This is a genomic window from Klebsiella sp. GW_Kp182 (assembly GCF_040062275.1).
Taxonomy (GTDB): Bacteria; Pseudomonadota; Gammaproteobacteria; order Enterobacterales; family Enterobacteriaceae; genus Klebsiella; species Klebsiella michiganensis.
The window spans coordinates 115,343-170,585 of record NZ_JBEAFQ010000006.1 but is presented as its reverse complement, the minus strand read 5'-3'; the positions used below and the strand labels follow the sequence as shown (position 1 = coordinate 170,585).

The window sequence follows — 55,243 nt, the reverse complement described above, 5'->3', positions numbered from 1 at the left end:
CGCGAGGGGGTAAGGTGCTGCGTCAGGGCCATTTTTTCAAACCACGGACGCACATCAAACGCGGTGATATCTTTGGCCGTCATCTGGTCATAGAGGATAAACACCACAGCGATAAGGCCTTTGACGATGGCCGCATCGCTGTCGCCGCGAAGCGCAATCGCGCCGCTCTGCTCCTGCGTCATCACGATCCACACCTGGCTCTGGCAGCCCTGAATGATGTTCTGCGCGGTGTGTTCCTCCGGGCTCAGCGGCGCCAGGCGCTGACCCAGTTCAATAATATAGAGATACTTCTCTTCCCAGTTTGCACAACGGCTAAAGTTGCGCAGCAGTTTGTCTCTGTCCGGTAACGCCGCCATAGTTGCTTCCTTTAGCTTAATAATTTGTGGATCCGCTGTAGCCCCGCTACCAGTCGGTCCACCTCCTCCGTCGTATTGTACATCGCCAGCGATGCCCGACACATGGCCGGCACGCCGTAGAACGCCATCAGCGGCATGGCGCAGTGGTGCCCGGTCCGCACCGCAATACCGTAGTTATCGAGGAAGCTGCCGACATCATAAGCATGATGTTTGCCGAGATTAAAGGCGATCGCTCCCAGGCGATCTTGCGGGCCGTAAAGGGTTAAATCCGCCACGTTCTCCAGCGCCTGCAGCGCGTAGCGCATCAGGGTCTGTTCATATTCCGCGATGTGCGTCAGCCCCAGCGCGCTGACGTAATCCAGCGCCGCGCCCAGCCCGATGATGCCGCCGGTATTCGGCGTTCCCGCCTCGAAGCGCCACGGCGCTTTTGCCCAGGTCGTGCCTTCCGTCAGGCTGACCGTGGCGATCATCGACCCGCCCCCTTCCCACGGCGCCATCTCCTGCAAAATGTCCTGCGTGACGTAGAGCACGCCGATGCCGGTGGGACCGTACAGCTTGTGGGCGGAGAAGGCGTAAAAGTCGCACTCCAGCGCCTGCACGTCCACCGGATGGTGCATCACCGCCTGCGCGCCGTCCACCAGCACTTTGGCGCCGTGCTGATGGGCCAACGCCGTCAGAGCGGCGATGGGATTTTCGGTTCCCAGCACGTTCGATACCTGGGTAATGGCCAGCAGGCGGGTACGCTCGTCAAACAGGCCGGGGATCGCATCCAGCTGCAGCGTACCGTCCTGATTCAGCGGGATCACCCGCAGCTGCGCCCCCACTCTGGCGCACAGCATCTGCCACGGCACGATATTGGCGTGATGCTCCATCGCGCTGACGATGATGTTGTCGCCCGCGCCGACGTTGGCGTTTCCCCAGCTGTTCGCTACGAGGTTAATGCCTTCCGTGGTGCCGCGAACAAACACCAGTTCCTCCGCCGAGCGGGCGTTGAGGAACGTCGCCGCCCGCTGGCGCACCTGCTCCATGCTCGCCGTAGCTTCCGCGCTGAGGGTATGAATGCCGCGATGCACCGCCGCATAGCCGTGGCGGTAAAATTCCGCCTCGGCGTTAATCACCGCCTCCGGCTTCTGCGCGCTGGCGGCGCTGTCGAGGTAGGCCAGCGGCTGGCCATTAACCTCGCGATTGAGAAGCGGGAAATCCGCGCGCACGCGTTCCACAGAAAATGTCATGCCTTACCTCCCGGCAAACGCTGGCCTATACGCGCCAGTATCTGCTGCCTGAGCGCCTCATCGTCGATCGCTTCCGTGAGCTCCGCGGCAAAGGCGTAAAGAATCATCTGCTGCGCCGCCTGCTGCGTAATGCCGCGCGAGCGCAGATAAAACAGCTGTTCGTCATCAATACGCCCGATGGTCGCCCCGTGGCTGCACTTCACGTCGTCAGCGTAAATCTCCAGCTGCGGTTTGGTATCCACTTCGGATAAGCGGCCCAGCAGCAGGTTGTTGTTGGTCATCTGGCCGTCGGTTTTGATCGCATGCTGCGCGACGTTAATCAGGCCATTAAACACCGCCCGCCCTTTATCGTTGACGATGGTTTTATGCAGCTGGCGGCTGTTACAGTACCCAACCTGATGATCGAGCCAGGTGCGACTGTCGCAGACTTCGCCGTTGACCGGCATCGCCAGCGAGTTAATCCGCAGGGTGCTGTTTTCCCCCTTCAACTGCGTGCTGGTGTGGTGGCGCAGCACCGAGCTACCGAGCAGAAAACTGCTGCTAAAAGCGGAGGCGTCGCGCCCGAGCGCCAGGTCGTTATGGGCAAAGTGGTAGCTTTGCGCGTTCTCAAACGCCAGCTTGATATGCTGCAGGTGGGCGTTATCCGCCACGGTCATCGTCAGCCTTGCGCCGGTAAAGTGGCGCTCATCGTTAAGGCTCAGATAGTGTTCGATGATGGTCGCCTGCGCGCCGCTCTCCAGCGCCAGATGGTGGCGATAGTGGGCGGTGTTCATTTCATCGCTCGCCAGCCCGCGCGTCAGGTGCATAATCAGCAGCGGTTTATCCGGGCGCTGGTTGCGCCTGACCCGAATATGGGTAACGGTGGTCGCCAGGCTTTCGGTCAAATGCAGAAACACTTCGGGCTGAACGGCGTCAGGCAGCTGCTGACGCTCGTTATCCACCTGCACTTCATAGCCGCTGGCGGCCAGATCGTCGCTCAGGCTCGCGCTAAACTGACCATCAACAAACACCAGCCGCCATGCCTCTACCGTTAGCGCCAGTTCGTCGCGCCGGGCCGCCGTCAGCGTCTGCGGCTGAGCGGCGACAAAGGTCTGATTTAGTAGCGCGTCCAGCGGGGTATATTTCCAGTTTTCGTGTTTACGCGTTGGCAACCCCAGGCGCAGCAGCTGTTGCAGGTGCTGATGCGCCTGCGGGCTGCGCTGCCCGCTTTGGGACTCAAACAGATGGTGCCACTGCTGCAGCGCGTTACTGCTGTTCGGTAAGCCAGCCATAGCCCTGCTCCTCCAGTTGTTTGACCAGAGTAAAATCGCCGGATTTGACGATTCGCCCCTGGTACAGCACGTGGACGTAATCCGGCTTGATATAATCGAGAATGCGCTGATAGTGGGTGACGATAATAAAAGAGCGCTTGCCGTCGCGCAGGGAGTTGACGCCGTCAGAGACAATCTTCAGCGCGTCGATATCCAGCCCGGAATCGGACTCGTCCAGGATGCACAGCTCCGGTTCCAGCACCGCCATCTGCAGGATATCGTTGCGCTTTTTCTCGCCGCCGGAGAAGCCGACGTTAACCGAGCGGGTCAGCAGATCCTCCGGCATCTTCAGCAGCTTTATTTTGTCTTCCATCAGGTCCTGGAAGTCAAAACGGTCAAGCTGCTCCTGGCCACGATAGCTGCGCACGGCGTTGAGCGCGGTTTGCAGGAAAAACTGATTGCTGACGCCGGGAATTTCCACCGGATACTGGAAGGCCATAAAGATGCCTTCACCGGCACGATCTTCAGGGGAGAGTTCCAGTAAATCCTTGCCTTTAAACGCCACGCTGCCGCCGGTCACTTCATAGTCTTCACGCCCGGCCAGCGTAGCGGAGAGCGTACTTTTCCCGGAGCCGTTTGGGCCCATAATGGCGTGCACTTCGCCGGGGCGAACCTCCAGATCCAGCCCGCGCAGGATCGCTTTGTCTTCAACGGCGACCTGCAAATTTTTTATACTTAACATCTTATTTCCTTTGTTATCAGCCGACGCTGTGTTCAAGGCTAATCGCCAGTAATTTTTGCGCTTCTACGGCAAACTCCAGCGGCAGCTCTGAGAAGACGTCTTTACAGAAACCGTTGACGATCATCGAAATCGCATCGTCTTCGCTGATTCCGCGCTGCAGGCAGTAGAACAGCTGATCTTCGCCGATACGGGAGGTGGTCGCTTCGTGCTCCAGCTGCGCGCTGTTGTTGCGGCATTCCACGTACGGGAAGGTATGCGCCCCGCTGTCCGGGCCAATCAGCATGGAGTCACACTGGGTGAAGTTGCGCGCGTTGGTCGCCGTCGGCATGATTTTGACCAGACCGCGATAGCTGTTCTGGCTGTGGCCGGCGGAAATGCCCTTCGAGATAATCGTCGAACGGGTGTTTTTGCCGATATGGATCATCTTGGTGCCGGTGTCCGCCTGCTGATGGCCGCTGGTCAGCGCCACCGAGAAGAATTCGCCGATGGAGTTATCCCCGCGCAGAATGCAGCTCGGATACTTCCAGGTGATCGCCGAGCCGGTTTCCGACTGGGTCCACGACATTTTGCTGTTCTCGCCTTCGCACAGGGCGCGCTTGGTGACGAAGTTGAGGATCCCGCCGGTATTGTTGTCGCCGGGGAACCAGTTTTGCACCGTGGAGTACTTCACCTCGGCGTCTTTATGAATAATCACCTCGACCACCGCCGCGTGCAGCTGGTAGCTATCGCGTACCGGCGCCGAACAGCCTTCGATATAGCTCACGTAGCTGCCTTCGTCGGCCACCAGAATGGTGCGTTCGAACTGGCCGGTTTTTTCCGCGTTGATGCGGAAATAGGTCGACAGCTCCATCGGGCAGCGTACGCCTTTGGGCACATAGATAAAGGTGCCGTCGGACGCCACCGCCGCGTTGAGGGCGGCAAAGAAGTTGTCGTTGCCCGGCACCACGGTGCCGAGGTATTTCTTCACCAGTTCCGGGTGATCGTGGATCGCTTCGCCGAAGGAACAGAAAATAATCCCCTGTTCCGCCAGCTTTTCGCGATAGGTGGTCGCCACCGAAACCGAGTCAAAAATGGCGTCGACGGCCACTTCCCGTCCTTCCCGCACCGGCACGCCGAGAAGGTTAAACGCCTCTTCGACTTCGCTGGTCAGAAACGCGCTGGACCCCGTTTGCTGCAGCGCGCCGGGCTCAGAGGCGCAGGTGTCATCGCAGTTGCCGCAGGAGGGGGCTGAATAATAGCTGTAATCCTGATAGTTCAGCTTGTCGTAGTGCGCCTTCAGCCAGTGCGGCTCTTCCATCGCCTGCCAGGCCTTAAACGCGTTCAGACGAAACTCCAGCATCCATTCTGGCTCATTGCGGCGCGCAGAAATCGCCCTGACCACCTCTTCATTTATGCCTTTCGCCAGCTCATCGGTCCGTAGCTGAGTGAAAAAGCCCTCTTTATAGTTGAGTGGCCCGCCGCTCCAGGTTTTGACATCGTCAGTTGCTTCAGTATTACGAGACATAGTTACTCCGCCTGAACGCCAAAACTTTCGCCGCAGCCGCATTCGTGCTGGGCTTTAGGGTTATGAAATTTGAAGATTTGATTTAAGCCTTCGCGAACGTAATCAAGCTCGGTGCCGTCGATAAACGGCATCGCCTGCAGCGGCGCCCACAGCTTCGCGCCATCGCGCTCAAATAACAGATCGTCTTTCGCCGGTTCAGCAATTAGCTCGAGAACGTAGCCAAAACCGGCGCAGCCGCTGGTTTTAACGCCAAGCCGCAGCCCCTGCATATCCGGCTGTTTGCGGACCAGATCGCGAATATGGGCGGCGGCGGCTGGGGTCATGACCAGCCCACGCCAGCTAAAATCTTCGGGATTGAAAGTTCCTGCATGTGAATTCATCGCTCTACCTCATAGGTTGACGCCATCGGGCCATATCGCTATGTTAGTGATAATGATTATCACTTCAACCCATCCAGAGAAGGGGTATTTCCCCATTCAGTGCTTTTTATAAGCATAGACCCTGACAGAAGAGATATCGGAGATGGAATAAATTGTTCAATGCATTGATTAATAATGCATTTCAGTGACAGAAAGGTAGAAATTGCAGGAAAGTTAAAATATGCATCGGAAATACCTATTTTTGAGATAGCGAATTTGCGTTGCACAGAACCCGCCGTGAAGGGCAAAAGAGTCACAATCACGTACTGCGGGTAAAAAGGAGAAATGGCGGACGTTATCTTTCCCGGTCATGAGGCAAAAAGACCGCGATAACCACGGAAATTAAAAGGGCAGCGCCATGACGGCGATCAAGGCGCTACCGCGTATCGCTAAACGGATGCCCGTTTAATTGTACTGCAGCGTCATGACCACAACGGCACTGACGCTTCCGGGCGTCGCACCGCCTGACACCGATTTTACCGAGGCCTGCATAGCCAGGGTTGCGGTTCTGTCAGCCGCGATATTGTGGGTGATGCTGGAACCCGTTCCCTTTAGCGCGCCGCTGCCCGCTTCACTCATCGCTACCGCCACGTTGGTTGCCGTACCGCTATTCAGATAATAGTCAGGACCGGCAAGCGGATCGGGAGTGCCGGTGAAGGAGGCCGTTACGCTGCGCGTTCCCGCCGGACAGTTGGTAAACAGCAAATTAAAGGCCACAGGGTCGGAGGATGACCCGGGCGTGGCCATGTTGGTTGCCTGAATATCGCCCAGATTGACATCGAGGTTGCTGTTTCCCCCATTGAATATACAGGGCGAGGCGACAATATTTCCCGTCACCCCCATCGTCACGCTGTCGGCAGAAAAAACGTTCCAGCACAGCAACGTCAGAATAAGCAATTTTTTATGGCGTATTTTCATTTTTTCACCCGTTACTGGTACGTCAAATTAAGCGTGGCGGTCGCATTTGCCGAGCCGGACTCAACGGAAGTTAAGGTCTGATAATAACGGGCCGTCAGCGGCAGCGTTTCTTGCCCGCCCGATGACCGTTTTAATAACAGCGGGCTATTGATGGACAGCGGCGCGCCATTATATAAAAGCTGCACGCCGACGCCTTTTGCCGTCCCGGCGCTGCCCTGCCCCGTTAATGCCATTACGCTGGGGTTGGCGCTATCGGGATTTTGTACGCCGCTCAGCGAAACGGTGATATTGGTGCCGGCGCTGCAGCTTAACCCCAGATTTTGCGTATTCTGCGCGCCAGCGGGCGTGGTGCCTACCGTCGAGCCGAACGTTGAAGCGGGAATATCGCCAATGATGAAGTTCAACTGAGGCGTAGTGATACTGCAGGCCAGGGCGTTGATTGTCCCATCGGTCAGCGTTGCGGTCAGGCCATCACGGTAGACGCCGTCGCTGCCCTGGAGCGTCACCACCCCGATCGTTCCCGGCGTTAATGCGCCTGATGATACCTGCCCGGTCACCACCAGCTGTATGTTACCGCCGTACCAGTCGACATAAGAGGTCTGTGCGTTATAGGAGAATGTATTACTCGGATTTTCAAAATAAGCGTTTGATGAAAAACGAATACCAATACCGCTAATATTAGTGTTGTAAACGTGATTACCGTAGCTGCTCAGCGTCGCATTATTATATCGCATGCTGAAACCCAGCATGAGTGGGTTAGTACAGCCGGAAAGGTAAGAGCCCGTATATGTCCCGCCCCCCGAAAAAATAACGGTCCCGACCGGCGCATCACGCGGTACGGTAATCGTTCCCACGGACAGAGTGGAGATCTGCGGGGTAATGGTGGTGCAGGTTCCGGCACGCGCGTTATTCCATCCGGCGATCAAGCCGAGCAAAATAACAGAGTAAATCAATCTCATGTTTAACGTTCCTGGTGGCAACTGGCGCTAACTTCTGTTATTCCAGCGTAGGTTGATTGTTTCGGCAGGCTGAAATCAGCACGGCACTGTTGGCTGGACTGGCGGCCCCACGTGACGAAGATCGCCCCCTGCTCGCGCATTCCGCTTAAAAAAACCTGGCCGCGATCGCCAACGATAAAGCTGCTCTTATTATCATCCGCAAGCGTCACCACCGCCCCGAACGGCACGAAGCGGTTATTGTCGGTTAAGGTCATCAGGACCCTGCGCCCCACTTTGGAAAGATAATCGGCGCGCACCACCGCGCCTCGCGTCGGGGTAACCGTGTCGGTGTTTATCTCCAGCTCTACATCCTCAGGCATATTTTGCGGATCGAGCGTCAGGTCGTTTTTTCGATAGACGGAAATATTGCTGACTACCGTATATCCCCGGTAGTCCGTGCGCGCGCCGGGTTGGTTGCGAATATTCACGCCATGTGCGCCGGGGGCTTTTATCAGGGCATTGGTTTCACCGAGCGGTTGGGAAAGCGTGATACCATCGGCGTGGGCGATAACGCCCCCCTGCAGACCATAATTAAGCCGCTCGCTGTTTTTGTCGTAGCTATACCCCGCCGTCACTTCGCCGTACGTCCCTTTATAGTCACCGTTCATATTGCCGGTGTAACCCACGCCATCCGTACCGTAACCCTGCTGGACGTTCCAGTTCAGCGAGTTGTTCTCCAGCGCGACCCCGTTCATGCCGATATTATGCGTCGTTCCACCATTCTTGCTGGCGTTCATGCCATAGCTGGCCCACGTTTGCGGGAGGAATTTATCCAACGGTACGCTGACGTTAAACGCCAGCAGCTGGTCGTGGGCGCTGTTATTCGCGCTGTCGTTTGACGTCGCGCTGCCATTTTTGCTGTATGTCCAGGTCAGGCCGTAGCTGATATTGCGCCAGTAGTTGTTGTATCCGACGCTCCACGAAGCCATCGACCTGGCGGAGTTCCAGTAATCTTCCCTCGCCGCGCTGAGGGTTAGCGATCCCAGTTCGCGGCTCAGCGTCTGGCTCATCGTCAGCTCCGCGCGGTTACGCCTGCGGTCCTGCAGCGCGCTGCTGTCTCCATATGAATCCAGAACTTCCTGCATCCCGTAATAGCCGCTGGTGGAATAGCGGTATCCCGCAATGGAAAAGTTGGTCCCGGTATCGATGAAGTTTTTGCTGTATCGCGCTCGCCAGGATTGGCCGCGCGATTTATCCGTTTTATCCGGCGTTGACCAGGCCTGCGTGACATCCGTGGAGATAGCGCCTAACGCCCCCATATTTTTACCCACGCCGAATGCCAGCGACTGATATTTGCTTGACTCCTGCAGGCCGCCATAGAGGGTAAAGCCATGCTGCAGGCCATAAATTGCCGTTGCCTGCCCGAAAGGGGTTTTATCCACGCTGCTGTTATATGAACGATACTGCCCGCTGGTGATGGCGTATTTGAACCGGCCTTCCCGCTGCAGTACAGGCAGCGAGGCGTAGGGCAGCGTGAAGTGCTGTTCGCTGCCATCGGCTTCCTTAATCGTCACGTCGAGATCGCCTGCCCCGCCGGTAGGATACATATCCGTGATTTCAAAGGCGCCCGGCGCAACGTAGCTTTGGTAGATCTGGTAGCCGTTCTGGCGCACCACGACCTGCGCATTGGTTCGGGCGATGCCGCGTACTACGGGCGCATAGCCCTTAAGAGAATCCGGCAGCATGTCGTCATCGGATGCCAGCTGGCCGCCGCGAAACGGCATACTGTCGAACACGTCGGCAGGCGCGGAGCTGTCACCAACGGTAAGCTGGGCTTTCAGAGGAATAATGGCCCGCTGCGCGTAGGTATAAACGGTATCCCATTTATCCTGGCCGGAGGACTCCCGTGACCAGGTGGTATAGTTGCGAAAACGCCACGGCCCTATATTGATCCCCGGACGCAGGTTCGCATACTGGCTGTCGCTTCTGCCGCCCTGGCCCGTTTTCGCCCGAGTGTTCGCTCCGCTCAGGCTGTAATTGAGCAATGCCGCAGTAATCCCCTCATCCCACATTTCCGGCGGTACATAGCCCCTGGCCGGCAGGTCGATCGCCGCCTGGGGAATGCTGATAACCAGCCGCTGGGCGCCAAACTGAAAATCAGCGCTGGCTTGCGGAATAGCCTGGAGATTGGCGCAATCACTATTTTCTACCGACAGCTGGGGAAAAAGTTCGGTTTTCACTCCCCACTGTTTTAATTGTTCCACGCTCAGACAGGGCTGCAATACCTCATTACCGCCCCCGGTCTTTGCCATCGAAAAAGGAATATCCCGGGTGTCCATTAACTGGTCATCAAGAATAATATCCACATGGTATGTTCCCGGCGCCTGAGAGCCCGATTCAAAAGCCGATAAATCCGCTTTGCCCACGCCGGGATTATCCAGCTCTACCAGAGCCGTATTAAACGAATCACTGGCATACAGTTCCGGAGAGAAACCGCTCAACACTATGGCGATAAGCGTAGCAAGACGAGCAGGTCGCAACTTATTATTTTTTATTGTCATCGCTATTACCTATTTAACGCTGGGCTTGCCATTTGTTCAGGGATTACAAACTGGCTTGATGTGACGGACCGGGGCTGCCGTAGTCATTAATAACTTTAAATGTCAGGGCATTGCCGGAGGCCCCGTCCGGCAAGCGGAACCGGGTGGTCGAACCCGGCATGACGTAGGTCACCTGGGCAAGCATTTTTCCGCCCACGGTAATTTCATTGAAATTAATGACGTAAGGCGTTGGGTTATTAACCTGAAGTTCATTGCCGCTTCTTTGCCAGGTGAGTTTATTTGCCTGTTCCTCCGGCGTTGAGGCGCGAAGCGTAACGGGACGATAAATCAGCTTGATGCGCGTTTTTACGGCAATTTGCAGGGAGTTCATCTGCTTTGATGCCGAGGGAATCGCTTTAATATTTATCCAGAATAAACTTTCTTTGGCCTGAGGCAGTGAACCTGTCGCGACAATTCGCTCAATATTTTTTTGTCCGCTGTCGAGGCGATACATCGGTGGCGTAATAATAAAAGGCGCTTTACCAGAACCACCTTCCTGCTCATCTATCCATGACTGAATTAAATAAGGCGTCGCATCAGGATTATTAACGCTGATTGACGCTTCTTTTTTTGCACCATCGAAAATGATCCGCGTGCCGCCAATAATTACCCCGGCAGTGGCGGTTGCCTGCACCAGCGTTAACATTGTTATCGCCAGGCCAATTGTTCTGATAAAACGCATTTAATACCTCTTAAAACAAAGGGGCCGGGCCGGCCCCCTACTGATTACTGCAGAAACTTAGTTGTAAACCACTGAGAAGTTCGCGACCGAGTTAGCTGGGCCGGCAACCACCGTCGCAGTGGTCGACACATACTGAGCATAGAAATTCAGCGTATTATCAGCGGTGCTGGTGAGCGGGTAGGAGTAACCGTTGCTGCCGTGCAGAGGCAGATCGGCTTTATCCGCCGTCATCAGATTAATCGCGACACCGGAGGCTGCGCCAGCGACCGACGAGTCAATAGCCAGCAGGCTGGAGTTACTTAAATCAGGCGTGCCATCAAAGCGGACTTTGGCATTGTTAACCGTCACCGGACAGTTCTTCAAAATAATATCGAATTTCGTCGCGGCGGTTCTCGAACCGGCTACCGGAAATTCAGTTTTATAATAATCGCCCAAAACAACCACCTGGTCCTTTGACGCGACATCGATGTCGCAGGCGGCATCCAAAATATTGCCATTAAAATTAACGGTACCCGCTGCTGCGAAAGCCTGAGTCATTGATAATGCAGAACCTGCTGCAAGTATCGCAATAACAATTTTCTTTTTCATAACGACACATCCTGTTTTACTTTATTTACATTCAGGCAAAATATTTAATAAACGCATTTTGCCATTGCTTTAATATATTGCCGGGAAACAGTGGTATATAGATCACCACTGTTTCATTTTATTAAAACCGGATTACCCCTGCCGACGAGACAAAATTTATACAACATTTTTTCAGCGCACAATCTATTTCGCGGTCTAAATGTAGACTCGAAATTAACAAAAATAAAACATTCAAATTAAGAAATTACTTAATCACACTGACCCCGGTCTACTTTTGGACTGGCGAGACAAAATCAATAAAATCAATTAATTATAACCATAATCCACCCAAGTCTATTATTAGACCCGGCGCCAATATTCCCTGAGATGCTGTTTTTTAAGATAATTCCCAACATCGATCAAAAAACGATCGCATAAGTTAGTGAGGTATCTTATGAACACGAGAATTATTCCTGAATTCGGCAACGAGCCAGCGGAAGTACTTGAGATAAAACCCTTTAAGCACATTGAGAAATTAATTGATAATGTCCTGCCGTACGCCGAGAGACGAATAGTCTCGAAAGGGGAGATCGTCCATTATTACGGTAATAACGTTCGTCAGTGTTTTTTACTTATCCAGGGCAGCGTCGCGCTGCATCGTCGCGGAGACGGGATTGTTTTAAATTCTGAGTCATCGCCATTTCTTCTCGGCGTGTGTAGCCAGTTTTCCTCTGAACGACTTTACGTCAGGGTACTGGAAACATCGGAAATTGCGGCCGTTTCGCTGGAAACGTTTAATCGCGTAGTGGCGCAACAGAACTTATGGGAGCATTTTTCAAAGCTGCTGATCTATACCGCATCGCGGGTTTATGAGCACTGCGCGCAAATATCGCAAATGTCAGCCTATGACATCATTCGTTTTCAACTTGTTGAATTAATGCAAGAGCCCGAAGCTATCCGGCAAAGTATCACCGCGGCGGCCTATATCAAAAGTCGAACCTATCTTTCCCGCAGCGGCGTTATGCGCATCCTCGCAGAGCTACGAACGGGTAAATACATTACCATGGAGCGCGGAGTGCTGATTGACATCCACCACCTGCCGCGAAAGTATTGATTGTTCATGTATCTTCGGAGTGGCAAGAGATACGCGCGAGGTTATAATAAGTCCGATCTCCTTCAGGATTTTCTGACTATGCCATCTGCAAATCAACCCTTCCGCGGCTCCCCTTACGCACAGGAATTTATTTCTCATTTGCAGCCCTACTGCACGACGTACCGAACGGGCCGCGGCGAGCAGTTTGATCTTCAGGTTAACGGTCAGGGGATGTGTTATCTCCTTCTGGAGGGGACGATAGCGATATACCGAAGAAGTGACAATATGATGCTTTCCACGGCGCTCAGTCCCGCCCTTTTCGGCCTCGCTAACCTGACGGACATTTACTTTGATGACTATTTTAAAACCGTCACGCCGTGCCAGATTGGCGTACTCACAACCCGTCGCGTCGAGGAAATCATTAGAGAGAAGGCGCTATGGGGACTGCTCTCTAAACAGCTGATGTTTGTCTATAACCGCCTCTATCATAACGTTATGCCCCAGGGCACGCCAACGGCGTACGAGATGATTCGCCAGCAGCTGATCAAGCTCATGGAGGAAGAGGAGGGTTATCGCTACAGCGTGACGGCTGAAAGATATATCAGAGAGAAAACCCGGCTTTCCCGCAGCGGCGTAATGCGCATTCTGGCGGCGCTGAAAACCGGTGGTTTTATCGAAATGGAAGAGGGGAAACTCATAAAAATCAACAAACTTCCTGCTAAGTACTGATTATGCGGATTGGGCTTTCTGCCCTCTCGCGATCCGGCCTGCGCGCCGAAATGCATTCATGCAACAAATTCTATTCGTTTTCATTGTAAGTATTGTCATTTCACAGAAATAAAGATTTATTCACTGCTGACTGGCTCATGTAGAATGCGCTGCTAAATTTCCTTCATCTTTTACGCAATGTCGCCCTGGCGACCGTTCGGGAACCTGTGTAGTACTGAATTATGGATATAGAAACAGATGTCATGTCGATGTGTATGGTCGTGTTGTTAATTATTAGCGTGTTGCTCGATTAACCTCTTCCCCCCCCGTAAAATCAGTACGACTCGACGTCGCCGGACAGGCCAGTCTATTCGCTACGAACCCGATCCAAATCGAAATCGTACCGTTCCCCCGCGCGGCCTGACCTGCCAGCGTATTCCGGGATAAGCGTTCAGAGAGGGGATATTGCCCTGTCGGGCATGGTGCAAATATTAAAAAGGCTGCCAACGATGGTGGCAGCCTCTTCACTTTATGGCGTTACTGATACGAAGAGCGAATTAGCTCTTGATCTTCCTGTAGATAAACAGGACAACCAGCGCACCAATCACCGCCACGACAAAGCTGCCGAAATTAAAACCATCTACACGGCCAAAGCCGAAGAAAGTACTAATCCAACCCCCGACAACTGCACCGATGACACCCAGAATTACGGTAACGATAAATCCGCCGCCGTCTTTCCCCGGCATAATCCACTTGGCTAAAATACCGGCAATAAGCCCAAAAATGATCCATGAAATGATACCCATAGCTAACTCCGTCCTCTTGTTACCTTGTAAATATCTGGTATAGAAAGATTAGCATAAATATTAATGATGTTTCATAAAATTATATTTAGCATACATAGACTTGTCAGCACGGGGATAATGGTCTACGCCCTGAACGCGTACCGGACAAATAATCAGCAAGCGGAAGTATCGCATCGTGAATAATTAAAACCTCGGGAGAGGCAGCGATAAGCCAGGATTTTTCTTATTAAAAGTGAAACTGGAAGCGGAATACAAAAGCAGCAAGGGGGACATTTCCCCCTTGCTAATTTAGATGACTGCGGTTGTCAGCCGCGACGAACAGCAAAGGCGCCCCTGTTCATCAGTAATGTCGATTTGCCACACCTGGTGACGGGAGCCGACGTGCAGCGCGCGGCACACGCCGCGAACCCTCCCGCTGCGCACCGAACGGATATGGTTGGCATTGACCTCCAGCCCCACCACCTTCTGCTCGCCTTCGCTGCACAGATAGCCGGCCACCGAGCCTAAAGTTTCCGCTAATACCACCGACGCGCCGCCGTGCAGCAGCCCAAACGGCTGATGGGTGCGGCTATCTACCGGCATGGTGGCCTCGATGGCGTCATCGGTAAGGGCCTCGAAGCGAATATCCAGCAGGCCGACCATATTCCCGTCGCCCATGGCGTTCAGCTGTTCCAGGGTGCTCTGACGTTTCCAAATCATCCCATAATCTCCAGTAGCGCCTGCAGCGGATGGCGTACGCCGCTGCCTTCAATACGCTTCACTTGGCTACGACAGGAGTAGCCGGTGACCAGACAACGATTACGCGGCAGGCGCTGCATCGCCTGCTGCCAGGAGAGCGCGTAGATAGCCAGCGAGTTGGCGTGGTTCTTCACTTCATGACCGTAGGTACCGGCCATGCCGCAGCAGCCCACGTTAACGTTTTCCAGCTTCGCGCCAAAACGCGCAAAGATATCCGCCCACTGTTTGGTGGAAGCGGGAAGCGCCGTGACCTCGGTACAGTGGCCAAACAGATACCACGACTCGCCGCCCTGCTCCTGCGCAGCGGTTGCCGATAGCGCCTGCGGCAGCCACTCATGCACCAGCATCACGCGGAAATCTCCGCGCTTGTCGCCGAGCACCTGGTTGTATTCATCGCGATAGCAGAGCACCAGCGCCGGATCGACCCCCACCATCGGCATGCCGAGCTGGGCCACCCGGTTCAGGAAATCGGCGGTTTTCTGCGCGGTGCGCGCGAATCGCGTCAGGAAGCCCTTAATATGCTGGGCTTTACCGTTTGGCGAAAACGGCAGCAGCACCGGCTGGTAGCCTAGCTTTTCGACCAGTTGAACAAAATCGGCAACCACCTGCGCATCGTAATAGCTGGTAAACGGATCCTGAACCACCAGCACCCTTTTCGCTTTCTGCTCTGCGCTCAGCGCTTCCAGCTGCTCCAGCGTGGTATTCGCCGAACGATGACCGACCATCTGCTGCTTCAGCGACGGGACGGAGAGCAGCGGGAGATCGACCATACCGATATGCTTTTCCGATAGCTTGCGCATCCACGGCTGATTAATAAAGAAGTTGAACGTCTTCGGCGCATGCGCCATCAGCGGCGCGTAGGATTCGACCGCCGCCACCAGATGATCGCGGACCGGCCGCAGGTAGCGGCTGTGGTAAAGCTGGAGGAAACGCGACCGGAACTCCGGAACGTCGATCTTAATCGGGCACTGGGTCGAGCAGGCTTTACAGGCCAGACAGCCGGACATCGCCTCCTTAACCTCATGCGAGAAATCGTACTCTCCCTTACGCGCGTGCCAGCTATTGCGGGTGCGCTCCACCAGGGTACGCAGGCTGGCGCGTTTTTCCGGCAGATCTTTTTCCAGCTGATTGGGGTCGACGCCGCGATCCGCCAGCAGGCGCAGCCATTCTCGCACCAGCGTGGCCCGCCCCTTCGGCGAGTGAATACGGTGGTTGCTGACCTTCATCGACGGACACATCGGGCTTTTGGCATCAAAGTTGAAGCACAGACCGTTGCCATTACACTCCATCGCGCCGCGCCACGAGCTGCGCACGGCAATGGGGATCTGCCGATCGAAGGTCCCGCGCTTAACCGCATCCACCTTCATCATCGGCGCATCCACGCCTTCCGGCGGGCATATTTTACCGGGGTTCAGACGGTTATCCGGGTCAAACGCGGCTTTAATCTTGCGCAGCTCGCCAAACAGTTCTGCCCCAAAGAACGCCGGGCTATATTCGGCGCGGAAGCCTTTCCCGTGTTCCCCCCACAGAAGGCCGCCATACTTGGCGGTTAAGGCTACGACGTCATCGGAGATGCGCTTCATCAGCATCTCTTGCTGCGGATCGCACATATCCAGCGCCGGCCGCACGTGCAGCACGCCGGCATCCACATGGCCAAACATGCCGTAGCTCAGGCCATGACCGTCAAGCAGCGCGCGAAATTCCACAATATAGTCGGCCAGATGCTCCGGCGGCACGCAGGTATCTTCGGCGAAGGGTATCGGTTTAGCGGCCCCTTTGGCATTCCCCAGCAGGCCAACGGCTTTTTTCCGCATCGCGTAGATGCGCTCAACGCCGTCCAGATCGTGGCAAACCTGCCAGCCGATAACGCCCGCTTCGCCGCGCGCCATCAGCTCATCCAGGCGCTGGCACAGGGTTGTCACCTGGCCGTCGATCAGTTCGGCGTCATCACCGGCGAACTCAACGATATTCAGCCCCAGCATCTCTTTATCCGCAACGTCGGTAATGAGCTCGCTGACCGAATGCCAGACAATATCTTCCCGCGCCAGATTCAGCACTTTTGAGTCGACGGTTTCGACCGACAGCGCCTTCGCTTCGACCATAAACGGCGCGTTGCGCAGCGCGGAGTTAAAGGAATCGTACTTAACGTTAACCAGGCGGCGTACTTTCGGTAAGCGGGTAATATCCAGCCGCGCTTCGGTAATAAACGCCAGCGTCCCTTCTGAACCGGTCAGTATGCGGGTCAGATCGAATTCGCTCATCTCGTCATTAAAGACGTGGCGTAAATCGTAGCCCGTCAGGAAGCGGTTAAGTTTGGGGAATTTATCGATAACCAGCTGCCGCTGCGCTTTGCAGCGCTGATAGACCGTGCGGTAAATACGCCCGATCGCCGACTGTTCTGCGCCCAGCGTTTCCGCCAGCGCCGCCGGAATCGGCTGCGTATCCAGAATGTCGCCGCCGATCAGCACCGAGCGCACGCCGAGCACGTGATCGGAGGTTTTCCCGTAGACCAGCGAGCCCTGCCCGGAAGCATCGGTGTTGATCATCCCGCCAAGCGTGGCGCGGTTGCTGGTCGACAGTTCCGGCGCAAAAAAGTAGCCGTACGGTTTAAGGAACTGATTGAGCTGATCTTTAATGACCCCGGCTTCCACCCGCACCCACCCTTCTTCGGGGTTGATTTCAATAATGCGGTTCATATAGCGGGACATATCGACGATGATCCCGGCGTTGAGCGCCTGACCGTTGGTGCCGGTACCGCCCCCGCGCGGGGTAAAGATCAGTGATTTAAAACGTTCTTCCGCAGCCAGTCTTGCCAGCAGAGCGACGTCTGCCGTGGAGCGGGGGAATAAAATCGCATCCGGCAACAGTTGATATACACTGTTATCAGTCGCCATCGTTAGCCTGTCGGCGTAGCTGGTGGCGGTATCACCGGTAAAACCTTGTTGCTCCAGTACCTGCAAAAAATTCAGCACCAGCTGAACGACACCTGGCGCTTGAGAAATCTGTGGGATCATGACGCTCGACCCTGCCTGACTATGTTGTGTTGTAAGTGATTAAACGTTTGCGTAGTGCACACAACTTTTTATCACATTTTTTTCATATGCGCCCGCCAGAATTAAGGGCAAAATCAGGCGCGCGAAGATATTGATATTATTATCAGTACATGGAATTACGCTGCGTCAGCCTTGTGACGCGACTGCAAAGGTAAAACTTTATCATGATTAACCCCAATCAGCCCCGGGACATACCGCAAGTTCTGCTGTCGGTGCTGTTTTTGTCCCTGATTATTATTTCCTGCCTGTGGGTCGTTCAGCCATTTATCCTGTCATTTGCCTGGGCCGGTACCGTGGTTATCGCCACCTGGCCGGTGCTTTTGCGCCTGCAGCGCCTGCTGTTCGGCAAGCGCGCGCTGGCGGTGCTGGTGATGACGCTGCTGCTCTTTTTACTGTTCGTTATCCCTATTGCGCTGCTGGTCAACAGCCTGGTGGATAACAGCACGCCATTAATAAAAGTGATTACCAGCGGTAACTTTACGCCGCCGGATCTGGCGTGGCTAAATAGCGTTCCGCTGATTGGCGATAAGCTGTATACCGGCTGGCACAATTTACTGGAGATGGGGGGAACGGCGATTATGGTCAAAATTCGCCCCTATCTCGGCACCACCACCACATGGTTTGTTGGCCAGGCGGCGCACATCGGCAAGCTGCTGGTCTACTGCGGACTCATGCTGCTGTTTAGCGCCCTGCTGTACTGGCGAGGCGAACAGGTTGCGTATGGGTTCCGCCACTTTGCCACCCGTCTGGCGGCCAAACGCGGCGATGCGGCGGTGATCCTCGCCGGCCAGGCGATTCGCGCCGTGGCGCTGGGGGTGGTCGTCACCGCCCTGGCCCAGGCGGTGCTTGGCGGTATTGGCCTTGCGGTCAGCGGCGTGCCTTACGCCGCGCTGCTCACCGTGGTGATGATCTTTACCTGCCTTGTGCAGCTGGGGCCTTTGCTGGTTCTGGTACCGTCAATTATCTGGCTGTACTGGAGCGGTGATACCACATGGGGCACCGTACTGCTGGTCTGGAGCTGCGTTGTCGGCACCATGGATAACTTTATCCGTCCGCTGTTGATTCGTATGGGCGCCGACCTGCCGATGATTCTGATCCTTTCCGGCGTTATCGGCGGCCTGGTGGCGTTCGGCATGATTGGGCTGTTTATCGGTCCGGTGCTGCTGGCGGTCTCCTGGCGACTGTACGATGCGTGGGTTAACGAAGCGCCGCCGCCGCCGAAGGACCCCGACCTGGTGCTTGAGGAGCTGAGCGAGCTCAATACCCGAGCCACCCAGGATAAGTAAGTGAAAAGGCGGGGAAACCCGCCTTTTGCCCCTCTGTCCCTATCAATGTCGGGCACGACAGCCTTAAAGCTTAAGAAATCCTAATCTATCTTTCACGTCATTCCACCACCCGCTGCCTGCTAACCGCATTTGCTTCGCAGATTCTTTACCTTAATTTAACTATTGAGAGGAATCCGATCGACGCAAAAAGCCTCAGTGCCTAGTATTAGCTCACGGTTATAAATCAACGCATTGATTTATAAGCATGGAAATCCCCTGAGTGAAACAACGAATTGCTGTGTGTAGTCTTTGCCCATCTCCCACGATGGGCTTTTTTTTGTCCGTTTTCTGTTCCCCAAAAACAAAAAATCCCCGCCACTGCTGAGCTGACGGGGAGTATCCAGTTGCCTGTTTTAGCGAGAACTTACTTATTCAGCTCCGCCAGGCCGAGCCAGGTTTGCACGACCGTGTCCGGGTTCAGGGAAAGGCTATCGATCCCCTCTTCCATCAGCCAGGCGGCAAAATCTTCATGGTCAGACGGACCCTGTCCGCAGATACCGACGTACTTGCCCTGCTTCTTCGCCGCGCGGATGGCCATCGACAGCAGCGCTTTCACCGCGTCGTTACGTTCATCGAACAGCTCGGAGACCACACCGGAGTCGCGATCCAGCCCCAGCGCCAGCTGCGTCATGTCGTTAGAACCAATAGAGAAGCCGTCGAAGTATTCGAGGAACTGTTCAGCCAGCAGCGCATTCGATGGGATTTCACACATCATAATCAGCTTCAGGCCGTTTTCGCCGCGCTTGAGGCCCTGGCGTTCCAGCTCTTCAACCACCGCTTTTGCCTGCGCGACGGTCCGGACAAACGGCACCATGATTTCGACGTTGGTCAGGCCCATGTCGTTACGCACCCGCTTAACCGCTTCACACTCCAGCGCGAAGCAGTCGCGGAAGCTTTCTGACACATAGCGGCCGGCCCCGCGGAAGCCCAGCATCGGGTTCTCTTCTTCCGGCTCGTAACGTTCGCCGCCGACCAGGTTGGCGTATTCGTTAGACTTAAAGTCGGAAAGACGCACAATCACCCGTTTCGGGAAAAATGCCGCACCAAGGGTGGAGATCCCTTCGGTCAGGCGACCGACGTAGAACTCTTTCGGCGAGTCGTAGCCTTTCATCAGCTCGCGGATTTCATTCTGCAGCCCCGGCTCCTGATCGTCGAACTCCAGCAGCGCGCGCGGGTGGACGCCAATCATACGGTTGATGATGAACTCCAGACGCGCCAGGCCCACGCCTTCGTTCGGCAGGCAGGCAAAGTCGAAGGCGCGGTCCGGGTTACCGACGTTCATCATGATCTTCAGCGGCAGATCCGGCATATCGCCAACGGTGGAGCTCTTGACGCTGAAGTCGAGGATTTCGGCATACACGTAGCCGGTATCGCCCTCGGCGCAGGAGACGGTCACATTCTGGTTTTCCTGGATGCGATCGGTGGCGTTACCGCAGCCCACTACCGCAGGGATCCCCAGCTCACGCGCGATAATCGCCGCATGACAGGTACGCCCGCCGCGGTTGGTGACGATCGCCGCCGCCTTTTTCATGATCGGCTCCCAGTCCGGGTCGGTCATGTCGGTCACCAGCACGTCGCCGGGCTCGATGCGGTTCATTTCGCTGATATCGTGAATGACCTTCACCGGACCCGCGCCGATACGATGGCCGATCGCGCGCCCTTCCGAAATAATCTGTCCTTGCGCATGGAGGGTATAGCGCTCCATCACCTGGCCGCGGGAACGGACGGTCTCCGGACGCGCCTGCACGATAAACAGCTTACCGGTATGGCCGTCTTTCGCCCATTCGATATCCATCGGACGGTTGTAGTGCTTCTCGATTTGAACCGCTTGCTGCGCCAGCTCCTGCACTTCCGCATCGGTTAACGAGAAGACGTCGCGCTGCGCCTGCGGCACGTCTTCGATACGCACCTGCTTGCCGTGCTCCTGGGTAGGGGCGTAAACCATGCGGATCTTTTTCGACCCCATAGTGCGGCGTACGATTGCCGGCCGGTCCGCTTCCAGCGTGGGTTTATGGACGTAGAACTCATCGGGGTTCACCGCCCCCTGCACCACCATCTCGCCGAGCCCCCAGGCGGAGGTGATAAACACCACCTGATCAAAACCGGATTCGGTATCGATGGAGAACATCACGCCGGACGAGGCCAGATCGGAGCGCACCATCCTCTGCACCCCGGCGGAGAGCGCCACCCCGCGGTGATCGTATCCCTGATGCACGCGGTAGGAAATGGCGCGATCGTTAAACAGCGAAGCAAACACGTGCTTCACCGCGACGAGCACGGCGTCAAAGCCCTGCACGTTAAGGAATGTCTCCTGCTGACCGGCGAAGGAGGCGTCCGGCATATCTTCCGCCGTCGCGGAGGAGCGCACGGCAAAGGAGGCCTCAGCGTCATCGGCGGACAGCTGGGTATAGGCATCGCGAATCGCATTTTCCAGTTCGCTCTGGAACGGCGTATCAATGATCCACTGACGGATCTGTGCGCCCGCTTTCGCTAATGCGGAAACGTCGTCAATGTCGGTTTCATCCAGCAGTTCATAAATGCGCTGGTTAACACCGCTTTGGTCCAAAAACTGATTAAAGGCATCAGCGGTGGTGGCAAACCCGTTCGGTACGGACACGCCCATACCCGACAGATTTGTAATCATTTCACCAAGGGAGGCATTTTTGCCCCCAACCCTGTCTACATCATTCATGCCGAGTTGGTTATACCAAAGCACCAGCGGTGACGAGCCATTGTTGGACATCGAGACAATCCTTTTGTGATTTAATACCAGTGATAAATAATTCACGATCGACTACGAGATTTATCCTGACATATTTATCCAGCTGAAAGAAACGGTGAATCGTTCAAGCAAATTATTTTTTCGTTTTTAGGATTCTTTGCCAGATATAGCTAAGCTAATGATTCTTCAGAAATCTGATGAAATTTGATACAAAAGATACGCAGTTGCGAAAAATGAACTCACCTTTTCATTAAAAATAAAAATAGCGTTTCATTTTTTAAATATGAGACAAAGCCTGGAGCGTTATGCTTAAATTTAATATCAGCTTTCAGACAATTAAACTCATTATACCGGATGGTCAAAATGGAAAGTGCTGTAGATCGCCACGTATTTTATATTTCCGACGGTACCGCTATTACGGCGGAAGTTCTGGGTCATGCGGTCATGTCGCAATTCCCGGTCGCCACCAGCAGCGTAACCCTGCCGTTTGTCGAAAATATTAGCCGCGCGCGCGCCGTGAAGGAGCAAATCGACGCGATTTTCCAGCAGACCGGCATTAGACCGCTGGTGTTCTACTCCATCGTGCTGCCGGAAATCCGCGACATCATCCTACAAAGCGAAGGCTTTTGTCAGGATATCGTCCAGGCGCTGGTGGCCCCCCTGCAGCAGGAGCTGCGCCTCGATCCGACGCCAATCGCTCACCGCACCCACGGCCTGACGCCCGGTAACCTGAACAAATACGACGCGCGTATCGCCGCTATCGACTACACCCTTGCCCACGATGACGGAATTTCTCTGCGTAATCTCGATCAGGCCCAGGTGATCCTCCTCGGCGTTTCGCGCTGCGGGAAAACCCCCACCAGCCTGTATCTGGCGATGCAGTACGGTATCCGCGCCGCCAACTACCCGTTTATCGCCGATGATATGGACAACCTGATTCTTCCGGCTTCGCTTAAGCCGCTACAGCACAAACTCTTCGGCTTAACGATCAATCCGGAGCGCCTGGCGGCCATCCGCGAAGAGCGGCGGGAAAACAGCCGCTATGCTTCCATGCGCCAGTGCCGGATGGAAGTGACCGAAGTCGAGGCGCTTTACCGCAAAAACAAGATACCTTGCCTGAACAGTACCAACTATTCCGTGGAAGAGATCGCCACCAAAATCATGGATATTATGGGGTTAAGCCGCAGAATGTACTAACACACTAGTACATTATTAAAAATTTGTTTATGCTATCACCTGAGCCCTATACAGGATCATGCCCTGCTCTTGCAATAAGCGGGGATTGGTTTATCGTGATGCGCATCACTTCCCGGCATTTTCGCCGCGGAAGAAACAGATTTTGAGACCCCAATGAATAAAACAGACGAATTGCGTACCGCGCGCATTGAAAGCCTGGTAACGCCTGCGGAACTGGCTCAGCGGCATCCAGTGTCTGCCGACGTTGCCGCACACGTTTCCGCCTCACGCCGCCGAATCGAGAAAATTCTCAACGGTGAAGATCGCCGCCTGCTGGTGGTGATCGGTCCCTGTTCCATTCACGATATTGATGCGGCGATGGAGTATGCGCGCCGCCTGCAGGGTATGCGCGAACGTTACCAGCCGCAGCTGGAAATCGTGATGCGTACCTATTTTGAGAAGCCGCGCACGGTGGTTGGCTGGAAGGGGCTGATCTCCGACCCCGACCTGAACGGCAGCTATCGGGTGAATCACGGCCTTGAGCTGGCGCGTAGCCTGCTGCTGCAGGTCAATGAACTGGGTGTCCCGACCGCCACCGAGTTTCTCGATATGGTGACCGGGCAGTTTATTGCCGACCTGATAAGCTGGGGCGCTATCGGCGCGCGTACGACCGAGAGCCAGATCCACCGCGAAATGGCCTCGGCGCTCTCGTGCCCGGTAGGCTTTAAGAACGGTACCGATGGCAATACCCGTATCGCCGTTGATGCGATCCGCGCTTCCCGCGCCAGCCATATGTTCCTGTCGCCGGATAAGCAGGGACAGATGACCATCTACCAGACCAGCGGCAATCCGTACGGCCATATCATTATGCGCGGCGGTAAAAAGCCGAATTACCACGCCGCCGATATCGCCGCCGCCGGGGAAGCGCTGGCGGAGTTCGACCTGCCGGAACAGCTGGTGGTGGATTTTAGCCACGGCAATTGCCAGAAACAGCACCGCCGTCAGCTGGACGTTTGCGCCGACATCTGCCAGCAGATCCGCGCCGGCTCGACCGCCATCGCCGGGATCATGGCCGAGAGTTTCCTTCAGGAAGGCACGCAGAAGGTCGTCGCGGGCCAGCCGCTGACCTGGGGACAATCGATTACCGATCCCTGCCTGAGCTGGGACGATAGCGAACGGCTGCTGGATGAATTAGCCGCCGCCACCGCCACCCGCCTGTAGTTCCCCTCCCCACCGTACGCGCGGTGGGGAGCGATTTTCCGCCATCGACCGGCCCGACACCTGCTAAATCTGGTATTCCGCTAAATAAAGCTTGCGTGAAAAACAACATTATTGATAATGATTATCATTGTTGCCTTGATTTTTATTTTTAGTGCTATGACGCGTATGGATAACACTGCCACAGCAGAAAAAACAACAGACAATGCCCCGTATCCGGTGCCGACGGACAAAGAGATAAGCAGCCGGACATTATTAGGCAGCGAGGGACGGGTGGTGATTGAACATCGCGGTCAGCGCTACCTGCTGCGTCAGACCCATTCGGGTAAGCTGATCCTGACCAAATAATTATCCCCGCCGATAAAGGCAGGGATAACGATCGCTAGCTGGAACAGCTTACTTCAAGACGCCTTCCCCAGTCCGGTGGACGCTGAATATACTCATCCGTCCGATCGGCAAAGGGGTGAGAGAGTGCGCTATGCAGGCGCTCCAGCTCGCTCATATCCCCCTGCTCCGCCTGTTCAATGGCCCGCTGAGCCAGCCAGTTACGCAGCACGATCGCCGGGTTCACGCTGCGCATCCGCGCCTGCCGTTGCGCATCGTCAACCTGTTCATCACGCAGGCGCGCGCGATAAGCGGTAAACCAGGTATCGAACGTCTCGCGGTCGATAAACTCATCGCGTAGCGGCGAGGCGGCGCTCTCCTGCTCGCTGGCGCTGAGCATCCGGAAGGTCCGCGTATAGTCGCTTCCCTCGCGTTCCATCAGCGCAAACAGGCCGTCCAGCAGCTCGTTATCCCCTTTTTGCTGGGTAAACAATCCGAGCTTGTCGCGCATGCGGCGGCCATACGCCGTCAGCAGCGCTTGCTGGTAACTATCCAGCGCGCCGTTCAGCGCCTCAGCGCTGATAAACGGCGAGAGCGTCTGCGCCAGCCGTTGCAGGTTCCATAGCCCTACCGCCGGCTGATTATCAAAGCGGTAGCGCCCCTGATAATCGGAGTGGTTACAGATAAAGCCAGGCTGGAAATCATCAAGGAAACCGTACGGACCGTAGTCCATCGTCAGGCCGAGAATCGACATATTGTCGGTATTCATCACCCCGTGGGCAAAGCCCACCGTTTGCCAGCAGGCAATCATCTCCGCGGTTCGAGTGACAACGTCACTAAACCACAGAATGTACTTATCCGCTTCATTTTGCAGATGCGGCCAGTGGTGACGAATCACGTAATCCGCCAGCTGCTGCACTTTCAGAGGCTCGCGACGGTAGTAAAAATGCTCAAAATGGCCGAAACGAACGTGGCTTTCCGCCAGCCGCATCAGCATTGCTCCGCGCTCGACGGTTTCGCGGTATACCGGCGTATCGCTGGCCACTATCGCCAGCGCGCGGGTGGTGGGAATACCCAACGCATGCATCGCTTCCGAGGCCAGCGCCTCGCGGATCGTCGAGCGCAGCACCGCCCGTCCGTCGCCCATTCGCGAATAGGGAGTGAGCCCGGCGCCTTTAAGGTGCCAGTCAAAGCGACGACCATCAGCGAGCTGCTGTTCGCCGAGCAGAATACCGCGCCCGTCGCCGAGCTGCCCAGCCCAGGCGCCGAACTGGTGGCCGCTGTAAACCTGCGCCAGCGGCGACATTCCCGGCAGCAGCGTTTCGCCGCCCCATACGCCAGCGCCCTTCTGCGGGCTGAATAACGACGCGTCAACGCCCAGCGTTCGCGCCAGCGGAGCGTTGTGCCAGACAAGCCGCGCATTCTCCAGCGGCGTAGGGGTTAGAGCGGTGTAAAAATCCGGCAGTTCATCACGCCAGTGGGTAGTAAAAGACAGGGTCATGGTTCCTCCTGCCTTCAGTGTAGTGCTTTCAACAAATTATTAACACGGAGGAATGGATGGGTTATTGCGATAAAAGACAAGACGAGCGTTGTGGCGCTGCCCGGTAAGGCGTTACCGCCGCCGGGCAAGAAAACGCCACGCTACGCTTTGACGTATCGAGGCTAGATCCTTCGCGCCTGCCAGAATTTTTTATGCCAGTAGACATTATCCAGCGACGAGCGCGTCACGCCCTGGCTGGTGGAGGCGTGGATAAACTGGTTATCCGTGTCGTAAATACCGACGTGCAGACCGCTCTCTCCGGAACCGGTCTTGAAGAAAACCAGATCGCCGGGCAGCAGTTCGCTCTTATCGATTTTCGTGCCGATCTCCGCCTGTTCACGCGTTTCACGCGGCAGCTGCAACGCGAACTTATCGCGGAAGGTCATCAGCACAAACCCGGAGCAATCAACGCCGCGTGGCGACATGCCGCCGTAGCGATACGGCGCTCCCCGCCAGTTCCTTAGCTGCTCATTCAGGTTAGCAACAACGGTAATCGAATCAGCAAGCCGTGGATTGGGCGGCGGCGCCCGATGGCTGCTACAACCCGCCAGAAATAACGCAACACACAAAACGAGCCAAAAACGCATCTCAGACGAATCCTCTGTTCCCTATCCTGATAGCAGGATAATTTACCTTGTTTATCAATTCGCTGGCAAGCTGACTGCGTGCTACTGTGACGCAACGAGCATAAGATGACCCGCCACCTCGACCCGCTGGAAGTCCATGGCATAGGCGGCGGTTAAATTCTCTTCGCTTAATACCTCGGCGGTGCTGCCGCAGGCGATCGTCTCCCCCCGGCAGATAAGCCAGGAGCGATGGGCGTGTCGGAGGGTATGATTCAGGTCATGGCTGCTCATCACGACGGCAATCCCCGAGGCGCAGAGTTCGCTTAACAGTCGGTCGAGCGCGGCCTGCTGCGCCACGTCCAGGCTGTTCATCGGTTCATCCAGCAATAGCAACTGTCCGGACGCGTTAGCCTGACGATGAATCTGCAGTATTACCGCCGCCAGGCGCACGCGCTGCCACTCCCCGCCGGAGATGTGATTCACCTGGCGCCCAAGCTTGTCGCCTAAGCCCAGCTTCTCCGCGATGGCCGTCAGTAGCCCGTTGTGCGCGTCGTCCTGGAGATGCAGCGACAGATAATGCCAGACCGGCATGGCGAAAGGCGGCATCTGGTGTTGGCTTAAATAGGCCCGATGACGCGCCAGCTCCGGCGCCAGCCAGTCATTCAGCGGGCGTCCATTCAGTTTTACCTGACCCGGGCCAGCAGAGAGCCCCGCCATACGCGCCAGCAGCGTGCTTTTCCCCGCCCCGTTTGGCCCCACCAGATGAACGATCTCTCCCGGCCGGATATCGGCTGAAAACGGCGCCAGCCGCCCCGCCTCTTCTACATCCTGTAGCTGCATCAAAAACGGCATTATTTGGCTAAAGCTCCTTTAATAGCGGCCACCAGCTGCGGATCATCCGGCGTCATATCTGGTGAGAAACGGCCGATGACCTGACCATCGCGGCCGATGAGGAATTTTTCAAAATTCCACAGAATATCATCCACGTACAGCGGCGCTCTGCCTTTGCTGGCCATGCGCTCATAAAAACCGCTGCCTTCCGGGGCGATAGCCTGCGGGGCGGCCTCAACCAGCTTCTGGTACAGAGGCGCGCGATGTTCGCCGTTGACGTCAATTTTGCTGAACATCGGAAAAGTCACGCCGTAAGTCGTGCTACAGAACGTTTTAATCTCTTCTTCGCTACCCGGCTCCTGACCCAGAAACTGGTTGCACGGAAAGCCCAGTACGCTAAAACCTTCGCTTTCTAAATCTTTTTGCAGCGCTTCCAGCTGCTCATACTGCGGCGTCAGGCCGCATTTTGACGCGACGTTGACAATCAACAGGACTTTGCCTGCCCACGGGGTGAGCGTTGTTTTCTCGCCATCGATGGTGGTGACTTCAGTATTGAGAATATCGTGTTGCATAGCCTTCCCTCAGTGAATATACCGGTTACTGCTTCAGGTGATCCCTATCTACTGTAGCGGATTCAGACTGGGTCATTCTACTTTGAATCCCCCGGGAGTGTCTCTTGATGTAACAGGCAGCACAACATGAATTCATCTCAACACCGGGAGCGCGCAATTCAGTGTACAGTGGTGGATGGATGTAATAGCATTTCGTTAATTGTTAATTTAAGAGAGTTTTATTGATGAAGAAGATTTTTAGCGCGGTGTTAATCGCGGCCTCCGTTACGCTGCTTTCGGCCTGCTCGCCGGATGAAGATAATAAGATTAAAGTCGCCATTAATACCGGGCCGGATGAGGCTATCTGGAAAGTCGTAGAACAGGTGGCCAAAGAGAAATACAACCTCGACGTCGAGGTAATCTCATTTAATGATTACGTTCTGCCGAACGAAGCCCTGAACAATAAAGACGTCGATGCTAACGCCTTCCAGACGCTGCCTTACCTTGAGGCACAATCAAAAGAGCGCGGCTATAAGTTTGCCATTGTCGGTAAAACCTTCGTCTTCCCGATCGCCGCCTACTCGAAGAAAATCAAAAATATCAGCGAACTGCCTGACGGCGCGACGATTTCCATCTCTAACGAAACCACAACCCTGGGCCGCAGCCTGCTGCTGCTGCAGGCGCAAGGTTTAATCAAGCTGAAAGAGGGTACAGGCTACCTGCCGACGACGCTGGACATTATCGACAATCCTAAGCAGCTGAAAATCGTGGAAGTCGACACGCCGCAGCTGACCCGTACGCTTGATGACCCGAACGTCGCCCTGTCGATCATCAACACCAACTTCTCCGCTCAGGCCGGTCTCTCGGCTGCCCGCGATGGGCTATTTATGGAAGGCCCGGACTCGCCGTACGTCAACGCCATTGTTGCGCGCGAAGATAATAAAGACAGCAAAAAAGTCCAGGAGCTGAAAGAGGCCTTCCAGACTCAGCAGGTTGCCGACAAGGCAGCGGAAGTCTACAAAGGCGATGCGATTAAGGGCTGGTAATAGTATCAACCGATTACGGCCGCCCCTCACTGCGGGCGGCCTGATTTCAGCAATAACCAGATAAACACCGGCGCGCCCAGGGTGGCGGTGACCACGCCAATCGGCAATTCCGCCGCCGAAAGCGCCAGACGCGCGATAATATCCGCGCCCAGCAGCGCGCTGGCCCCCGCTAACAAACAGGCCGGAAGCAGCGCGCGGTGATCGCTTAAACCACATAAGCGCAGGATATGCGGGATAACCAGACCAATAAAGCCGATCGCGCCGGCCAGCGCCACGCTGACGCCCACCAGCCAGCCGGTGGCCACCACCAGCACTTTACGCCATAGCCACAGCGGCAGCCCCAGCTGGCGTGCGGAAACCTCCCCTAGCGCTAACAGATTAAGAGGCTGCGATTGCAGGCACACCCAGGCCAGCACCGGCAGCAGGGCCAGCATCAGCCACAGCTGCTGCCAGTCCACGCCGCCAAAGCCGCCCATCATCCAGTACATCAGCTGGCGGAGATCGAAAGAGGTTGAGAAGTAGACCGCCCAGGTCATCAGCGCGCTGCATATGATACCGAGCGCCACGCCCGCCAGCAGCAGGCGGCTGGTCGAGAGATGCCGCCTGGCAAAACGCAGTAAAATAAAGGTAATGACCAGCGCGCCAGCGATGGCGCACAGCCCCAGCGCCCAGCCCGGAAGCAGCCCTTTTCCCAGCAACACGGCGGCTATCAGGCCAACCCCAGCGCCGTTTGATACCCCCAGCAGCCCGGGCTCCGCCAGCGGGTTTTCAAACAGCGCCTGCATAATCGCGCCGGACAGGGCCAGCGCCGCGCCCACCAGCAGGACGGCCAGGGTGCGCGGCAAACGAATCTGCCAGATAAACAGCTCGCCTTTGGCGCTAAACCATTCACCGGGGCCAATCCACTGGTCGCCCGCGCACAGGCTGATGGTCGACGTAACCAGCAGCAGCAACGTTAATACCGCAAGCCAGCGCCGGTTGCGGCGCCGTTGAGTTTGAGCAAAGGTCAGCATAGATTTCTGAGTTGAGAAAAAGGATGTGATTGATTTTACGGTATTCGGCCAGGAAAAGAAAAAAGGCCGCATAGCGGCCTTTTTGATTAGTCAGTCCAGATCATTTCTCTCTGGGTGAAGCGTTTTCGACACGGCTTTTTAACTTCTGTCCGGGTCTGAAGGTCACCACACGCCGGGCTGTAATAGGAATATCCTCTCCCGTTTTCGGGTTACGGCCCGGGCGTTGGTTCTTATCTCGCAAATCGAAGTTGCCGAACCCGGAGAGTTTTACCTGCTCTCCGTTTTCCAGAGCGCGACGGACTTCTTCGAAAAACAACTCTACCAGCTCTTTGGCATCCCGCTTGCTAAGCCCAAGCTTATCAAACAGATATTCTGACATTTCAGCTTTTGTAAGCGCCATAGGTTCAATCCCTCAATGATGCCTGGAATCGCTCTTTCAATGCCTCTACACATTTGGCGACGGTAGCGGCAATCTCCTCTTCTTCGAGTGTACGGCTGGTATCCTGGAGGATAAGGCTGATAGCGAGGCTTTTGAAACCTTCCGCTACGCCCTTGCCGCGGTACACGTCAAATAAGTTTACGCCAACTACCTGATTTACGCCAACTTTCTTACACTCGGCTAAAACATCGGCTGCGGGAACGTTTTCTGCCACAACGACAGCGATGTCGCGACGGTTCGCCGGGAAGCGAGAAACTTCACGCGCCTGAGGCACCACGCGGTCTGCAAGCTTGTTCCACTCCAGCTCGAACACCAACGTGCGGCCGTTCAGATCCAGTTTACGTTCCAGCTCGGGATGAACAACCCCAATAAAACCAATACGTTCACCTTTCAGATAAATCGCCGCCGACTGGCCCGGATGAAGCGCATTATTGGCTTCGATGCGGAATTCGATGTCGGACAGTTTACCCGTGAGGTCGAGAACGGACTCCAGATCGCCTTTTAAATCATAGAAATCGACGGTTTCTTTTGCCAGGTTCCAGTGTTCTTCATAGCGGTTACCGCAGATGACGCCAGCCAGCATCACGTCCTGGCGAATACCCAGCGGGGCCTGCGTATCGGGAACAAAGCGTAAGCCGCTCTCAAAGATGCGGACGCGGCTCTGCTGGCGATTCTGGTTGTAGACCACCGTCCCGAGCAGACCGGTCCACAATGACAGACGCATCGCCGACATTTCGCTGGAGATCGGGCTCGGCAGAATCAGCGCTTCTTCACCGGCGTGGATCCACTGCTGTACTTTCGGGTCAACAAAGCTGTAGGTAATCACTTCCTGATAGCCTTTGTCGTTGAGCAGCGTTTTCACGCGCTTAAGCGACAGATCCGCTTCGCGGTGGCTGCCCATGATCAGGCCCGCTTGCACCGGTTCGTCAGGAATATTGTTATAGCCATAGACGCGGGCAACCTCTTCGACCAGGTCTTCTTCGATCTCCATGTCGAAACGCCAGCTCGGCGCCACGGCATGCCACTCATCCTGGCCTTCGGTAACTTCACAGCCCAGACGACACAGAATGTCGCTAACCTGCTCATCTTCAATGTGATGGCCAATCAGACGATCCAGTTTGCTGCGGCGAAGGCGGATGGTCGCAGGCTTCGGCAGAGTCGCTTCATTGGTCACGTCAATAATCGGGCCCGCTTCACCGCCGCAAATATCCATCAGCAGGCGGGTTGCGCGCTCCATTGCCTGATACTGCAGCGCGGAGTCCACGCCGCGCTCGTAGCGGTGGGAAGCATCGGTATGCAGACCATGGCGGCGGGCGCGACCGGTAATGGACAGCGGGCTGAAGAACGCGCATTCCAGCAGAACGTTTTGCGTTTCATCGTTTACGCCGGAGTGCTCGCCGCCGAAAATTCCGCCCATAGCCAGGGCTTTCTGGTGGTCAGCAATAACCAGAGTATCGGTATCCAGCTTAGCCTCGGAGCCGTCGAGCAGGACCAGGGTTTCGCCTTCATGCGCCATACGCACGATAATTCCGCCTTCAATGCGGTCTTTATCGAAGGCGTGCATCGGCTGGCCGAGCTCGAGCAGAACGTAGTTGGTCACGTCAACCACGGCATCGATGGAGCGAATGCCGCAGCGGCGCAGCTTCTCTTTCATCCATAACGGCGTCGGCGCTTTGACATTAATGCCTTTTACCACACGGCCCAGGTAGCGCGGGCATGCTTCCGGCGCATCGACCTGAATTGGCAGAACGTCGTCGATGGTTGCGGCCACCGGAGTCATTTCCGGGACATGTAGTGGCGCCTTGTTGAGCACGGCGACATCGCGGGCAATGCCGATAATACCCAGGCAGTCGGCACGGTTCGGCGTGACGCTGATTTCGATAGTGTTATCGTCGAGCTTCAGGTATTCGCGGATATCGGTACCCAGCGGCGCGTCGGCGGGCAGTTCAATAATACCGCTGTGATCGTCGGAGATCCCCAGCTCGGAGAAGGAGCACAGCATGCCTTCCGACGGCTCGCCGCGCAGCTTTGCCGCTTTAATTTTAAAATCGCCCGGCAGTACGGCACCGATGGTTGCAACGGCAACCTTCAGGCCCTGACGGCAGTTTGGCGCGCCGCAGACGATGTCCAGCAGGCGTTCGCCGCCGACGTTAATTTTTGTGACGCGCAGTTTGTCAGCATTAGGGTGCTGAGCGCACTCAACCACTTCCCCAACGACAACGCCGTTGAAGCTGCCCGCAACCGGTTCAACGCCGTCAACCTCAAGGCCGGCCATCGTTATCTGGTCCGACAGCGCTTCGCTATCGATAGCTGGGTTAACCCACTCGCGTAACCACAGTTCACTGAATTTCATTGTTCTGTCCTGCCCTTATTTAAACTGTTTGAGGAAACGCAGATCGTTTTCGAAGAACGCGCGTAAGTCGGTCACGCCGTAGCGCAGCATGGTCAGACGCTCCATACCCATGCCGAAGGCAAAGCCGGAATAGATTTCCGGATCGATACCCACGTTGCGCAGTACGTTTGGATGCACCATCCCACAGCCGAGCACTTCCAGCCATTTCCCGTTTTTCCCCATAACGTCGACTTCGGCCGACGGCTCGGTGAACGGGAAATAGGACGGACGAAAACGAATCTGCAGATCTTCTTCAAAGAAGTTACGCAGGAAATCGTGCAGCGTTCCCTTCAGGTTGGTAAAGCTGATGTTGGTATCAACGATCAGGCCTTCCATCTGATGGAACATTGGGGTGTGGGTCTGATCGTAGTCGTTACGATAGACGCGGCCTGGCGCAATAATGCGGATCGGCGGCTGCTGGTTAGCCATAGTGCGGATCTGCACGCCTGAGGTTTGCGTACGCAGCAGGCGCGTGGCATCAAACCAGAAAGTGTCGTGGTCAGCGCGTGCCGGATGGTGGCCAGGAATATTCAGCGCATCGAAGTTGTGGTAGTCATCTTCGATTTCCGGGCCAGTCGCGACGGTAAAGCCGAGCTCACCGAAGAAACTTTCAATACGATCGATGGTACGGGTCACCGGATGCAGGCCACCGTTCTCAATACGACGCCCCGGCAGAGAGACATCGATGGTCTCCGAGGCCAGGCGCGCGTTAAGAGCGGCGCTTTCAAGATCTGACTTACGCGCGTTAAGCGCCTGCTGGACCTGCTCTTTCGCTTCGTTGATAACCGCGCCGGCTGCCGGGCGCTCTTCAGCAGGCAGCTCACGCAGGGTCGTCATCTGAAGGGTCAGGAGCCCTTTTTTACCCAGGTATTCCACGCGGACGTTGTCCAGCGCAGCAACATCTGATGCCTCGTTAATGGCTGCCTTCGCACTGGCAACCAGCTCTGCGAGATGTGACATGGTTTTCCTCATTATGTCGGTGCAGACACCGGTTATGGTTATTATTTTGCTTTCACTATTTCGAGCCGCAGACGGCGGGTCATTCGCCATTTGCCCGAATGACCCGGTCAATCCACACGTCTGGAGCTTGAAATAGAACAAGCCAGTTCAGATACAAAAAAAGCCTCCACAGTGGGAGGCTTTTTGGCGCTGTTTTCCGTTTCTTCTTTCACGCGCTAGCCTCCTGAGTTCAGGTGCTAAAGTAAAAAAAGAAGCGGAAAATAGCAGCATTCATGCTTGCATTACCTTGTCTGGTAAAAAACGTAAGATCGATATTGAAAAGCTTACGCGGATAAAAGTCAATGTATTGATAGTCTTGAAACGAAAAGAGGGAGACAAGCTCCCTCTTTCAACTGGCTTATGCCAGAGCTGCTTTCGCTTTTTCGACCAGCGCGGTGAACGCTAATTTGTCGAATACGGCGATGTCAGCCAGGATCTTACGGTCGATTTCAACAGAGGCTTTTTTCAGGCCGTTGATGAATTTGCTGTAAGAAATACCGTTCTGACGTGCTGCTGCGTTGATACGCGCAATCCACAGTTGACGGAACTGACGCTTTTTCTGACGACGGTCACGATAAGCGTACTGACCAGCTTTGATAACAGCCTGGAAGGCAACGCGGTATACGCGAGAACGCGCACCGTAGTAGCCTTTAGCTTGTTTCAAAATTTTCTTGTGACGTGCACGGGCAACTACACCACGTTTTACGCGAGCCATATGTGCTCTCCTGTATCTATTCTAATTAAAAAGTTAAAAGGGTTAACGACTTATGCGTACGGCAGGCACGCGATGACCAGGCCCAGATCGCCTTTAGAAACCATGGCTTTCGGACGCAGGTGACGTTTACGCTTGGTAGCTTTTTTGGTCAGAATGTGACGCAGGTTAGCGTGCTTGTGCTTAAAACCACCTTTACCGGTTTTTTTGAAGCGCTTAGCAGCACCGCGTACGGTCTTAATTTTTGGCATTTTAATAACTTCCACTTCGCATTGTTAATAAACGAAACATAGGCGAACAACGGCTGCGGAACCCGCAGGCTCCACAGACATTGCTACTTGAAGGCCTTACTGTTTCTTCTTAGGAGCGAGCACCATGATCATCTGGCGGCCTTCGATCTTCGTTGGGAAGGATTCGACTACTGCCAGTTCACTCAGATCGTCACGGACGCGGGTAAGCACTTCCATACCGATCTGTTGGTGGGCCATCTCACGGCCGCGAAAACGCAGCGTGATCTTGGCCTTATCGCCATCTTCCAGAAAGCGAATCAGGCTGCGGAGTTTTACCTGATAATCGCCATCGTCGGTGCCAGGGCGGAACTTAATTTCCTTAACCTGGATAACTTTTTGCTTTTTCTTCTGTTCCTTAGAAGACTTGCTCTTTTCATAAAGGAACTTGCCGTAGTCCATGATACGACAAACTGGCGGTTCGGCGTTAGGGCTGATTTCAACTAAATCTACTCCAGCTTCTTCAGCTTTTTCGATCGCTTCTCTCAGACTCACAATACCCAAAGCTTCGCCTTCCAGACCAGTTAAGCGAACTTCCAGGGCGCGAATCTCGCCATTAATACGATTCGGACGTGCCGTTTGAACTCGTTTTCCGCCTTTAATACCTTATTCCTCCAGTTGTTTTAGACTGCGGCTGCGAATCTCTTGTTGCAGCTTCTCGATAACTTCATTTACGTCCAGGCTGCCCAAGTCTTTGCCACGACGGGTACGCACGGCAACTTTGCCGGCTTCTACCTCTTTGTCGCCACAGACCAACATGTAAGGGACACGACGTAAAGTGTGCTCGCGGATTTTAAAGCCTATCTTCTCATTTCTCAAGTCTGCTTTTACGCGAATGCCCGCATTTTGTAGTTTACGCGTCAATTCGTTAACGTATTCAGCCTGAGAATCAGTAATATTCATGACCACAACCTGCACCGGCGCCAGCCAGCTCGGGAAGAAGCCCGCAAACTCTTCGGTCAGGATGCCAATAAAGCGCTCCAGCGAACCAAGAATCGCGCGGTGAATCATTACCGGTACCTGTCGTTCGTTATTTTCACCCACATAAGAGGCGCTTAAACGCTGCGGCAGGGAGAAGTCCAGCTGTACAGTACCGCACTGCCATGCACGATCGAGGCAGTCATACAGGGTAAATTCAATTTTCGGACCGTAGAACGCGCCTTCACCCAGCTGATACTCAAACGGGATGTTGTTCTCTTCCAGCGCCACGGCCAGATCCGCTTCAGCACGATCCCATGTCTCATCGCTACCGATGCGTTTTTCCGGGCGAGTCGACAGCTTGACGACGATTTTCTCGAAGCCAAAGGTGCTGTACATATCGTAGACCATGCGAATACAGGCGTTCACTTCATCGCGAACCTGATCTTCAGTACAGAAGATATGGGCGTCGTCCTGAGTAAAGCCACGTACGCGCATCAGGCCATGCAGCGCGCCTGACGGCTCATTACGATGGCAGCTACCGAATTCAGCCATACGTAGCGGCAGATCGCGGTAGGATTTCAGCCCCTGGTTGAAGATCTGCACGTGGCCCGGGCAGTTCATCGGCTTGATGCAGTATTCACGGTTCTCGGAAGAAGTGGTGAACATCGCATCTTTATAGTTGTCCCAGTGGCCGGTTTTTTCCCACAGCACGCGGTCCATCATAAACGGGCCTTTAACTTCCTGATACTGGTACTCTTTCAGCTTAGAACGCACAAAAGTTTCCAGTTCGCGGAAGATAGTCCAGCCGTCGTTATGCCAGAACACCATGCCCGGCGCCTCTTCCTGCATATGATACAGGTCGAGCTGCTTACCGATTTTACGGTGATCGCGCTTAGCGGCTTCTTCCAGACGCTGCAGATAGGCATTTAAGGCTTTTTTATCTGCCCATGCGGTTCCGTAGATGCGCTGCAGCATTTTATTGTTGCTATCGCCGCGCCAGTAGGCGCCAGCGGTCTTCATCAGTTTGAAATGATGACAGAAACGCATATTCGGCACGTGCGGCCCACGGCACATGTCGACATACTCTTCATGATGATACAAACCGGGTTTGTCATCATGCGCAATGTTTTCATCAAGAATGGAGACTTTATAGCTCTCGCCGCGCTTCACGAAGGTTTCACGCGCTTCGTGCCAGCTGACTTTCTTCTTAATGACGTCGTAGTTTTTCTCGGCGAGCTCGTGCATACGTTTTTCGAGCGCGTCGATATCTTCCTGGGTCAGGGTATGGTCCAGATCGACATCATAGTAGAAACCGTTGTCGACAACCGGGCCGATCGCCATCTTGGTATTTGGCCACAGCTGTTTAATCGCGTGCCCCAAAAGGTGCGCACAGGAGTGACGAATAATCTCAAGTCCATCTTCATCTTTCGCGGTGATGATAGAGAGCGTCGCGTCGTTTTCAATTAAGTCGCAGGCGTCAACCAGCTCGCCGTTGACGCGGCCGGCGATGGTGGCTTTCGCCAGACCGGGGCCAATATCCAGAGCGACGTCCATCGGGCTCACAGCGTGATCAAAATGGCGTTGGCTGCCATCAGGAAGCGTAATTACAGGCATTTCATGTCCTTATTTGCAGTGGTGCCCCACACGAAAGAGCACATACAAAACAATATAATCATAATTATCAACACGTTCAGGCCCAGTTCCCGCTTCACTCTGCGAAAATATGTGCACGCTCGTTCACCGACGCGTACCCACCTGCAGCCGCCTGTTGATAACACCGACGGTTAGTTTACACATCATTAGTGCGTGATAAAAGTCACATGAGACTAAATGGTTATTGCTGATGGAAAAAAAAGGTCGCGGCGCAACAAACCCAGCGTAATTGCTGCGGAACCGTGCGGCAAAAGAGCGCGGCAGGACGATATGACGCATAAAGAATATTTATGCTTTCACATCAATTATGCATGTTTAACACAAAGTGCGGAAAGCAAAACCGGTACGGCATTACCCGGTTTGCTGCTTCACGAAATAATTAAAGGATGATGTTCAAGAACAATGAAATATCAGGACCATTCGCCGGCGACAAGTTTATGAACATCAAAAGCATCATTCATAGACTGCCCGGTAGACTGTGAGCCCGGCGCTATGTTGGAGCCTGCTTCGACATCGGTAGCTTTGGCGATGCCAACTTGGTTATGCTCGTTATTACCCGGCTGCGGTGCGGGAGCGGCGGCAAATGCGCCAAAAGACAGCGTGCACAGCATCACGGCCGCGAGTGCGATTTTGCTATTTCTCATGATAGTCATTCTCTTATTTGTTTCAGATAAATAGAACGGCGTCGTTATCGCCGCCTGTGTGCAACAGTATAGATCCAGATCACATTTTTGTCCGACCCAATATTTATCTTTTCGTGTCAAATTAACTGCATATTTGTCAGCAAAATAGCAATTGTGGGGAAATTATGAAGACGATTTCTTTTTATAAAAAACAAAACGAGAGACCAAAAATAATAATGTCACTTATTGCCAAATTTAAAACAATCAGGCCAGAATATCTGGCCTGAAATATTACATTTTATAACCCAGCGATAGCGTGGTACGGCGATCGGTGTGTTCCGGCGCCGATGACGGCGGCTCAGAGTTCCACGTCAGGTTATAGGCGACCTTGAGGGCAAAGTGAGCATTGATGGCAACGTTCAGCGCGCTTTCGGAGTTCAGCGTCGTATCTTCAGCGCCGAATACCGAAACACCTTGCGTAAATTTGGCGTTATCGGTCATCTGCCAGGCGTAAGTGCCGGAAGCATAGCCTAACGGCTGAGTATCAGTATCACCGTCGGTATACTCGTCGTAGCGTACGCCAGGACCAAATTCAAAACGCAGGCTGTGTACCGGTCCGTTCATAATCTGTCGACCATAACCTGCGGTAAATACATCCCGCTGCTGATAACCATTGTAACGATCCGTCAGCCAGCTGGCCTGGCCAAATATATAGTTCTGGTCAGTCAGGTTGTAACGACTACGTCCCCCCACCGCGTACCTTTCCGAAGAGCGCTGATCGTTTGACGACGTATTGCTGGCATTCCCCCACAGCGACCATGCGGTGGTATTGCCATACCAGGTCAACGTGGAGTCGGCGGTCATTGAGGAACTTTTCGTATTGCCGGACTGCGCCAGATAACCGGCGTTAACAGTACCTTCGAAAGGTTTTTTAGCAGAAGATGGGTCATCCATGACAGTAAAAACGGAATCATCGGCCATTGCGCACACAGACGCAAAAAGCCCTCCCGCGAGCAACGCCGCTGCGGGTACTGTCTTCAAAAGCTTCATTTAATTTTAAGTCCGTACAACCTATAAGGAGACCTGGAGGGTCCCGGGAGCTTTCGCGAGGATCGCGGATAGCCGGTCCTAAGAAAGGGAGTAAATTATAAAAAAGCACGATTAACTTAGCAATCAATTACTCTTTCATTTTTTGTATAAGACGCTTCTCAAAACAATTTTTATTTCATAAAGATAAAAAGAGGTTGCGTTGTATAAGTGGCGCGTCGCTTCCCCTTCCCTCCTTTAAGTGCCATGCTTAAAACCAGAGCAGCTAAATTCGTATTATGGAGGAAACTGGATGACCAAAATCTATACGCTCACGTTAGCCCCCTCGCTCGATAGCGCAACCCAGACCCCGCAAATTTACCCGGAAGGCAAACTGCGCTGTAGCGCTCCCGTGTTTGAACCCGGCGGCGGCGGAATTAACGTTGCGCGAGCCATCACTTTTCTTGGCGGCAGCGCCACAGCCATCTTTCCCGTCGGCGGGGCGACAGGCGAACACCTGACGGCGCTGCTGACGGATGAACATGTTCCCGTCGATACGGTAGAGACCCATGACTGGACGCGGCAGAATCTTCACGTGCATGTGAACGCCAGCGGCGAGCAATATCGTTTCGTGATGCCGGGCGCAGCGTTAACTAAGGAGGAGCTCCAGCTCCTTGAGGAAAAAGTCCTCGCCATCGCCCCGGGTTCCCTGCTGGTGATTAGCGGAAGTCTCCCGCCCGGCATCAGCGTCGATAGCCTGACGCAGCTGGTCAAAAACGCTCAGCAGCATGGATTGCGCTGTATTGTTGATAGTTCCGGTGACGCGCTCGCCGCAGCGCTTGATGTCGGCAATATCGAGCTGGTTAAGCCGAACCAGAAAGAGCTTAGCGCTCTGGTACAGCGGGATCTGAGCCAGCCGGATGATGTGCGTCTTGCGGCGCAGGAGCTCATTCGGTCGGGCAAAGTCCAGCGTGTCGTCGTCTCCCTCGGCGCCCAGGGTGCGCTCGGCGTTGATGCCCAGGGTAGCGTTCAGGTAGTACCGCCGCCGATGAAAAGCCAGAGCACCGTCGGCGCCGGTGACAGTATGGTCGGCGCAATGACCTTAAGGCTGGCGGAAAACGCCTCGCTTGAAGATATGGTTCGCTTTGGCGTTGCGGCGGGTAGTGCGGCAACCATCAATCAGGGCACCCGCCTTTGCTCGCTGGATAATACGCAAAAAATCTACACCTATCTGCGCGGTTGATAACGCCTTCGCTCCCTCTGGGAAGACAGAGGGAGTCGCCAAATCAGCATGATGGTCTATGCTAAAAATGCCATGGATAACAACGGGGTGAAAAATGAGTAGCGAAATTATTGCCTGGGTCGTCACGGTTCGTTTTCACGAAGAGACGTTAACCGAAATTAACGAACTCAGTAATCACCTCACCCGCGCCGGATTTACCCTCGTCTTAAACGATGATGAAGGGAACGTCCACGAGCTCGGCACCAACACCTTCGGCCTGCTTTCTATGCAGAATGCCGAGGAAGTCAACGCCTTAAGCGCAGGTTTAGCCGAAACCGCGCTGGGAAGACCCGTCGACGTCACCGTGGTCACATTCAGCGAGTGGTTAAAAGCTCAATAAGTGCGATTGACGCAACGGAAAACGTCCAGTTGTGCGTCAGTTCGAGTTTTACGCCGGGTTTATGCGCTAACCTTATGAAATGTTGGAAAACATGGGGAGAGACGGCATGTGGCAAGCTATCAGCAATTTGTTACGCGATTTGCATACCGAAGCAGCTGAAATCGAACTGCGAAACGAACTACCCGGTGGAGAGATACACGCTGCCTGGCATTTACGCTATGGCGGGCGAGATTACTTCGTAAAATGCGACGAACGCGAGCTTTTACCCATCTTCACGGCCGAGGCAGACCAGCTTGAACTACTGTCGCGCAGTAAAACGGTGAACGTACCGCAGGTTTTTGCCGTCGGCAGCGATCGAGATTACAGCTTTCTGGTGATGGAATACCTCCCTCCTCGCCCGCTGGATGCGCACAACGCTTTCCTGTTAGGCCAGCAAATTGCCCATTTACATCAGTGGAGCGACCAACCTCAGTTTGGTCTGGATTTTGACAACGACCTCTCCACCACCCCCCAGCCGAACGCCTGGCAGCGTCGCTGGTCAACTTTCTTTGCCGAACAGCGCATCGGCTGGCAGCTGGAACTCGCCGCCGAGAAAGGCCTGCATTTTGGTGATATCGATCATCTTGTTGATATTGTTCAGCAACGGCTGAGCAGTCATCAGCCGCAGCCGTCGCTGCTTCACGGTGACTTCTGGTCCGGTAACTGCGCGCTCGGGCCAAACGGGCCCTATATTTTCGACCCTGCCTGCTACTGGGGCGATCGCGAATGCGATTTGGCGATGCTCCCGCTGCATCCGGAACAGCCGCCGCAAATCTATGACGGCTATCAGTCCGTATCGCCGCTGCCGTCCGGCTTTCTCGAGCGGCAGCCCATCTACCAGCTCTATACGCTGCTGAATCGGGCGATTCTGTTTGGCGGACAGCATCTGGTGACGGCGCAGAAAGCGCTTGATGAGGTGTTCATGGATAAGGCCCCGTAAGGGGCCTTGTTTTTGAGGGTTAGCTAATTTGTACGCCTTTCAGACGGAACTGAATGGTCATGGTAATGCCGGTTCCCGGTTTGCCCGGTTCATAGCGCCATTTACGTAAAGCGTTTTTCACTTCACGCTCAAACATATTGGCAGGCTGGGCGGAGAGGATCTGCACGTTGTCCACGCGCCCGTCCGGCGTGACGTCAAACTTAACCCGTACGCTTCCTTCAATGCGCAGCGCCTGGGCACGATTCGGATAGATCGGCTCTCCGCGGCTTAGCGCCCGCGGCCCGGAAGGCACCGTCACGGTGGGTTTAGCGGTCGCGGCTGAGGTGCTCGGCGCGGTGCGCGCCGGCGCCGTATTTGTATTTTCAAACGGCGAGGCCGGGCGCGTTTCCGCCGGTTTTACATCACGCTTCGGTTGTTCGACCTTTTTTTCCGGCTTCGGTTTAGGCTTTGGCTTCGGTTTTGGCTTTGGTTTATGGATAACAACCGGTGCCTCTTTTGGCGGTTCAGGCATCACTTCCGGTTCCGGTTCTGGCTCCGGTTCCACAACGGGCTCAACGACCGGCTGAGCCGCCTGAGGCGGTTCCAGATCTGCCGGGGCCACCATAGTGATTTCAATGGGCTGTGAGGGTGCCGGCCGTTCAATAACCTGATGTACCGAAGTATAGAGCAACCCCGCGATAACACTGCCGTGGATAACCACAGACAGTAGCGTAGGCCACGGAAAGCGGCGAGGTAAATCAAAGGTCATTGTATTTGAGCTATTCGGCGAGGTAGCATAAGCCATAGTTTTTCAAGGTTCTTTGCTAATTGATAATCATTTACGTCGAGTCTATCACTATGCGTCAAGTAATTACATACCTTCGTTTCAGCAGTAAGCCACAAGAACGTGGTGACTCAATACGCCGCCAGAAAGGTCTATTTGAGAGATGGCTGAAAGATAACCCTGATGCAAAAGTTGTCGATGAATTCTCAGATGAAGGTGCATCGGCATATCACGGTCACCATCTGAAAGGCGATTTTGGACGAATGCTTCAAAACATACAGGATGGTAAGTACCTGTCAGGGCAAACTGTCTTACTTGTCGAATCAGAAACCCGTCTTAACCGACAGAAAGCACGTAATACCGAAAACCTTGTAGACCTCATTACGGGTAAAGGTGTTGATGTGATTTGTCTCGAATCAGGCAAAATCTACACCAGCACCAATATTGATGACCTTGATACATCTATTCAGTTGAAGATAGCCGCACACATCGCACATCAGCAATCAAAAGAGAAATCAATCAAGGTAAGTGCTGCATGGGAGCATAGAGCACAGCTTGCATTAGAAGGCAAACAGCAACTGACTAAAAATGTCCCAGGCTGGATAGACCCTGATACTCGTAAACTTAACGAGCACTCATCAACCGTTGTGACAATTTTCGATTTGCTCCTTTCTGGTGAATCTCTTCACAACATTGCTCGTTACCTTCAGGCAAACAACATTAAGTCATTCTCTCGACGTGAAAAAGCGAATGGCTTTAGTGTTCACTCTGTCCGTACTATCTTACGCTCTGAGTCAACCGTTGGAACACTGGCAGCATCCAAGCGTAATGACCGCCCCGCTATCCCCAACTACTATGAACCAGCGATTGATGTTGCCACCTTTAATAAGGCTCAGGAGATTCTGTCAAAAAATCGTGTTGGCAGAGCGCCAGCCAGTGACAATCCAATTACTATCAACCTATTTAAGGGAATCATTCGCTGTCAATGCGGTGCCTCAGTACATCCCACAGGTGTCAAGGCAACCTATCAAGGTGTTTACCGTTGTAACAATGTCCCTGATGGACGTTGCAATGTTCCTACCATTAAACGTAAACCCTTTGATAAATGGATGCTTGATAACATCGTTGGCTTCCTTGAGAGGGATGATGGTAACAACACTGACAAACGAAAAGCTGAGATTGAGTATCAAATTTCGTTGGTAACCAGCAAGTTAAAAAAGGCAACCACCCTGCTTCTCGAACTGGATGATGTTACAGAGCTTAAAGAACAGGTCAAAGAACTGAACATTCAACGCAGTAACTTGCAAAGTGAATTAGACGAACTCAATCAGCGTGAAACATTGAGTGATAAGCCGTTGCATCACCTGTCGGAGATTGACTTGACGACCAAAGCAGGAAGAGTAGAAGCACAACTCATACTGTCAAAATTCGTACAATCCATCGAGCTGCAACGTGAAATGATAATAATCACGCTTCGAAACGGTACTGTAATTGGAAAATCAAGAGACTTATCTCCTGTGTTATCACAGGATTTAATGAAGCAAGTTGTATCATCCCCGTCACCTACAGACATCGACATGTTCAGCGTCATTACATCTGATGAAGAGTTCAGGAAGTCTGGTAAGCAGGTTACAAAACGTTCTTAGCAAGAGATTTTACGCTATGACCTGACGGCTTTACGTTTTCATTTTTGAAATGTGCATAAATAAACACCAAAACCCTGACAATACTGCGAAAAATGCATAAGCAATCACTTTATTAACAGGGTTTATCAGTGTATCAAGACATCTGAATTTTCACCATCAGCCCAGTGATACCAACGGTTGAGGGCGTTTTACTGTTTCACCACGGGGTACAGAGGGAATCAGACTATCTAACCCCTGATAAATAGCAGCTCATATGATGCATCATTGAACGTTGCTGAAAGCATGGCTAAAATCAAGAAAATTCTTATAAGTGGAATGATGTTGATGGTTAAGAAAATCTCATTGGTGGGCTTGTCAGTACTTGTTCTGGTGTCGCAATCTGCATTTGCGGCTGATTCACAACAATGGTTTCCTATGGCAACAGGCCAGAATGTTAGAATGTCAGCAAAGGGGGATTCATTTCGTAACATTGATGGCTCTTCTTCTTTGTTGGTTCAATATGAAGACACTGAGCATAAAACCGTCGAATATTACAAAGTTTCAGTAAAGAACAGCGACTGTGATAATGGATATGGGAAACTGAACTATTTCGATTTAGATGGTAAGTTCATTACTAAAGTCGATTATGTTTCCTCTGGTCGTAGCGTTGGTGCAGAAGTTGGTGATTTCATTTGCGGTGTAAGAAAGGGATTGAGTCAAAAGTAACGATTCATACAGGGGGGGCTAACTTCGTTACCATCACCTCCCTGCTAACCCCCTCCTGACTTCTCCCCTTATGCTGGTTCACTTTAGGTATACCTCAAGAGGCACCGATTTACTGAACCAGCTCACCCCAAAAATGATTTATTGAACCATGCAAAACAGACTGGTATAATTGAACCATCTTAAACAGACTACCACGGTTCACCATCATGACTTCACGTGTTTATGCGTACCTCAGAGCTTCAACGAAAGAGCAAGACGCCTCACGCGCTAAACAGCAGCTTGATGAATTCGCTCAATCCAACGGCATGACCATAGCCACCTACTTCACGGAAAATGAATCCGGTGCATCTCTTCAACGCCCTGAACTGTTCAGACTACTAGACATTGCACAGAAAGGTGATGTGATGCTTGTGGAACAGGTAGACCGCCTGTCACGTTTAAGCGGTGAGGACTGGAATAAGTTACGGTCACTTATTAATGAGAAAGGCGTTAGAGTGGTTGCCTTAGACCTGCCAACAAGCCACCAGCTTATTCAGTCAGGAGATGAGTTCACCAGCAGGATGCTTGAGGCGTTGAACGGGATGATGCTGGACATGCTCGCCGCTATTGCCAGAAAGGATTACACAGACCGTAAGAGAAGACAGGCTCAGGGTATTGTAAAGGCTAAATCAGACGGTAAGTACAAAGGCCGTCCAGAGGACACACAGCGCAATGAGAGAATAGCCAAGCTGTTACAGGCTGGTATGTCCTACAGTGACGTAATGGAAACAGTGGCTTGTTCGCGGGCAACTGTGGCAAAGGTCAGTAAGAGCCTCAAAGAATTAGCTTAATTTAACTGGTGAAGACTCACGCCCTGCTTGCGTGGGGCTTTCTGATTGATTTCATTAGAGATATGTTGAGGAATTGCTTGTTAACCGCTACTTTCTCAGGTTCGCCTTCTAAGCAGGTATTCATCTGCTCATCAAATCTTCCAGACCCTCATAGATATGTTCCATAGTGTATGAATATTGGACTATCAAACGACCTTACCCAATTTTGGGAAAAATAAGATTAATGCCATTCGAGATGGATTCATAGTCTGCCATGATTCATTCATGCAGATGGCAAAACAGATATTGTTGTATCACTGGTTTTTTGGTCGATTTATATGTGAAAAGGAAGAGTAACATGAACAAAGTTAAAGCTGTTGTTTTCGGAGTTATGATGTCTGCTGCTATAACAGCCAATGCTGCAAATGAAACCACTACTGTAACAGGTGAAGTCGGTAAAGATGTCAAACTATCCCTTGAGTCCAATCCGACTACGGGTTACGGCTGGATGATTAAAGACCTTCCTGACGGATTGATTTTCGTTTCTGGAGGATATGAGCAGTCAAAAGACTGTCCGAAAGGTGCCGTAGGGTGCGGTGGTGAAGAAGTGCTTCACTTCATTGGTGAAAAGAAAGGGGAAAGCACACTAAAACTCATTTACGGTCAGTCATTTAACAAATCAAGCTGGCAGGAAAAAGAAGTTAAAGTTGTGATTAAGTAATCTTGCCCTCCCTCTTTGTTTTCACAGGGAGGGATGTATCATCTACTCACAGCCTAATACCTTTGAAAAATACCGCTGCAATTGTATAGGCAGAGCTAAAAGGTTTGATGTCTGGATCCGGCTTATGCTTACCGTTATCCCTGTACCATTGTTTCTGGCATTCAACACAAGCCATGCAACTTGAATAATGTTCACTGGCACCATGTCTCTTGCACATGTGAACAAAGAAACGCTGACCGCGTGCTCTGGCAATCTTTGCAGCAGCAGTTTTACGGGTGGTGAAGTCTTCTGTACCAGTCAGAAAGATGAATTGATTAGTTGGCTGAATAGCCTTATCAGGTAAATCGAAAGGTAGAACGCTCATAACACTGTTTGTCCATGTTCAAAAGTTAATCAACTCCACTAGCAGAAATCACCAGTGAAAGAAAAACCCTTGCTGTGTAAGCGTTATGTGCTGCTGTTTCAGGGTGTAGGCAGCGATTGGAACCGATAATAAGTGATAGCTGTAGGTTGGTCACATTTGGGGTGTGAATCCTTCACCGTTCATCGGTCTGTTATTTGATGATTTGCTAATCGGGTGGGCTTACTGGAATCTGTTACAAACTCAACTAAATGAGCCGTTACAGCAGAATTACCACATCGTTTCCGATGTTTCACATTCATCTCCTAATAGACTGATTATTCTATCAAAGATGATGGCTTGATGCAATTGCAATCTGAGCTGGTTTAGCACTCGCTGAGGGATTCTGATAGGCTATCTGAATAGATTACAAGGCGAAAGCAAGAAGCATGACAACGCGAAGCCATGCGAAAGTTGAAAGGATAATTTCCTTGATTGGTGATTCGGGAATTTAACTTTCTGTTAAGTGTTATTGATATTCTTTGTAAGTGAATCAATCAAATTTTCATGGCTTTTTGCGTTAGCCATGTTTATTGAAGTGAAACAAAAAGACTCAATCAGTTAACTTAACAGATAACTCTATTTATATCATATTTTCATCAATTTTTCTTAACAAAAAGTGCTAAATATGCATTTCCGCCATCACGCCATCCCGCCAATAATAACCATTCATCAATTTCTGTAATAACAAAATACCACTGGACAAAAACACAGTTCCGTATGATAATAATACAGCAATACTCATTTATCAAAATCGGTCAACAGGGTCTTAGATAGATGAGAATAGCTGGAAGGTCACTTTCTCAGGTTTTATTATGGGGGGTGACCTTTCCTGTTTAAGGGTTATTAATATGAATGAAAAAGAAATACTTTATCGTTGTAGCTGAAAAGACACATCGGTTCTACATGCAATATAAGAGCCTTTCCGAATTAACAGGAATTACACCTCCCTCTGATTACACCCCGCCTCGTATGATGACTAAAACCAGACGGTACGAAATCATTAAGGCTATCTGTCAGAAACTGAAACCCCTTGACAGAATTTAACAACATGTTAACATTTGTATATTGGATTGATTTCCTAACAAATTAATGGCTTTCCTGTGGCATCCCTTCCTCGGGGACAGGTTAGCCAACCCCCTTACACATTCCAGATGACACTACACGGGTTACGTAAAAGACGGCCTGTGTGGTGTATTTTTGTATCTGAATTTCACGAGAGCGTTAATAATGAATAGTCCTACACAGAAACGAATTGAAATCGAATCACATTTCATCCCCAAAATTAAAGCCGCACTGGAAAATATCGAAGATGCAAAGGATATTTACAACGCAGACAGCCTGAATAAAGATACTCTTATTGCTATCAAGACTAAGCAACTAATGTCTCAGCCAGTCGAAGATTATGGATTCAGAATCCGACAGGTTACACACCCGGCGATGGTACAGACCATTATTCAGAAAATGATGAATGAGGGTTATATTGTGTATGAAATGGGAGCTGGATTTATCAAGTTTGTACCCTTACAGCAGTCACCAAAACATAACCCGCTTGCTGAGATTGAAAAGGCATGTAAGAAAGCCGCTGAGAAATTTGTTGATGCAGGAATCACTGAGAAAGCAAATAAGGTAAATAAGGCCATCCATGCTCACAACGTATTGGTGAAACAGGCTGAAGAAGCGTTATCGGGAATTAAACCGCTTGAATCGTATCTATCTGTGATTGTCGCTGATGAGGTGGGTAATGACTAACAAAGTCACTGAGGCCGCTTACAAGGCTCAGATTGCCACTTTACAGGCTCAGTTAATGCAACGCCATACAGTGACTGCCATCGACGCCGTACAGCCTTTCTGTGAAGCTATAGGTATCAATCCCGCTGATTACGTTAAGGCCACCAGCGCTATGAGTAACCAGCATAAAGCGTTCTGTGACGGGATTCTGAAAGCGGCTTCTTCAAAGGTCACCCGCTTGCAGCGTGATGCAACTGTACGAATCCTCGAAGCACAGACAAAGCGAAACAAAGCTATAGCGGCAGCCTCAGAAGCGGCTGAAGTTGCTCAGTCGATGGAGGGCTGTAAATGAATCAACTCTTCAATGAATATGGTCAGCAAGTACGAGCAAACATAGCTCTGAACCTTCACCCTTTTTATTTGGGGAAACTGGAAAGGCTGGCAAGCCGAATCGGTAGCGGGATTAAGTCAGAAGAACAGCGTCTAATACTGGCAATTGGTGAAATGCTACGAAACGTGGAGACTGAACAATGAACCTTTACGCATTCAACCCACTGAAACAAAATGATAAGCAAGAGGTGATTACCCCCGTAGCCTTTAATTTGGTCTTATCGCTACCTGAACAGCTACTGAAAAGGCTGGATAAGGTCGGCTATGAACTGGTTAAGCGTTACGGTATTGCAGGGTGTAGTGATAAGCAGCGACATCACATCGCTATAGTCCATTTGCTCAAAAAACATACATTGCGATTGCGATGATAGCTTGTACCTTAAATAATCAGGCACTTTGTACCGTCAGGGTTTAGAAGCAAGACATCCCCCCTCACCTCCATAGACGAAATGCAAATTTCACTGAAATCAAAATCTCCCAGCTTTCTCAGATGATTTTGGACTTTGACTCTTGCCCCCTGCGGGCTATCCGCATGAACCAGAAACTTATAGATAACGCTGCTTTTTGACGTCAACTGAACCCGCGAATCATAAGAGGACATATGTAATCTCCTGAATGCTACTTGCTTTATCACGATTCACTGTACATAAAACCAGCATGGCAATCAATTGGCAATGTGAGATGAGAAGGGACTTAAAGGAGGCTTGCAAGTCAAATGAACGCCAGATAACCTAAAACCCGAATAGCCTATATTCAATGGTCATTGCGCTCATAGTCGTTTCTGTTGAAAAATGATGCCCCGATTTTAAATGCAAATAGCAATCATATTCAACTAGGGTTGTTGGCTTGTATCAAAATTTGCCCTGTTTTCTGACAAAAAGCCCCCGGGACGTGGCATTCTGGGGATCGTGATCATCTTTGCATTGCAGTCAACGACGGTTTCACTTAACGTGATTCGCCAATTTATTGATAAGGAGCCATGCCGTGCTTTACGTTATCTACGCTGAAGATATCGCCGACTCTCTGGAAAAACGGACATCGGTACGTCCCGCCCATCTGGCGCGTTTGCAATTATTACATGATGAAGGTCGTTTACTGACCGCCGGCCCAATGCCTGCCGTAGACAGTAATGAACCCGGCGCGGCGGGCTTCACCGGCTCAACGGTCATTGCGGAATTTGAATCGCTGGAAGCGGCGCAATCATGGGCTAATGACGATCCCTATATCGCCGCAGGGGTTTATCAGAAAGTCTCGGTGAAACCGTATAAAAAGGTGTTTTAGCCTATAAAATGCTTAAGCAATAAGAACGCGGTTAAAATTTAATCTATGGCGATCGTTCATTAGAGGACGTTTCTGAGTACGCGAGTACGGAATGGTCGCCATCCTTATGTCTCTCCACTTCCCCGGTTCTGCATTCCGTTCTCTTTAGGTCGCGCCCTGATGATAGCCGTTTGCCGACAGTGCATCAGCACCGCCGACTTTCTATGGTTAATTACCTGTTGGACTTCAGCGTTCCCTTAAGACCATGCGGCTCTGAGCGAAGATACTGCGGCGGAACGCTCACCTGAGCGCCCAGCGCTGCCGCGGCATGCCATGGCCAGTGCGGATTGTAGAGCACGGCGCGGGCAATGGCGATGAGGTCGGCGTCGCCATTTTGTAGCGCCTCTTCCGCCTGCTGCGCTTCCGTCACCAGACCCACACCGATCACCGGGATATTCACCTTCTCGCGGATTTCACGCGCGAACGGCAGCTGATAGCCGGGCCCCACCTGAATCGCCTGATGAGGCGACAGCCCGCCGCTGGAAACATGAATATAGTCGCAGCCAAGCGCCTCAAGCTGCTGGCTGAAGATAATCGATTGTGCGTTATCCCAGCCGCCATCCACCCAGTCTGTTGCTGAAAGTCGGACGCCCACCGCGATGTCCTGACTGACGGCCTCACGGATGGCCCGGAATATCTCTAGCGGAAAACGCAAACGGTTCTCCAGCGAGCCGCCGTATTCGTCGGTACGCTGGTTACTGAGCGGTGAAAGGAACTGGTGCAACAGGTAACCATGCGCGGCATGCAGTTCAATCAATTCAATACCCATCCGCTCAGCGCGTCTGGCGCTGTCTACGAATGACTGCTTGATGCGTTTCATGTGGTCCTGAGTAAGTTCAACCGGAGGTCGTTCACCTTCACCATAGGCCAGCGCTGATGGCGCAACCGTGTCCCATCCGCCAGAATCATGCGCCAGCTGGTGTCCCCCCAGCCAGGGGGCTGCTGAAGAGGCTTTTCGTCCGGCATGGCCCAGCTGGATACCGATGGGGATTGAAGCGTACTGGCGGATATCGTTCAGCACGGTGCGTAATGCGGCTTCCGTTTCGTCATTCCATAAGCCCAGATCAGCCGGGGTAATGCGTCCGGCGGGCTCTACAGCGCTGGCTTCGATAATCAGTAAGCCCGCGCCGGAAAAGGCCAGTTGTCCGAGATGGATACGATGCCATGCCGTCGCCTTGCCATTGTCGGCGGAGTACTGGCACATTGGCGCAATGACAATACGGTTCTCAAGTTCCAGCTTACCGATTCGCACCGGACTAAAAAGTTGACTCATAGATACCTCTCAATAATAGAAGCCTTAAGGACATTATAAGTAGCATGTGCTGATGCATGGCACTTCCCGTTTTTTGCGTTTATACGCGTTGGGCCAGTCTTATGAGGTATGGCGCGATGCAACTTCCTGCCCGCCGCTGCTGATGCAAACAATAACGCAGGAGCCTGTGAGAAACCGTGTTTCGCCGGCAGAAGAAAGAGAGATGACAGTATAAGAATGTATGCTAAGAACGAAACGCTGAGAAAACAGAGGCACCGCGAGCGGTGCCTTTTGTTTCGACTCTCAACATTCAGAGAAGGTGAACAGCAGAGAGTGACGTTGCCGTTTAACCAGCTCCTTTCTGATGGAGAGGATGCGCATATTACGACGCGACTGGCCTTCCAGCCAGCGTGCTTTACGGCGACTCACCTGCCGAAGCATGCGCCAGCGCCCTACTTCCGTTCTACTACGCTTCATTGCAACTACTCTACAAGTAAAAACAGCCTGCATTATAGACCGATGAATCTGGCTAACCAACGCTTTCGCTGCGTTTTTATTTGCCAGATGGATGATGATGCGTAAACTCATGTCATCAAGTCATTCAAAAGGATTTTTCATCTATGACAACCTTTTACACGGTGGTGAACTGGCTGGTTATACTCGGTTACTGGCTACTTATCGCCGGTGTAACATTACGGATATTAATGAAAAGGCGCGCGGTCCCGTCAGCGATGGCATGGCTGCTTGTCATTTATATTCTTCCCCTGGTGGGCATTATCGCCTATCTCTCGTTTGGCGAACTGCATCTGGGTAAACGCCGCGCCGAACGCGCGCGGGCCATGTGGCCCTCAACGGCCAAGTGGTTAAAGGACCTTAAAGCCTGTAAGCATATCTTTGCCGAGGAGAATAGTCCGGTCGCGGAATCCTTGTTCAAGCTCTGCGAACGTCGGCAGGGCATTGGCGGCGTCAAAGGCAATCAGCTCCAGCTGCTCACCGAATCCGATGACGTCATGCAGGCGCTCATCCGCGATATCCAGCTCGCTCGTCACAATATTGAGATGGTGTTCTATATCTGGCAGCCCGGCGGCATGGCCGATCAGGTCGCCGAGTCATTGATGGCGGCGGCAAGGCGCGGCGTACACTGCCGGCTGATGCTCGACTCCGCCGGGAGCGTGGCGTTTTTCCGTAGTCCCTGGGCCGCCATGATGCGTAATGCCGGCATTGAAGTCGTCGAAGCCCTGAAGGTCAACCTGATGCGCGTCTTTCTGCGCCGTATGGACCTGCGTCAGCATCGTAAAATGGTCATGATCGATAACTATATTGCCTATACCGGCAGTATGAATCTGGTCGACCCGCGTTTCTTTAAGCAGGACTCCGGCGTTGGCCAGTGGATCGATCTGATGGCGCGAATGGAAGGTCCGGTAGCGACAGCGATGGGCATTGTCTACTCCTGCGACTGGGAGATTGAAACCGGCAAACGTATTTTGCCTCCGCCGCCGGACGCGAACATTATGCCGTTCGAAGAGGCCAGCGGGCACACGATTCACACTATCGCCTCGGGCCCGGGCTTTCCGGAAGATTTGATCCATCAGGCTCTGCTCACGGCCGCCTACGCGGCCAAAGAGCATTTGATCATGACGACCCCCTACTTTGTGCCCAGCGACGACCTTTTGCATGCCATCTGTACCGCCGCCCAGCGCGGCGTCGATGTCAGCATCATCCTGCCGCGCAAGAACGATTCTCTGCTGGTGGGCTGGGCCAGTCGCGCCTTCTTTACCGAGCTGCTGGCTGCCGGGGTAAAGATTTACCAGTTTGAAGGCGGTCTGCTGCATACTAAGAGCGTGCTGGTTGACGGCGAACTTAGCCTTGTGGGCACCGTTAACCTCGATATGCGCAGCCTGTGGCTCAACTTCGAGATTACGCTGGTGATTGACGATGCCGGATTTGGCAGCGATCTGGCCGCGGTGCAGGACGATTACATCTCCCGCTCGCGCCTGCTGGACGCCAGGCTGTGGTTAAAACGTCCGCTGTGGCAGCGGATCGCCGAGCGACTGTTTTACTTCTTCAGTCCGTTGCTGTAAAACGTGCCAATCAGATGTTTAATGGGTAGCAATCATGGATATGGATTTAAACAATCGCCTGACCGAAGACGAAACGCTTGAACAGGCTTACGACATTTTCCTCGAACTGGCCGTCGACAACCTCGATCCGGCGGATGTCATTCTGTTCAACCTGCAGTTTGAAGAACGCGGCGGCGCCGAGCTCTTCGATCCGGCGCCTGACTGGGAAGAGCACGTCGATTTTGACCTCAACCCTGACTTCTTTGCTGAAGTGGTCATTGGTCTGGCCGATGAAGATGGCGGCGAAATTAACGATATTTTTGCGCGCGTGCTGCTGTGCCGTGAAAAAGACCACAAGCTCTGTCATATCCTGTGGCGCGAATAAGCTCTTTCTTAAGCAAATAGCTTATATATAAAAGAAGAAGCCTGCCTGAGTTAACCAGGGCAGGCTTTTTAGTTATTCAGGCAGTTCGCTGCCGCAGGCGTTGCAGTAGCGAGCGTCTTTTTCATGAACGTTATGCTGGCAATGCGGACACTGGCGCTGAGTCCGGCGACTCTGAAATGCGGTGGTCATATGGCTGGTAATTAAGCCGGTGGGGATCGCAATAATCGAGTAGCCAATCAAGATAAGAATGGAGGCCAAAATTCGTCCCAGCGGCGTATGCGGCGTAATATCGCCATACCCTACCGTGGTTATCGTCACTATCGCCCAGTAAACCGACGCGTTTAGCGTAGTAAAACCGTATCGCGGCCCCTCAACCAGATACATCAGGGAGCCAAAGATCACCATGACGATGGCAATAAAAGAATAGAACAGGATCAGCTGGTGGCGAGCGCTGACGATAGCGGCCCAGAAAATATTCAACGACGGCATAAAGCGCAGCAGCTTAAGGATACGCAACGCGCGGATAGCGCGCATGGCCCGCCAGGCAAACACGTACTCAATACTGATCTCGGGCCACAGCCACATAACGTAAAGCGGTAAAATGGTAGCCAGGTCAATAATGCCCCAGAAGCTGAAAATATACTTTAGCGGATTCGGCCAGCTGATAATGCGCAGAAAATACTCAAAGGTAAAAACCGCCGTCACGACAAGTTCGAGCCAGACGAAAATATGCCATTCGTCTAAGGTCAGATGATATTGCGTTCCGAGCCCGGACTCGATAAATATCACCAGCACGCTAAGCAGGGCAAATACGCCGCAAAGTCCCTCGAAATGCCGACCGGATCGTCGGTTTTGATCGAAGAGTAAATGATACAGCCGCAGACGAGCGGCATGAATATGAAAAGCCACGTTAACCTCGCTAAAAAAAGGGCTGACTAACGTCAGCCCCTGAGATTATAACGGGTCCACCTTCAGGCAGGAAACCGCATGGCGGAAACTGCCCTCCAGCACCGGTCGCGTCTTAGCACACTCCGGCCCGGCAATCGGGCATCTGGTGCGGAATACGCATCCCGACGGCGGGTTAATCGGCGATGGCAATTCCCCCTCCAGAAGCTGGATCGTTTTATTCTTTTCCTTATCAGGGTCCGGAACCGGCACCGCCGACATCAGCGCTTTGGTATAGGGATGCAGCGGATTATGATACACCTCATCATAGGTGCCGAGCTCCACGGCATGGCCAAGATACATTACCAGCACGCGATCGGAGATATGCTTCACGACCGCCAGATCGTGGGCGATAAAAATCAGCGACAGTCCCATTTCCCGCTGCAGCTGCTGCAGCAGATTCACTACCTGCGCCTGAATCGACACGTCCAGCGCTGACACCGGCTCATCGCAAATAATGAGCTTCGGTTCAAGAATTAGCGCGCGGGCAATACCGATACGCTGGCACTGACCGCCGGAGAATTCATGCGGATAGCGGTTAATCA

Annotated in this window: 58 protein-coding genes, 1 other RNA gene and 1 other annotated feature (2 of these 60 cut by a window edge); of the genes, 23 read left to right on the top strand and 36 right to left on the bottom strand. The window is 53.1% G+C overall.

Annotated elements, in window-relative coordinates; all coding sequences use genetic code 11:
- The 11 genes from sufE to ABLU88_RS08330 form a co-directional block, all read right to left on the bottom strand.
- A protein-coding gene (sufE, locus tag ABLU88_RS08380) for a cysteine desulfuration protein SufE (protein WP_004851737.1) crosses the window boundary here: on the bottom strand, positions 1 to 356 show its 5' portion. It extends 61 nt beyond the left edge of the window; the window shows 356 of its 417 coding nt (coding positions 1-356); it begins with the start codon at positions 354 to 356; its stop codon lies beyond the left edge, outside the window.
- Between the two features lie 11 nt (positions 357 to 367).
- On the bottom strand, positions 368 to 1,588 hold the full coding sequence (sufS, locus tag ABLU88_RS08375; RefSeq protein ID WP_025108210.1) for a cysteine desulfurase SufS: 1,221 nt from the start codon (positions 1,586 to 1,588) through the stop codon (positions 368 to 370).
- Entirely contained in the window at positions 1,585 to 2,859 is a 1,275-nt protein-coding gene (sufD, locus tag ABLU88_RS08370) for a Fe-S cluster assembly protein SufD (RefSeq protein ID WP_025108211.1), read from the bottom strand. Before sufD ends, sufS begins: the two co-directional genes overlap by 4 nt.
- The gene (sufC, locus tag ABLU88_RS08365; protein ID WP_004851743.1) at positions 2,834 to 3,580 is read right to left on the bottom strand and encodes a Fe-S cluster assembly ATPase SufC; all 747 of its coding nucleotides are present in this window, start codon (positions 3,578 to 3,580) and stop codon (positions 2,834 to 2,836) included. Before sufC ends, sufD begins: the two co-directional genes overlap by 26 nt.
- A gap of 16 nt (positions 3,581 to 3,596) precedes the next feature.
- Positions 3,597 to 5,084 carry a Fe-S cluster assembly protein SufB gene (gene sufB, locus ABLU88_RS08360; RefSeq protein ID WP_004851745.1) on the bottom strand — a complete coding sequence of 496 codons (1,488 nt, stop codon included), beginning with the start codon at positions 5,082 to 5,084 and terminating at the stop codon, positions 3,597 to 3,599.
- A 2-nt stretch (positions 5,085 to 5,086) separates the two neighbouring features.
- Entirely contained in the window at positions 5,087 to 5,464 is a 378-nt protein-coding gene (gene sufA / locus ABLU88_RS08355; protein WP_004119171.1) for a Fe-S cluster assembly scaffold SufA, read from the bottom strand.
- 444 nt (positions 5,465 to 5,908) lie between these two features.
- Positions 5,909 to 6,421, bottom strand: coding sequence for a fimbrial protein (locus tag ABLU88_RS08350; protein WP_025108212.1), 513 nt, complete (start codon positions 6,419 to 6,421; stop codon positions 5,909 to 5,911).
- Positions 6,422 to 6,432: 11 nt separating this feature from the next.
- On the bottom strand, positions 6,433 to 7,380 hold the full coding sequence (locus ABLU88_RS08345; RefSeq protein ID WP_221687631.1) for a fimbrial protein: 948 nt from the start codon (positions 7,378 to 7,380) through the stop codon (positions 6,433 to 6,435).
- 2 nt (positions 7,381 to 7,382) lie between these two features.
- The gene (locus ABLU88_RS08340) at positions 7,383 to 9,920 is read right to left on the bottom strand and encodes a fimbria/pilus outer membrane usher protein (RefSeq protein ID WP_064358128.1); all 2,538 of its coding nucleotides are present in this window, start codon (positions 9,918 to 9,920) and stop codon (positions 7,383 to 7,385) included.
- A gap of 43 nt (positions 9,921 to 9,963) precedes the next feature.
- Entirely contained in the window at positions 9,964 to 10,641 is a 678-nt protein-coding gene (locus ABLU88_RS08335; RefSeq protein WP_025108215.1) for a molecular chaperone, read from the bottom strand.
- 57 nt (positions 10,642 to 10,698) lie between these two features.
- On the bottom strand, positions 10,699 to 11,229 hold the full coding sequence (locus ABLU88_RS08330; RefSeq protein ID WP_025108216.1) for a fimbrial protein: 531 nt from the start codon (positions 11,227 to 11,229) through the stop codon (positions 10,699 to 10,701).
- A 433-nt stretch (positions 11,230 to 11,662) separates the two neighbouring features.
- Between ABLU88_RS08330 and ABLU88_RS08325 the strand changes: the two genes are divergently transcribed.
- Both ABLU88_RS08325 and ABLU88_RS08320 read left to right on the top strand, forming a co-directional pair.
- Positions 11,663 to 12,322, top strand: a complete 660-nt coding sequence (locus ABLU88_RS08325) for a helix-turn-helix domain-containing protein (protein WP_348836293.1) — start codon at positions 11,663 to 11,665, stop codon at positions 12,320 to 12,322.
- Positions 12,323 to 12,400: 78 nt separating this feature from the next.
- Positions 12,401 to 13,030, top strand: a complete 630-nt coding sequence (locus ABLU88_RS08320) for a helix-turn-helix domain-containing protein (protein ID WP_025108218.1) — start codon at positions 12,401 to 12,403, stop codon at positions 13,028 to 13,030.
- A 536-nt stretch (positions 13,031 to 13,566) separates the two neighbouring features.
- Here ABLU88_RS08320 and ABLU88_RS08315 read toward each other — a convergent pair.
- From ABLU88_RS08315 to ABLU88_RS08305, 3 genes are all read right to left on the bottom strand, one after another.
- Complete coding sequence (locus ABLU88_RS08315; RefSeq protein ID WP_004851762.1) at positions 13,567 to 13,815, bottom strand: GlsB/YeaQ/YmgE family stress response membrane protein; 249 nt, start codon at positions 13,813 to 13,815, stop codon at positions 13,567 to 13,569.
- Between the two features lie 288 nt (positions 13,816 to 14,103).
- On the bottom strand, positions 14,104 to 14,514 hold the full coding sequence (gene menI / locus ABLU88_RS08310) for a 1,4-dihydroxy-2-naphthoyl-CoA hydrolase (RefSeq protein ID WP_038424640.1): 411 nt from the start codon (positions 14,512 to 14,514) through the stop codon (positions 14,104 to 14,106).
- Positions 14,511 to 17,567: an FAD-binding and (Fe-S)-binding domain-containing protein gene (locus ABLU88_RS08305; RefSeq protein ID WP_025108220.1), complete on the bottom strand. Its 3,057-nt coding sequence runs from the start codon at positions 17,565 to 17,567 to the stop codon at positions 14,511 to 14,513. The genes menI and ABLU88_RS08305 overlap by 4 nt, the downstream gene beginning before the upstream one ends.
- 203 nt (positions 17,568 to 17,770) lie before the next feature.
- On the opposite strand from ABLU88_RS08305, the gene ydiK reads away from it, so the two are divergent.
- Together ydiK and rprA are read left to right on the top strand one after the other, a co-directional pair.
- On the top strand, positions 17,771 to 18,892 hold the full coding sequence (ydiK, locus tag ABLU88_RS08300; RefSeq protein WP_049082328.1) for an AI-2E family transporter YdiK: 1,122 nt from the start codon (positions 17,771 to 17,773) through the stop codon (positions 18,890 to 18,892).
- Between the two features lie 212 nt (positions 18,893 to 19,104).
- Positions 19,105 to 19,212: antisense sRNA RprA (gene rprA, locus ABLU88_RS08295), an RNA gene on the top strand.
- A gap of 83 nt (positions 19,213 to 19,295) precedes the next feature.
- On the opposite strand, the gene ppsA is transcribed toward rprA, so the two are convergent.
- Positions 19,296 to 21,674: a phosphoenolpyruvate synthase gene (ppsA, locus tag ABLU88_RS08290; protein ID WP_064379825.1), complete on the bottom strand. Its 2,379-nt coding sequence runs from the start codon at positions 21,672 to 21,674 to the stop codon at positions 19,296 to 19,298.
- Between the two features lie 342 nt (positions 21,675 to 22,016).
- Here ppsA and ABLU88_RS08285 point away from each other — a divergent pair, with 342 nt between their 5' ends.
- The 3 genes from ABLU88_RS08285 (at position 22,017) to hemP (ending at position 24,395) form a co-directional block, all read left to right on the top strand.
- The gene (locus ABLU88_RS08285) at positions 22,017 to 22,850 is read left to right on the top strand and encodes a pyruvate, water dikinase regulatory protein (protein ID WP_004851771.1); all 834 of its coding nucleotides are present in this window, start codon (positions 22,017 to 22,019) and stop codon (positions 22,848 to 22,850) included.
- 153 nt (positions 22,851 to 23,003) lie between these two features.
- The gene (aroH, locus tag ABLU88_RS08280) at positions 23,004 to 24,050 is read left to right on the top strand and encodes a 3-deoxy-7-phosphoheptulonate synthase AroH (RefSeq protein ID WP_025108222.1); all 1,047 of its coding nucleotides are present in this window, start codon (positions 23,004 to 23,006) and stop codon (positions 24,048 to 24,050) included.
- A 165-nt stretch (positions 24,051 to 24,215) separates the two neighbouring features.
- Complete coding sequence (gene hemP, locus ABLU88_RS08275; protein ID WP_160741222.1) at positions 24,216 to 24,395, top strand: hemin uptake protein HemP; 180 nt, start codon at positions 24,216 to 24,218, stop codon at positions 24,393 to 24,395.
- A gap of 34 nt (positions 24,396 to 24,429) precedes the next feature.
- Here hemP and selO read toward each other — a convergent pair whose 3' ends face one another.
- The 4 genes from selO to ABLU88_RS08255 all read right to left on the bottom strand — a co-directional run bounded on the left by selO (position 24,430) and on the right by ABLU88_RS08255 (position 27,880).
- On the bottom strand, positions 24,430 to 25,872 hold the full coding sequence (gene selO / locus ABLU88_RS08270) for a protein adenylyltransferase SelO (RefSeq protein WP_224293415.1): 1,443 nt from the start codon (positions 25,870 to 25,872) through the stop codon (positions 24,430 to 24,432).
- 161 nt (positions 25,873 to 26,033) lie between these two features.
- A complete protein-coding gene (locus ABLU88_RS08265) occupies positions 26,034 to 26,498 on the bottom strand; it encodes an NlpC/P60 family protein (RefSeq protein WP_004134084.1) in 465 nt (154 codons plus the stop codon).
- A gap of 81 nt (positions 26,499 to 26,579) precedes the next feature.
- On the bottom strand, positions 26,580 to 27,329 hold the full coding sequence (gene btuD, locus ABLU88_RS08260) for a vitamin B12 ABC transporter ATP-binding protein BtuD (RefSeq protein WP_134897242.1): 750 nt from the start codon (positions 27,327 to 27,329) through the stop codon (positions 26,580 to 26,582).
- Positions 27,329 to 27,880, bottom strand: coding sequence for a glutathione peroxidase (locus ABLU88_RS08255; protein ID WP_025108225.1), 552 nt, complete (start codon positions 27,878 to 27,880; stop codon positions 27,329 to 27,331). Before ABLU88_RS08255 ends, btuD begins: the two co-directional genes overlap by 1 nt.
- A gap of 224 nt (positions 27,881 to 28,104) precedes the next feature.
- On the opposite strand from ABLU88_RS08255, the gene ABLU88_RS08250 reads away from it, so the two are divergent.
- Entirely contained in the window at positions 28,105 to 28,905 is an 801-nt protein-coding gene (locus ABLU88_RS08250; RefSeq protein WP_348836290.1) for a MetQ/NlpA family lipoprotein, read from the top strand.
- A 26-nt stretch (positions 28,906 to 28,931) separates the two neighbouring features.
- Here ABLU88_RS08250 and btuC read toward each other — a convergent pair whose 3' ends face one another.
- The 9 genes from btuC to thrS all read right to left on the bottom strand — a co-directional run bounded on the left by btuC (position 28,932) and on the right by thrS (position 37,282).
- A complete protein-coding gene (btuC, locus tag ABLU88_RS08245; RefSeq protein WP_009653750.1) occupies positions 28,932 to 29,918 on the bottom strand; it encodes a vitamin B12 ABC transporter permease BtuC in 987 nt (328 codons plus the stop codon).
- A gap of 100 nt (positions 29,919 to 30,018) precedes the next feature.
- Complete coding sequence (gene ihfA / locus ABLU88_RS08240; protein WP_004851790.1) at positions 30,019 to 30,318, bottom strand: integration host factor subunit alpha; 300 nt, start codon at positions 30,316 to 30,318, stop codon at positions 30,019 to 30,021.
- Between the two features lie 4 nt (positions 30,319 to 30,322).
- Positions 30,323 to 32,710, bottom strand: a complete 2,388-nt coding sequence (pheT, locus tag ABLU88_RS08235; protein ID WP_032749902.1) for a phenylalanine--tRNA ligase subunit beta — start codon at positions 32,708 to 32,710, stop codon at positions 30,323 to 30,325.
- Positions 32,711 to 32,725: 15 nt separating this feature from the next.
- Complete coding sequence (pheS, locus tag ABLU88_RS08230) at positions 32,726 to 33,709, bottom strand: phenylalanine--tRNA ligase subunit alpha (protein ID WP_004851795.1); 984 nt, start codon at positions 33,707 to 33,709, stop codon at positions 32,726 to 32,728.
- Between the two features lie 153 nt (positions 33,710 to 33,862).
- Positions 33,863 to 33,988, bottom strand: a sequence feature (Phe leader region).
- Complete coding sequence (gene pheM / locus ABLU88_RS08225) at positions 33,939 to 33,983, bottom strand: pheST operon leader peptide PheM (RefSeq protein WP_001386830.1); 45 nt, start codon at positions 33,981 to 33,983, stop codon at positions 33,939 to 33,941. (Overlaps the previous feature by 45 nt.)
- A gap of 118 nt (positions 33,989 to 34,106) precedes the next feature.
- The gene (gene rplT, locus ABLU88_RS08220; protein WP_004102963.1) at positions 34,107 to 34,463 is read right to left on the bottom strand and encodes a 50S ribosomal protein L20; all 357 of its coding nucleotides are present in this window, start codon (positions 34,461 to 34,463) and stop codon (positions 34,107 to 34,109) included.
- Positions 34,464 to 34,513: 50 nt separating this feature from the next.
- Positions 34,514 to 34,711 carry a 50S ribosomal protein L35 gene (rpmI, locus tag ABLU88_RS08215; protein WP_001124225.1) on the bottom strand — a complete coding sequence of 66 codons (198 nt, stop codon included), beginning with the start codon at positions 34,709 to 34,711 and terminating at the stop codon, positions 34,514 to 34,516.
- 96 nt (positions 34,712 to 34,807) lie between these two features.
- Entirely contained in the window at positions 34,808 to 35,350 is a 543-nt protein-coding gene (gene infC / locus ABLU88_RS08210; RefSeq protein WP_052746887.1) for a translation initiation factor IF-3, read from the bottom strand.
- A 3-nt stretch (positions 35,351 to 35,353) separates the two neighbouring features.
- On the bottom strand, positions 35,354 to 37,282 hold the full coding sequence (gene thrS, locus ABLU88_RS08205) for a threonine--tRNA ligase (RefSeq protein WP_004102966.1): 1,929 nt from the start codon (positions 37,280 to 37,282) through the stop codon (positions 35,354 to 35,356).
- Between the two features lie 216 nt (positions 37,283 to 37,498).
- Between thrS and ABLU88_RS08200 the strand changes: the two genes are divergently transcribed.
- Positions 37,499 to 37,711 carry a hypothetical protein gene (locus ABLU88_RS08200; protein WP_071881738.1) on the top strand — a complete coding sequence of 71 codons (213 nt, stop codon included), beginning with the start codon at positions 37,499 to 37,501 and terminating at the stop codon, positions 37,709 to 37,711.
- A 20-nt stretch (positions 37,712 to 37,731) separates the two neighbouring features.
- Here ABLU88_RS08200 and ABLU88_RS08195 read toward each other — a convergent pair whose 3' ends face one another.
- Together ABLU88_RS08195 and ABLU88_RS08190 are read right to left on the bottom strand one after the other, a co-directional pair.
- Entirely contained in the window at positions 37,732 to 37,965 is a 234-nt protein-coding gene (locus tag ABLU88_RS08195; protein ID WP_049082818.1) for a hypothetical protein, read from the bottom strand.
- 270 nt (positions 37,966 to 38,235) lie between these two features.
- Positions 38,236 to 38,994 carry a YdiY family protein gene (locus ABLU88_RS08190; RefSeq protein WP_064375362.1) on the bottom strand — a complete coding sequence of 253 codons (759 nt, stop codon included), beginning with the start codon at positions 38,992 to 38,994 and terminating at the stop codon, positions 38,236 to 38,238.
- A 289-nt stretch (positions 38,995 to 39,283) separates the two neighbouring features.
- Between ABLU88_RS08190 and pfkB the strand changes: the two genes are divergently transcribed.
- The 3 genes from pfkB to ABLU88_RS08175 all read left to right on the top strand — a co-directional run bounded on the left by pfkB (position 39,284) and on the right by ABLU88_RS08175 (position 41,571).
- On the top strand, positions 39,284 to 40,213 hold the full coding sequence (gene pfkB, locus ABLU88_RS08185) for a 6-phosphofructokinase II (RefSeq protein ID WP_109240588.1): 930 nt from the start codon (positions 39,284 to 39,286) through the stop codon (positions 40,211 to 40,213).
- 94 nt (positions 40,214 to 40,307) lie between these two features.
- Positions 40,308 to 40,592, top strand: a complete 285-nt coding sequence (gene ghoS / locus ABLU88_RS08180) for a type V toxin-antitoxin system endoribonuclease antitoxin GhoS (RefSeq protein ID WP_009653733.1) — start codon at positions 40,308 to 40,310, stop codon at positions 40,590 to 40,592.
- A 106-nt stretch (positions 40,593 to 40,698) separates the two neighbouring features.
- Positions 40,699 to 41,571: a fructosamine kinase family protein gene (locus ABLU88_RS08175; protein ID WP_348836289.1), complete on the top strand. Its 873-nt coding sequence runs from the start codon at positions 40,699 to 40,701 to the stop codon at positions 41,569 to 41,571.
- A 19-nt stretch (positions 41,572 to 41,590) separates the two neighbouring features.
- Here the strand turns inward: ABLU88_RS08175 and tonB are convergent, their stop codons facing one another.
- Positions 41,591 to 42,319, bottom strand: a complete 729-nt coding sequence (gene tonB, locus ABLU88_RS08170; RefSeq protein ID WP_348836306.1) for a TonB system transport protein TonB — start codon at positions 42,317 to 42,319, stop codon at positions 41,591 to 41,593.
- 89 nt (positions 42,320 to 42,408) lie between these two features.
- Between tonB and ABLU88_RS08165 the strand changes: the two genes are divergently transcribed.
- The 4 genes from ABLU88_RS08165 (at position 42,409) to ABLU88_RS08150 (ending at position 46,215) form a co-directional block, all read left to right on the top strand.
- Positions 42,409 to 43,980 (top strand): recombinase family protein, encoded by a 1,572-nt coding sequence (locus tag ABLU88_RS08165; RefSeq protein WP_033128584.1) that lies wholly within the window; start codon positions 42,409 to 42,411, stop codon positions 43,978 to 43,980.
- Between the two features lie 282 nt (positions 43,981 to 44,262).
- Positions 44,263 to 44,685 carry a hypothetical protein gene (locus ABLU88_RS08160; RefSeq protein ID WP_223325918.1) on the top strand — a complete coding sequence of 141 codons (423 nt, stop codon included), beginning with the start codon at positions 44,263 to 44,265 and terminating at the stop codon, positions 44,683 to 44,685.
- A gap of 206 nt (positions 44,686 to 44,891) precedes the next feature.
- On the top strand, positions 44,892 to 45,515 hold the full coding sequence (locus ABLU88_RS08155) for a recombinase family protein (RefSeq protein ID WP_064181857.1): 624 nt from the start codon (positions 44,892 to 44,894) through the stop codon (positions 45,513 to 45,515).
- 337 nt (positions 45,516 to 45,852) lie between these two features.
- On the top strand, positions 45,853 to 46,215 hold the full coding sequence (locus ABLU88_RS08150) for a protease inhibitor I42 family protein (protein WP_012967828.1): 363 nt from the start codon (positions 45,853 to 45,855) through the stop codon (positions 46,213 to 46,215).
- A gap of 46 nt (positions 46,216 to 46,261) precedes the next feature.
- Here ABLU88_RS08150 and ABLU88_RS08145 read toward each other — a convergent pair whose 3' ends face one another.
- Positions 46,262 to 46,579: a hypothetical protein gene (locus tag ABLU88_RS08145; RefSeq protein WP_012542749.1), complete on the bottom strand. Its 318-nt coding sequence runs from the start codon at positions 46,577 to 46,579 to the stop codon at positions 46,262 to 46,264.
- Between the two features lie 1,266 nt (positions 46,580 to 47,845).
- Here ABLU88_RS08145 and ABLU88_RS08140 point away from each other — a divergent pair.
- The 5 genes from ABLU88_RS08140 to ABLU88_RS08120 all read left to right on the top strand — a co-directional run bounded on the left by ABLU88_RS08140 (position 47,846) and on the right by ABLU88_RS08120 (position 50,017).
- Complete coding sequence (locus ABLU88_RS08140; RefSeq protein ID WP_023325104.1) at positions 47,846 to 48,367, top strand: hypothetical protein; 522 nt, start codon at positions 47,846 to 47,848, stop codon at positions 48,365 to 48,367.
- Entirely contained in the window at positions 48,360 to 48,698 is a 339-nt protein-coding gene (locus ABLU88_RS08135; protein WP_004898935.1) for a hypothetical protein, read from the top strand. Before ABLU88_RS08140 ends, ABLU88_RS08135 begins: the two co-directional genes overlap by 8 nt.
- Positions 48,695 to 48,880, top strand: coding sequence for a hypothetical protein (locus ABLU88_RS08130; RefSeq protein ID WP_004898938.1), 186 nt, complete (start codon positions 48,695 to 48,697; stop codon positions 48,878 to 48,880). Before ABLU88_RS08135 ends, ABLU88_RS08130 begins: the two co-directional genes overlap by 4 nt.
- The gene (locus ABLU88_RS08125; protein ID WP_004898939.1) at positions 48,877 to 49,104 is read left to right on the top strand and encodes a hypothetical protein; all 228 of its coding nucleotides are present in this window, start codon (positions 48,877 to 48,879) and stop codon (positions 49,102 to 49,104) included. Before ABLU88_RS08130 ends, ABLU88_RS08125 begins: the two co-directional genes overlap by 4 nt.
- A 616-nt stretch (positions 49,105 to 49,720) precedes the next feature.
- On the top strand, positions 49,721 to 50,017 hold the full coding sequence (locus ABLU88_RS08120) for a YciI family protein (RefSeq protein WP_004103089.1): 297 nt from the start codon (positions 49,721 to 49,723) through the stop codon (positions 50,015 to 50,017).
- Between the two features lie 211 nt (positions 50,018 to 50,228).
- Here the strand turns inward: ABLU88_RS08120 and ABLU88_RS08115 are convergent, their stop codons facing one another.
- Together ABLU88_RS08115 and ABLU88_RS08110 are read right to left on the bottom strand one after the other, a co-directional pair.
- Positions 50,229 to 51,329: an NADH:flavin oxidoreductase/NADH oxidase gene (locus tag ABLU88_RS08115; RefSeq protein ID WP_025108230.1), complete on the bottom strand. Its 1,101-nt coding sequence runs from the start codon at positions 51,327 to 51,329 to the stop codon at positions 50,229 to 50,231.
- Positions 51,330 to 51,611: 282 nt separating this feature from the next.
- The gene (locus tag ABLU88_RS08110; RefSeq protein ID WP_004851815.1) at positions 51,612 to 51,785 is read right to left on the bottom strand and encodes a YciY family protein; all 174 of its coding nucleotides are present in this window, start codon (positions 51,783 to 51,785) and stop codon (positions 51,612 to 51,614) included.
- 143 nt (positions 51,786 to 51,928) lie between these two features.
- Between ABLU88_RS08110 and cls the strand changes: the two genes are divergently transcribed.
- Together cls and ABLU88_RS08100 are read left to right on the top strand one after the other, a co-directional pair.
- The gene (gene cls, locus ABLU88_RS08105; RefSeq protein WP_009653730.1) at positions 51,929 to 53,389 is read left to right on the top strand and encodes a cardiolipin synthase; all 1,461 of its coding nucleotides are present in this window, start codon (positions 51,929 to 51,931) and stop codon (positions 53,387 to 53,389) included.
- A gap of 34 nt (positions 53,390 to 53,423) precedes the next feature.
- Entirely contained in the window at positions 53,424 to 53,753 is a 330-nt protein-coding gene (locus ABLU88_RS08100; protein ID WP_004103097.1) for an HI1450 family dsDNA-mimic protein, read from the top strand.
- Positions 53,754 to 53,825: 72 nt separating this feature from the next.
- Here ABLU88_RS08100 and ABLU88_RS08095 read toward each other — a convergent pair whose 3' ends face one another.
- Together ABLU88_RS08095 and oppF are read right to left on the bottom strand one after the other, a co-directional pair.
- Positions 53,826 to 54,662, bottom strand: coding sequence for an ion transporter (locus ABLU88_RS08095; RefSeq protein WP_004851820.1), 837 nt, complete (start codon positions 54,660 to 54,662; stop codon positions 53,826 to 53,828).
- Between the two features lie 45 nt (positions 54,663 to 54,707).
- Positions 54,708 to 55,243, bottom strand: the 3' portion of a protein-coding gene (oppF, locus tag ABLU88_RS08090; RefSeq protein ID WP_004851821.1) for a murein tripeptide/oligopeptide ABC transporter ATP-binding protein OppF. Its footprint extends 469 nt past the window's final position; 536 of the gene's 1,005 nt are visible here — the last part of the coding sequence; the start codon falls outside the window, past its right edge — the gene reads right to left on this strand; the stop codon is at positions 54,708 to 54,710.

Excerpts from the sequence above, each read along its gene's own strand:
- sufS (WP_025108210.1), bottom strand. The coding sequence starts at position 1,588 with ATGACATTTTCTGTGGAACGCGTGCGCGCGGATTTCCCGCTTCTCAAT.
- sufD (WP_025108211.1), bottom strand. The coding sequence starts at position 2,859 with ATGGCTGGCTTACCGAACAGCAGTAACGCGCTGCAGCAGTGGCACCAT.
- sufC (WP_004851743.1), bottom strand. The coding sequence starts at position 3,580 with ATGTTAAGTATAAAAAATTTGCAGGTCGCCGTTGAAGACAAAGCGATC.
- sufB (WP_004851745.1), bottom strand. The coding sequence starts at position 5,084 with ATGTCTCGTAATACTGAAGCAACTGACGATGTCAAAACCTGGAGCGGC.
- sufA (WP_004119171.1), bottom strand. The coding sequence starts at position 5,464 with ATGAATTCACATGCAGGAACTTTCAATCCCGAAGATTTTAGCTGGCGT.
- ABLU88_RS08350 (WP_025108212.1), bottom strand. The coding sequence starts at position 6,421 with ATGAAAATACGCCATAAAAAATTGCTTATTCTGACGTTGCTGTGCTGG.
- ABLU88_RS08345 (WP_221687631.1), bottom strand. The coding sequence starts at position 7,380 with ATGAGATTGATTTACTCTGTTATTTTGCTCGGCTTGATCGCCGGATGG.
- ABLU88_RS08340 (WP_064358128.1), bottom strand. The coding sequence starts at position 9,920 with ATGACAATAAAAAATAATAAGTTGCGACCTGCTCGTCTTGCTACGCTT.
- ABLU88_RS08335 (WP_025108215.1), bottom strand. The coding sequence starts at position 10,641 with ATGCGTTTTATCAGAACAATTGGCCTGGCGATAACAATGTTAACGCTG.
- ABLU88_RS08330 (WP_025108216.1), bottom strand. The coding sequence starts at position 11,229 with ATGAAAAAGAAAATTGTTATTGCGATACTTGCAGCAGGTTCTGCATTA.
- ABLU88_RS08325 (WP_348836293.1), top strand. The coding sequence starts at position 11,663 with ATGAACACGAGAATTATTCCTGAATTCGGCAACGAGCCAGCGGAAGTA.
- ABLU88_RS08320 (WP_025108218.1), top strand. The coding sequence starts at position 12,401 with ATGCCATCTGCAAATCAACCCTTCCGCGGCTCCCCTTACGCACAGGAA.
- ABLU88_RS08315 (WP_004851762.1), bottom strand. The coding sequence starts at position 13,815 with ATGGGTATCATTTCATGGATCATTTTTGGGCTTATTGCCGGTATTTTA.
- menI (WP_038424640.1), bottom strand. The coding sequence starts at position 14,514 with ATGATTTGGAAACGTCAGAGCACCCTGGAACAGCTGAACGCCATGGGC.
- ABLU88_RS08305 (WP_025108220.1), bottom strand. The coding sequence starts at position 17,567 with ATGATCCCACAGATTTCTCAAGCGCCAGGTGTCGTTCAGCTGGTGCTG.
- ydiK (WP_049082328.1), top strand. The coding sequence starts at position 17,771 with ATGATTAACCCCAATCAGCCCCGGGACATACCGCAAGTTCTGCTGTCG.
- ppsA (WP_064379825.1), bottom strand. The coding sequence starts at position 21,674 with ATGTCCAACAATGGCTCGTCACCGCTGGTGCTTTGGTATAACCAACTC.
- ABLU88_RS08285 (WP_004851771.1), top strand. The coding sequence starts at position 22,017 with ATGGAAAGTGCTGTAGATCGCCACGTATTTTATATTTCCGACGGTACC.
- aroH (WP_025108222.1), top strand. The coding sequence starts at position 23,004 with ATGAATAAAACAGACGAATTGCGTACCGCGCGCATTGAAAGCCTGGTA.
- hemP (WP_160741222.1), top strand. The coding sequence starts at position 24,216 with ATGGATAACACTGCCACAGCAGAAAAAACAACAGACAATGCCCCGTAT.
- selO (WP_224293415.1), bottom strand. The coding sequence starts at position 25,872 with ATGACCCTGTCTTTTACTACCCACTGGCGTGATGAACTGCCGGATTTT.
- ABLU88_RS08265 (WP_004134084.1), bottom strand. The coding sequence starts at position 26,498 with ATGCGTTTTTGGCTCGTTTTGTGTGTTGCGTTATTTCTGGCGGGTTGT.
- btuD (WP_134897242.1), bottom strand. The coding sequence starts at position 27,329 with ATGCCGTTTTTGATGCAGCTACAGGATGTAGAAGAGGCGGGGCGGCTG.
- ABLU88_RS08255 (WP_025108225.1), bottom strand. The coding sequence starts at position 27,880 with ATGCAACACGATATTCTCAATACTGAAGTCACCACCATCGATGGCGAG.
- ABLU88_RS08250 (WP_348836290.1), top strand. The coding sequence starts at position 28,105 with ATGAAGAAGATTTTTAGCGCGGTGTTAATCGCGGCCTCCGTTACGCTG.
- btuC (WP_009653750.1), bottom strand. The coding sequence starts at position 29,918 with ATGCTGACCTTTGCTCAAACTCAACGGCGCCGCAACCGGCGCTGGCTT.
- ihfA (WP_004851790.1), bottom strand. The coding sequence starts at position 30,318 with ATGGCGCTTACAAAAGCTGAAATGTCAGAATATCTGTTTGATAAGCTT.
- pheT (WP_032749902.1), bottom strand. The coding sequence starts at position 32,710 with ATGAAATTCAGTGAACTGTGGTTACGCGAGTGGGTTAACCCAGCTATC.
- pheS (WP_004851795.1), bottom strand. The coding sequence starts at position 33,709 with ATGTCACATCTCGCAGAGCTGGTTGCCAGTGCGAAGGCAGCCATTAAC.
- rplT (WP_004102963.1), bottom strand. The coding sequence starts at position 34,463 with ATGGCTCGCGTAAAACGTGGTGTAGTTGCCCGTGCACGTCACAAGAAA.
- rpmI (WP_001124225.1), bottom strand. The coding sequence starts at position 34,711 with ATGCCAAAAATTAAGACCGTACGCGGTGCTGCTAAGCGCTTCAAAAAA.
- thrS (WP_004102966.1), bottom strand. The coding sequence starts at position 37,282 with ATGCCTGTAATTACGCTTCCTGATGGCAGCCAACGCCATTTTGATCAC.
- ABLU88_RS08200 (WP_071881738.1), top strand. The coding sequence starts at position 37,499 with ATGGTTATTGCTGATGGAAAAAAAAGGTCGCGGCGCAACAAACCCAGC.
- ABLU88_RS08195 (WP_049082818.1), bottom strand. The coding sequence starts at position 37,965 with ATGAGAAATAGCAAAATCGCACTCGCGGCCGTGATGCTGTGCACGCTG.
- ABLU88_RS08190 (WP_064375362.1), bottom strand. The coding sequence starts at position 38,994 with ATGAAGCTTTTGAAGACAGTACCCGCAGCGGCGTTGCTCGCGGGAGGG.
- pfkB (WP_109240588.1), top strand. The coding sequence starts at position 39,284 with ATGACCAAAATCTATACGCTCACGTTAGCCCCCTCGCTCGATAGCGCA.
- ghoS (WP_009653733.1), top strand. The coding sequence starts at position 40,308 with ATGAGTAGCGAAATTATTGCCTGGGTCGTCACGGTTCGTTTTCACGAA.
- ABLU88_RS08175 (WP_348836289.1), top strand. The coding sequence starts at position 40,699 with ATGTGGCAAGCTATCAGCAATTTGTTACGCGATTTGCATACCGAAGCA.
- tonB (WP_348836306.1), bottom strand. The coding sequence starts at position 42,319 with ATGACCTTTGATTTACCTCGCCGCTTTCCGTGGCCTACGCTACTGTCT.
- ABLU88_RS08165 (WP_033128584.1), top strand. The coding sequence starts at position 42,409 with ATGCGTCAAGTAATTACATACCTTCGTTTCAGCAGTAAGCCACAAGAA.
- ABLU88_RS08160 (WP_223325918.1), top strand. The coding sequence starts at position 44,263 with ATGGCTAAAATCAAGAAAATTCTTATAAGTGGAATGATGTTGATGGTT.
- ABLU88_RS08155 (WP_064181857.1), top strand. The coding sequence starts at position 44,892 with ATGACTTCACGTGTTTATGCGTACCTCAGAGCTTCAACGAAAGAGCAA.
- ABLU88_RS08150 (WP_012967828.1), top strand. The coding sequence starts at position 45,853 with ATGAACAAAGTTAAAGCTGTTGTTTTCGGAGTTATGATGTCTGCTGCT.
- ABLU88_RS08145 (WP_012542749.1), bottom strand. The coding sequence starts at position 46,579 with ATGAGCGTTCTACCTTTCGATTTACCTGATAAGGCTATTCAGCCAACT.
- ABLU88_RS08140 (WP_023325104.1), top strand. The coding sequence starts at position 47,846 with ATGAATAGTCCTACACAGAAACGAATTGAAATCGAATCACATTTCATC.
- ABLU88_RS08135 (WP_004898935.1), top strand. The coding sequence starts at position 48,360 with ATGACTAACAAAGTCACTGAGGCCGCTTACAAGGCTCAGATTGCCACT.
- ABLU88_RS08130 (WP_004898938.1), top strand. The coding sequence starts at position 48,695 with ATGAATCAACTCTTCAATGAATATGGTCAGCAAGTACGAGCAAACATA.
- ABLU88_RS08125 (WP_004898939.1), top strand. The coding sequence starts at position 48,877 with ATGAACCTTTACGCATTCAACCCACTGAAACAAAATGATAAGCAAGAG.
- ABLU88_RS08115 (WP_025108230.1), bottom strand. The coding sequence starts at position 51,329 with ATGAGTCAACTTTTTAGTCCGGTGCGAATCGGTAAGCTGGAACTTGAG.
- ABLU88_RS08110 (WP_004851815.1), bottom strand. The coding sequence starts at position 51,785 with ATGAAGCGTAGTAGAACGGAAGTAGGGCGCTGGCGCATGCTTCGGCAG.
- cls (WP_009653730.1), top strand. The coding sequence starts at position 51,929 with ATGACAACCTTTTACACGGTGGTGAACTGGCTGGTTATACTCGGTTAC.
- ABLU88_RS08100 (WP_004103097.1), top strand. The coding sequence starts at position 53,424 with ATGGATATGGATTTAAACAATCGCCTGACCGAAGACGAAACGCTTGAA.